The organism is Streptomyces sp. DH24, from assembly GCF_029813775.1.
Lineage (GTDB): Bacteria > Actinomycetota > Actinomycetes > Streptomycetales > Streptomycetaceae > Streptomyces.
Genome location: NZ_JARVKW010000055.1, coordinates 1 through 44,307, shown reverse-complemented (window position 1 = coordinate 44,307; position 44,307 = coordinate 1). Strand labels below are relative to the sequence as shown.

At 72.2% G+C, this 44,307-nt stretch carries 40 protein-coding genes, 4 tRNA genes, 1 other RNA gene and 2 pseudogenes; 24 read left to right on the top strand and 23 right to left on the bottom strand.

Annotated features, from left to right (window positions below; translation table 11 throughout):
* Both QC282_RS29410 and ffs read right to left on the bottom strand, forming a co-directional pair.
* A partial coding sequence (locus QC282_RS29410; protein ID WP_279552622.1) for a DNA polymerase III subunit gamma and tau occupies window positions 1-1,775 on the bottom strand: 1,775 nt, incomplete at its 3' end.
* 242 nt (window positions 1,776-2,017) lie between these two features.
* Window positions 2,018-2,116: signal recognition particle sRNA small type (ffs, locus tag QC282_RS29405), an RNA gene on the bottom strand.
* A gap of 72 nt (window positions 2,117-2,188) precedes the next feature.
* Between ffs and QC282_RS29400 the strand changes: the two genes are divergently transcribed.
* The 4 genes and pseudogenes from QC282_RS29400 to QC282_RS29385 all read left to right on the top strand — a co-directional run.
* Window positions 2,189-2,276, top strand: a tRNA-Ser gene (locus QC282_RS29400).
* A gap of 462 nt (window positions 2,277-2,738) precedes the next feature.
* Window positions 2,739-2,912, top strand: a complete 174-nt coding sequence (locus QC282_RS29395; protein ID WP_279552621.1) for a hypothetical protein — start codon at window positions 2,739-2,741, stop codon at window positions 2,910-2,912.
* Between the two features lie 910 nt (window positions 2,913-3,822).
* On the top strand, window positions 3,823-4,854 hold the full coding sequence (locus QC282_RS29390) for a hypothetical protein (RefSeq protein ID WP_279552620.1): 1,032 nt from the start codon (window positions 3,823-3,825) through the stop codon (window positions 4,852-4,854).
* A 440-nt stretch (window positions 4,855-5,294) separates the two neighbouring features.
* Window positions 5,295-5,549: pseudogene (locus tag QC282_RS29385) on the top strand (ATP-binding protein); the annotation flags it as partial.
* Window positions 5,550-5,609: 60 nt separating this feature from the next.
* On the opposite strand, the gene QC282_RS29380 reads toward QC282_RS29385, so the two are convergent.
* The 6 genes from QC282_RS29380 to QC282_RS29355 form a co-directional block, all read right to left on the bottom strand.
* A complete protein-coding gene (locus tag QC282_RS29380; protein WP_279552619.1) occupies window positions 5,610-6,092 on the bottom strand; it encodes a hypothetical protein in 483 nt (160 codons plus the stop codon).
* 113 nt (window positions 6,093-6,205) lie between these two features.
* Window positions 6,206-8,155 carry a copper resistance protein CopC gene (locus QC282_RS29375; RefSeq protein ID WP_279552625.1) on the bottom strand — a complete coding sequence of 650 codons (1,950 nt, stop codon included), beginning with the start codon at window positions 8,153-8,155 and terminating at the stop codon, window positions 6,206-6,208.
* 225 nt (window positions 8,156-8,380) lie between these two features.
* On the bottom strand, window positions 8,381-9,154 hold the full coding sequence (locus QC282_RS29370) for a glucose 1-dehydrogenase (RefSeq protein WP_279552618.1): 774 nt from the start codon (window positions 9,152-9,154) through the stop codon (window positions 8,381-8,383).
* Window positions 9,151-9,624 (bottom strand): cupin domain-containing protein, encoded by a 474-nt coding sequence (locus QC282_RS29365; RefSeq protein WP_279552617.1) that lies wholly within the window; start codon window positions 9,622-9,624, stop codon window positions 9,151-9,153. The genes QC282_RS29370 and QC282_RS29365 overlap by 4 nt, the downstream gene beginning before the upstream one ends.
* Entirely contained in the window at window positions 9,621-10,229 is a 609-nt protein-coding gene (locus QC282_RS29360; RefSeq protein ID WP_279552616.1) for a GNAT family N-acetyltransferase, read from the bottom strand. Before QC282_RS29360 ends, QC282_RS29365 begins: the two co-directional genes overlap by 4 nt.
* The gene (locus QC282_RS29355; RefSeq protein ID WP_279552615.1) at window positions 10,222-12,471 is read right to left on the bottom strand and encodes a penicillin acylase family protein; all 2,250 of its coding nucleotides are present in this window, start codon (window positions 12,469-12,471) and stop codon (window positions 10,222-10,224) included. The genes QC282_RS29360 and QC282_RS29355 overlap by 8 nt, the downstream gene beginning before the upstream one ends.
* A 79-nt stretch (window positions 12,472-12,550) precedes the next feature.
* On the opposite strand from QC282_RS29355, the gene QC282_RS29350 reads away from it, so the two are divergent.
* Window positions 12,551-13,273 carry a siderophore-interacting protein gene (locus QC282_RS29350; RefSeq protein ID WP_279552614.1) on the top strand — a complete coding sequence of 241 codons (723 nt, stop codon included), beginning with the start codon at window positions 12,551-12,553 and terminating at the stop codon, window positions 13,271-13,273.
* Between the two features lie 54 nt (window positions 13,274-13,327).
* Window positions 13,328-13,918, top strand: a complete 591-nt coding sequence (locus QC282_RS29345; RefSeq protein WP_279552613.1) for an HhH-GPD-type base excision DNA repair protein — start codon at window positions 13,328-13,330, stop codon at window positions 13,916-13,918.
* A 597-nt stretch (window positions 13,919-14,515) separates the two neighbouring features.
* Here the strand turns inward: QC282_RS29345 and QC282_RS29340 are convergent.
* Window positions 14,516-15,069 (bottom strand): annotated as a pseudogene (locus QC282_RS29340) (helicase HerA-like domain-containing protein); the annotation flags it as partial.
* A 104-nt stretch (window positions 15,070-15,173) separates the two neighbouring features.
* Between QC282_RS29340 and QC282_RS29335 the strand changes: the two are divergent.
* Window positions 15,174-15,470: a type II toxin-antitoxin system VapB family antitoxin gene (locus QC282_RS29335; protein ID WP_004943146.1), complete on the top strand. Its 297-nt coding sequence runs from the start codon at window positions 15,174-15,176 to the stop codon at window positions 15,468-15,470.
* Between the two features lie 223 nt (window positions 15,471-15,693).
* Window positions 15,694-16,320 carry a LytR C-terminal domain-containing protein gene (locus QC282_RS29330; protein ID WP_279552624.1) on the top strand — a complete coding sequence of 209 codons (627 nt, stop codon included), beginning with the start codon at window positions 15,694-15,696 and terminating at the stop codon, window positions 16,318-16,320.
* Between the two features lie 247 nt (window positions 16,321-16,567).
* On the opposite strand, the gene upp is transcribed toward QC282_RS29330, so the two are convergent.
* The gene (gene upp, locus QC282_RS29325) at window positions 16,568-17,203 is read right to left on the bottom strand and encodes a uracil phosphoribosyltransferase (RefSeq protein ID WP_279552612.1); all 636 of its coding nucleotides are present in this window, start codon (window positions 17,201-17,203) and stop codon (window positions 16,568-16,570) included.
* Between the two features lie 96 nt (window positions 17,204-17,299).
* Between upp and QC282_RS29320 the strand changes: the two genes are divergently transcribed.
* The 8 genes from QC282_RS29320 (at window position 17,300) to QC282_RS29285 (ending at window position 22,348) form a co-directional block, all read left to right on the top strand.
* Window positions 17,300-17,557 carry a hypothetical protein gene (locus QC282_RS29320; protein WP_279552626.1) on the top strand — a complete coding sequence of 86 codons (258 nt, stop codon included), beginning with the start codon at window positions 17,300-17,302 and terminating at the stop codon, window positions 17,555-17,557.
* Between the two features lie 578 nt (window positions 17,558-18,135).
* Window positions 18,136-18,675 (top strand): hypothetical protein, encoded by a 540-nt coding sequence (locus tag QC282_RS29315; RefSeq protein WP_279552623.1) that lies wholly within the window; start codon window positions 18,136-18,138, stop codon window positions 18,673-18,675.
* A gap of 59 nt (window positions 18,676-18,734) precedes the next feature.
* A complete protein-coding gene (tadA, locus tag QC282_RS29310) occupies window positions 18,735-19,166 on the top strand; it encodes a tRNA adenosine(34) deaminase TadA (protein ID WP_279552611.1) in 432 nt (143 codons plus the stop codon).
* Window positions 19,167-19,238: 72 nt separating this feature from the next.
* Window positions 19,239-19,323, top strand: a tRNA-Ser gene (locus QC282_RS29305).
* Window positions 19,324-19,467: 144 nt separating this feature from the next.
* A complete protein-coding gene (locus QC282_RS29300) occupies window positions 19,468-19,653 on the top strand; it encodes a hypothetical protein (protein ID WP_279552610.1) in 186 nt (61 codons plus the stop codon).
* Complete coding sequence (locus QC282_RS29295; protein ID WP_279552609.1) at window positions 19,650-19,943, top strand: Dabb family protein; 294 nt, start codon at window positions 19,650-19,652, stop codon at window positions 19,941-19,943. The genes QC282_RS29300 and QC282_RS29295 overlap by 4 nt, the downstream gene beginning before the upstream one ends.
* A gap of 383 nt (window positions 19,944-20,326) precedes the next feature.
* A complete protein-coding gene (locus QC282_RS29290; protein WP_279552608.1) occupies window positions 20,327-21,178 on the top strand; it encodes an RNA polymerase sigma factor SigF in 852 nt (283 codons plus the stop codon).
* A gap of 267 nt (window positions 21,179-21,445) precedes the next feature.
* Window positions 21,446-22,348, top strand: a complete 903-nt coding sequence (locus QC282_RS29285; protein WP_279552607.1) for an RNA polymerase sigma factor SigF — start codon at window positions 21,446-21,448, stop codon at window positions 22,346-22,348.
* 242 nt (window positions 22,349-22,590) lie between these two features.
* On the opposite strand, the gene QC282_RS29280 is transcribed toward QC282_RS29285, so the two are convergent.
* Window positions 22,591-22,782: a hypothetical protein gene (locus QC282_RS29280; RefSeq protein ID WP_279552606.1), complete on the bottom strand. Its 192-nt coding sequence runs from the start codon at window positions 22,780-22,782 to the stop codon at window positions 22,591-22,593.
* Between the two features lie 205 nt (window positions 22,783-22,987).
* Between QC282_RS29280 and QC282_RS29275 the strand changes: the two genes are divergently transcribed.
* The 3 genes from QC282_RS29275 (at window position 22,988) to QC282_RS29265 (ending at window position 26,954) form a co-directional block, all read left to right on the top strand.
* Complete coding sequence (locus QC282_RS29275; RefSeq protein ID WP_279552605.1) at window positions 22,988-23,488, top strand: MarR family winged helix-turn-helix transcriptional regulator; 501 nt, start codon at window positions 22,988-22,990, stop codon at window positions 23,486-23,488.
* 13 nt (window positions 23,489-23,501) lie between these two features.
* Window positions 23,502-26,030, top strand: coding sequence for an MFS transporter (locus tag QC282_RS29270; protein WP_279552604.1), 2,529 nt, complete (start codon window positions 23,502-23,504; stop codon window positions 26,028-26,030).
* A 102-nt stretch (window positions 26,031-26,132) separates the two neighbouring features.
* Complete coding sequence (locus tag QC282_RS29265) at window positions 26,133-26,954, top strand: YceI family protein (RefSeq protein ID WP_279552603.1); 822 nt, start codon at window positions 26,133-26,135, stop codon at window positions 26,952-26,954.
* A gap of 92 nt (window positions 26,955-27,046) precedes the next feature.
* On the opposite strand, the gene QC282_RS29260 is transcribed toward QC282_RS29265, so the two are convergent.
* Together QC282_RS29260 and QC282_RS29255 are read right to left on the bottom strand one after the other, a co-directional pair.
* Entirely contained in the window at window positions 27,047-27,748 is a 702-nt protein-coding gene (locus QC282_RS29260) for a GAF and ANTAR domain-containing protein (RefSeq protein WP_279552602.1), read from the bottom strand.
* 47 nt (window positions 27,749-27,795) lie between these two features.
* Window positions 27,796-28,545, bottom strand: a complete 750-nt coding sequence (locus QC282_RS29255; RefSeq protein WP_279552601.1) for an ANTAR domain-containing protein — start codon at window positions 28,543-28,545, stop codon at window positions 27,796-27,798.
* 210 nt (window positions 28,546-28,755) lie between these two features.
* Between QC282_RS29255 and QC282_RS29250 the strand changes: the two genes are divergently transcribed.
* On the top strand, window positions 28,756-29,109 hold the full coding sequence (locus QC282_RS29250) for an STAS domain-containing protein (protein ID WP_279552600.1): 354 nt from the start codon (window positions 28,756-28,758) through the stop codon (window positions 29,107-29,109).
* Window positions 29,110-29,118: 9 nt separating this feature from the next.
* On the top strand, window positions 29,119-29,589 hold the full coding sequence (locus QC282_RS29245; RefSeq protein WP_279552599.1) for a PPOX class F420-dependent oxidoreductase: 471 nt from the start codon (window positions 29,119-29,121) through the stop codon (window positions 29,587-29,589).
* A gap of 16 nt (window positions 29,590-29,605) precedes the next feature.
* Here the strand turns inward: QC282_RS29245 and QC282_RS29240 are convergent, their stop codons facing one another.
* The 8 genes from QC282_RS29240 to QC282_RS29205 all read right to left on the bottom strand — a co-directional run bounded on the left by QC282_RS29240 (window position 29,606) and on the right by QC282_RS29205 (window position 40,097).
* Entirely contained in the window at window positions 29,606-30,391 is a 786-nt protein-coding gene (locus tag QC282_RS29240) for a TetR/AcrR family transcriptional regulator (RefSeq protein WP_279552598.1), read from the bottom strand.
* A gap of 77 nt (window positions 30,392-30,468) precedes the next feature.
* Entirely contained in the window at window positions 30,469-31,977 is a 1,509-nt protein-coding gene (locus QC282_RS29235) for an MFS transporter (RefSeq protein ID WP_279552597.1), read from the bottom strand.
* 80 nt (window positions 31,978-32,057) lie between these two features.
* Complete coding sequence (locus QC282_RS29230) at window positions 32,058-34,223, bottom strand: glycosyltransferase family 39 protein (protein WP_279552596.1); 2,166 nt, start codon at window positions 34,221-34,223, stop codon at window positions 32,058-32,060.
* On the bottom strand, window positions 34,220-35,701 hold the full coding sequence (locus tag QC282_RS29225; protein ID WP_279552595.1) for a bifunctional glycosyltransferase family 2/GtrA family protein: 1,482 nt from the start codon (window positions 35,699-35,701) through the stop codon (window positions 34,220-34,222). The genes QC282_RS29230 and QC282_RS29225 overlap by 4 nt, the downstream gene beginning before the upstream one ends.
* A 14-nt stretch (window positions 35,702-35,715) precedes the next feature.
* A complete protein-coding gene (locus tag QC282_RS29220; protein ID WP_279552594.1) occupies window positions 35,716-37,281 on the bottom strand; it encodes a HAMP domain-containing sensor histidine kinase in 1,566 nt (521 codons plus the stop codon).
* A gap of 56 nt (window positions 37,282-37,337) precedes the next feature.
* Entirely contained in the window at window positions 37,338-38,078 is a 741-nt protein-coding gene (locus QC282_RS29215; protein WP_279552593.1) for a response regulator transcription factor, read from the bottom strand.
* Window positions 38,079-38,201: 123 nt separating this feature from the next.
* Complete coding sequence (locus tag QC282_RS29210; RefSeq protein ID WP_279552592.1) at window positions 38,202-39,098, bottom strand: amidohydrolase family protein; 897 nt, start codon at window positions 39,096-39,098, stop codon at window positions 38,202-38,204.
* A 117-nt stretch (window positions 39,099-39,215) separates the two neighbouring features.
* Window positions 39,216-40,097, bottom strand: coding sequence for a DUF2797 domain-containing protein (locus QC282_RS29205; protein WP_279552591.1), 882 nt, complete (start codon window positions 40,095-40,097; stop codon window positions 39,216-39,218).
* A gap of 178 nt (window positions 40,098-40,275) precedes the next feature.
* Between QC282_RS29205 and QC282_RS29200 the strand changes: the two genes are divergently transcribed.
* Window positions 40,276-40,671, top strand: coding sequence for a hypothetical protein (locus tag QC282_RS29200; protein ID WP_279552590.1), 396 nt, complete (start codon window positions 40,276-40,278; stop codon window positions 40,669-40,671).
* Window positions 40,672-40,782: 111 nt separating this feature from the next.
* Here the strand turns inward: QC282_RS29200 and QC282_RS29195 are convergent.
* Together QC282_RS29195 and QC282_RS29190 are read right to left on the bottom strand one after the other, a co-directional pair.
* A tRNA-Arg gene (locus QC282_RS29195) sits at window positions 40,783-40,855 on the bottom strand.
* A 254-nt stretch (window positions 40,856-41,109) separates the two neighbouring features.
* Window positions 41,110-41,200, bottom strand: a tRNA-Ser gene (locus tag QC282_RS29190).
* Between the two features lie 194 nt (window positions 41,201-41,394).
* On the opposite strand from QC282_RS29190, the gene QC282_RS29185 reads away from it, so the two are divergent.
* Together QC282_RS29185 and QC282_RS29180 are read left to right on the top strand one after the other, a co-directional pair.
* On the top strand, window positions 41,395-41,940 hold the full coding sequence (locus QC282_RS29185; protein ID WP_279552589.1) for an SSI family serine proteinase inhibitor: 546 nt from the start codon (window positions 41,395-41,397) through the stop codon (window positions 41,938-41,940).
* Window positions 41,941-42,189: 249 nt separating this feature from the next.
* The coding region (locus QC282_RS29180; RefSeq protein ID WP_279552588.1) for a PAS domain-containing protein at window positions 42,190-44,307 on the top strand (2,118 nt) is incomplete at its 3' end.

Sequence of the window (44,307 nt, the reverse complement as noted above, 5' to 3'; positions counted from 1 at the left end):
GCGGCGGGGGGTTGTCCACCGCCCGCGGGAGCAGCGGTGGGCCAGCCCCCGGGCCTGCGTCCGCCGCCGGGGGTGGGGGGGGTGGGCCAGGCGCCGGGAGCGGGGGCGGGGGCGGCCGGGGGCTGGGTGGGCTGAGGGGCGGAAGGCTGCGGGGTGGGCGCCGGGGTTGAGGTGGGGGCGGGGGCGGCCATCGGGCTCTGCGTGCCCGGGGCGCTGGGAGTACTGGGGGTGCTGGTGGTACTGGGGGTGGCCGAGGGGCCGGAGGGAGAAGGGCCGGAAGTACCGGCGACACCGGACGATGCATCGGAGGTGCTGGGTCCCCCGGCCCCACCAGGCAGACCGGCCCCCCTGGGTGCACTGGCCCCACTGGGCGCACCTGCCGCCGGACCACCGGCAGCCACTCCAGCCGCGGCACCCGGGGTTCCGGGTCCGCCGGCCGGGGCTCCGGGGCCGCCGCCCGCGGCGCGCACCGCGGCACGGGCCGCCGCGGGGCCACCCCCGGGCGGTACGGACGCGGGCGGTGACGGTACGGACGCGGGTGGCGTAGCGGCTGCCGCGTGGGCGTCGGGGCCGGGCACGTACCCCATGGCGGGCGCGCCCGCTCCCGCGGAGAAGGAGACGCCGCGCTCGATCCGGTCGAGGCGGGCCATGACGGACCGCTCGTCGCCGTAGGCGGCGGGCAGCAGGACACGGGCGCAGATGAGTTCGAGCTGGAGGCGGGGGGAATGGGCGCCCCGCATCTCGGTGAGGCCTTCGTTGACGAGGTCGGCGGCGCGGCTCAGCTCGGCGGCGCCGAAGGTGCTCGCCTGGGCCTGCATCCGCTCGATGACGTCGGCGGGGGCGTCGATGAGCCCTTTCTCGGCGGCGTCCGGAACGGCGGCCAGAATCACGAGGTCGCGGAGGCGTTCGAGCAGGTCGGCGACGAAGCGCCGGGGGTCGTTGCCGCCTTCGATGACGCGGTCCACGACCTCGAAGGCGGCGGCGCCGTCGCCGGTGGCGAAGGCCTCGACCACGGAGTCGAGCAGGGACCCGTCGGTGTAGCCGAGCAGGGAGGTGGCCATGGCGTATGTCACACCGTCCGCCCCGGCGCCGGCGAGCAGCTGGTCCATGACGGACATGGAGTCACGCACGGAACCGCCGCCGGCCCGCACGACGAGCGGGAGGACACCGTCCTCGACCGGGATCTCCTCCTTCGCGCACACCTCGCCCAGGTACTCCCGCAGGGTGCCGGGCGGCACGAGGCGGAAGGGGTAGTGGTGCGTACGCGACCGGATCGTCCCGATGACCTTCTCGGGCTCGGTGGTCGCAAAGATGAACTTGAGGTGCTCCGGGGGCTCCTCGACGACCTTCAGCAGGGCGTTGAAACCGGCCGACGTGACCATGTGGGCCTCGTCGATGATGTAGATCTTGTACCGGCTGCCGGCCGGCCCGAAGAAGGCCTTTTCGCGCAGGTCACGGGCGTCGTCCACACCACCGTGCGAGGCGGCGTCGATCTCGATGACGTCGATGGAACCGGGACCGTTGCGCGCGAGGTCGCGGCAGGACTGGCACTCGCCGCACGGGGTCGGCGTGGGTCCCTGCTCGCAGTTCAGACAGCGGGCCAGGATCCGCGCGCTGGTCGTCTTGCCGCAGCCACGCGGACCGCTGAACAGGTACGCGTGATTGACCCGGTTGTTCCGCAGCGCCTGCTGCAACGGGTCGGTGACATGCTCCTGCCCGATGACCTCGGCGAACGACTCCGGGCGATAGCGGCGGTACAGCGCGAGAGACGACACGCATACGAGGTTATAGGCGCCCACCGACAACGAGTCCCGCCGCGGAACGCGGGGAAGGTCACGCCTGCGGGAGCAGCGAGGGTGCGGGGCCTCCGAGGGAGGGGAGACCGGGGGCCGGGAACTGGTTCCGGACCGGGACCGCGGACCGGACCAGACCTGGAGCGTGGACCGCGACCTGGAGCGTGGACCGCGACCTGGAGCGTGGACCGGTACCGGGATGGGAACCGAGCGGACTCCGTCCGAACGCAAACGCCCCCCACGCACCCGCCAGAGCCAACCTACCCTTGCTGCCTTCCGGCCCTGGGGGAGTTCAGTCAGATAGCGCCGCGTGAGGGGCTGCGCACAGCCTACCCGATCCCACAGGCAGGGAACGAGTTCGCGAGCACTCCCCGCCGTCATGTAATGTTCCTGGCGGAGGATTCGCCTAGAGGCCTAGGGCGCACGCTTGGAAAGCGTGTTGGGGGCAACCCCTCACGAGTTCGAATCTCGTATCCTCCGCCAGTGCCTCACCGGGCACGATGTCGAAGGGCCCCACCGTTCGCGGTGGGGCCCTTCGGCGTTGTCCGTCCCAATTGGCCTCTGGGCCGGCACCGTGCACACCCGTGCTCGAGTCTCACACCCAGCGCCGACCGGCCTTCTCCCACTCAGCAGGTTTACGCACCCACCTGTTACCAACAACGGCTAGACCACGGCTGACCAGCACGCAGATGCGCCGCCTTCGAGTTTGCCCGCGCACACCGGTGAGAGAGTTGCGCGCCTAACCACCCAAGGGTGTAAGGCCGAGCGGATCACCACGTCGAGTCGACAAAATCGCAGCTCAGATGAGGGTTGCGGCGCTTGCCCTCACGTCACTCACACTCAGCGCGCTGTCGGGAACCCCCCGCAGTCCCTGGAAGGGGTGGAGCCCAGTCGCTCCGCCCGTGCGTGCAGACGGCACGCCCTGGCGAAGGACGCTCGACGACCTTGAACATGCTCGTGCTCGCCATGGTGCTCGTCGTTGTGACGCTCCTCGTCGCCTTGGCGCTCGGCGCGGCGGTGCGTATGTTCCCCACCCTGGCCGGGCCTATCCAGGCCGCGATGAGTGGCGTGATGATGATGGCGGCGCTGATGACGGTGCTCGTGGCCGTCACGCGCTGACCACCGAGACGGTGCGCCCTGCGCTGACGTAGACACTCCATGCTCGCTTGAGCAGACGAGAGAGCCCCGACCCATGGTGGGTCGGGGCTCTCGCCCGTCATCCGTCTCAGTGGCCCACTGGCTGCTCCTAGAGCGCGTCTCCGGCTTGTTGTGCGACCTTCCGCAGCAGCGCCCCGGTGACGCGCGTGTACCGGGCGCGCATACGGGCCAGCCGCTCCCCCGGGCTCCAACCATGATCGCGTCGACCACGACGTCCGGGACGCCGAGGATCAGGAGGACGGTCACGGCGGTGTGGTGAGCATCGTGGAGACGGCCATCTCGAACGCCCGCCTCCTTCAGGAGCTTCTTCGAGATCAGCAGCTTCTTCCAGACGTGGAAGTCGACGTCCGGGCTGAGGGGGCCGCCAGTCGGGGAGGCGAAGACGTACCCCTTGTCCTCCAGGCGTTAGCGGCCTCGATCCGCTCCCTGTCCGGCTGCTCCTGGTTGGTCAAGGACCGTGACCGCTACGAGTCGCCCATCTGCCGGCCGAGGCGGCGCGCGCTGCGCGTGCCCCGTAGGACACACCCCTGTTCGAATCCCTCCCGCCCTCCGTGCGAACGGTATCCATCACCCCGGCGGAGGTGGAACACGAGGCTTCAGCCGCGTCATTCGCATCCAGGTCAGGTCGAATCCGCACACCATTCCCCCTGGACGTAACCGAGCTCGACATGCGTCCGCCTGGCCGAGGACCTCACCTTTCGTAGGCCAAGTACCACCTGTCGAGGACCGCTGCTCATGCCCGCATATCGCTGTGCAGCCAAACATAGTTCACTCGATTAGGGCTGAATCCCTGCAGAAATCCCCGAAGCACAGTTGCCGCGACTCATGATTTCCGTAGGCCCGATCCGACGGCACAAGCAAGAGGAAAACCATGCGCGACGTATTCACTCTCATCACTGAACGAGTTCTGCGCGACTGCGGCGGGGAACCCATCTGCGCGCACGTCGGCGATGTTCAAGCGTGCGCAATGAAGAGCCATCCCACATATCAAGCTTTGCGCGAAAAGATTCGACTTGGTCGATCCAAATCCGTAGCAAGCCTGCGCCTCTGGGAGTCGGTGGGCACTTTGGCAAGGGAGAGTGACCACCCGGAGCGAGAAAAATGGCTGATGATCCTACTAGATCTACTGACTCCATACTTTGGAGGGTGGTCGAAAGAGTTGGCACGAAAATGGCATTACGATGTCTCGGACATCAGATCTGCAATGGTGGAGGGCGCCCTGGAGGCAGGGTTTTCCAGGACAGGTGGCATCCCTTCCAAGGCCCTCCTGGACACCATGATGACTCGCGCGTTCACTGCCGCTCGTGAACTGGTGGAAGCAGGAAGCTCGGAAACATGTGCACCAAGTGCGGAGTGTTTGATTGCTGATGCCTCGCATGAGGAAGATTCCACGCTGCGAGCCTCGTCGATCATTGACGCCAGCACGGTGCGGGATCCGGATGCCCATGAGAGAATTCGCGGGGAGCGCACCGGAGCCCTGTTGCAACGAATGGGGGTCATGGGTCACGTCAAGAGCATTCATGACAAAATCCGCAACGGTTGCCGCGGTGAGGTAGATTCTCCCGCCATTACTCCAACACAGGCAGGCCGGTCATGGGTGGACGGGAGGAATCTTTACTATCGGATTTCTGATCTCCTGCCCCAATATATTGGCTTCAGCGAGGCAGCCAGCATTGTTGGCATTTCAGAATCGCAAGCATCAAAGATGGCCAGGAAAGGATCACTCCCCTTCAGGGTGCTCTGGATTGGAAACAGCCGGGTGGTGTCGGTCAAGTCACTTATGCACCTCTTGGGCATCCAGGACTCCATCGTGCATCCAGATGATGTAGAAAATGGCGCTTCTCATGTAGCGAAAACTAGAAATTCGACGAATGCTTTCACTGCCAAGGTGTCAGTCATCTGACAGCTCGGCTCTTCGGCATAGCAGATCTTCGGCTGTCGATTCGTCGCGAGCGGGCACGGACAGGGGCGTCATCCTCGAACTCGGCGCCGAAGCGGCTTCGGTCTGCTTCCACACTCCGTTGGAATCTCCGCCGCCCGGCACGCGGTTGGTGGCCGTCATCACCACGCACTCCCGGCCGAACCGACCACCCTCCGCGGCCCCGTCCAAGCTCGCCCTGCGGCAGCTCGCACCCACGGTCCTGGCCAGCGGTAGTCCACCCACAGCGGTGCTCGCCTCACTTCGCGCCGCGCGCTACGGCCACTCGTGGCCGAGACACCAAAGAAGCGGTGCGTACCGAAGGCGCCTGCCGCACCGGGGTGCCGCTGCCCTCCCGCCACCCGCGAAGGAACGTCGGGCGGCGCCCCGGCACGTCAGAGCCTCATGCCCGAAGGGGAAAAGTAAGCGATGTCGAGATCGACTTGGTGGGTGCCGACCGGCAGCCGGTGGCCAAGAAGTTGCTCTTTCTCGGATCGGTCAAGTGGCTGGAGAACTCCGCGTTCGACAGCCACGACCTGGTCGCGCTGCAGAAGCACCGGGCAGCGATCATCGACGAGCCGGTACCGCTCGTCGCGGTCTCCCGCAGCGGAGTCGGTTGTTCCGGCCTTCAGGCGGTGTACGGTCCCGACGACCTGCTCAGCGCTTGGCTCAGGGCGTGATCAGGAACTGAGCCCCTGGTTGTGCTTCTGGTTGCCTTCGCTGCCGTTCAGCACCGTCCATCACGAGATCTCCCTGCCTATCCCCAGGTCCGCCCGTGCTTCCTTGTGGAGGTCGTTCAGCGCGTCGATGAATGCCGGGCCGATCCGGTCACGTTCGGTTGCAGGCACGGCGGCCGGATTCCGGGCGGCCCTGAGCAAGTCCCAGAGGCGTTCGTTCGCTCGCGTCGCCGCCTCCGCGGCGGCGTCTCCCGCCAGGAGGACGAGGCCTTCGAAGAGCACGGAGCGTCGAGTCTCCGCCGCCTCCATCTCCGTGAGCGGTCCGGTCGGGTCGTCCCCCCGCTCACGGGCGTCGAGGACCCGTCCGGCGGCCCGGCCCGCTTCCTTGACGCAGGAGACGTAGTCCACGTAGGCGTCGAGTTTGCGCTCGTCCCACCGTGTCGCCATGGCCTGCCGGAACTTGGCTCGCTCGGCAAGAGTCGTCGCGAAGTACGACGTGACCGCGCCCAGCAGCACGCCAACCAGGGTGATGATCTGACTCGCCATGTGGATCAAGGTAGTGGGCGTCGGGCGCGTGGCTGAGCCTCTTTCAGTTCACTTGTCGCCGGGGCGCCAGGGCGCCGGGGTGCGTCCACCGTGCCCCGATTCCGTGCCGCCCTTCAGTCCTCGATGCGGATGCGCCGCGACACCGTCACCTGGTCCAGGTCCGACACCCGGATCGTCGCCCTCATCGTCCAGACGCCGGGGAGGGGGAGAGTGAGGGTGTTCGTGCCCCAGTAGCCGCCCCGGTCGGTGAGGCCGGCGTCGAGGGGGCCGACGTCCCTGGCCGCGAGGGTGAAGGTGAGGCGGACCTCGGGGACGGTGGCCGGGCCGCCGTCGCGGGCCAGCACCACGGCCTCCACCCGGTTCTCGCCCACCCGGCCGGGGTCGAGCGTGATCTGCACGGTGCCCCGCCCGCCGCCCGCCGTGCCCACGTCGAACGGGACGGACGTGACGGACGCCGTGGGCAGGCCACCGACCGGGGCCGCCTCCGCCGCCTCCGCCACGGCCCTGCCTGGCACGGTGCCGGTGAGCGCGGCGGTCAGCAGCAGGACGAGGGCTCCGACGGCCGCTTCGGTGAGGACGGAGCGGCGCAGTCCCCGGCGTTGGGCGTCGTCCCGGGACCCGGAGGCGCGCTCCTCGGGGTGCTGTTCAGCCCTCGGGTCCCGCACCGACTCCTGCCCCAGGGCCCGCTTCACCTCCGGATCCCCATTCGCCCGCGAATCCTGTTTTACCTCCGGCCCCGGCCACGGCTCCGGCCCCGGCTCCGGCTCCGGCTCCGGCTCCGGTGGCAGTGTCGGGCCGCCCGTCGTCTGCGGGACCCGCTCCCGTACGGCCGCCCCGGCGGTCGTCGCCGTCGTCGTGCTCCTCGTCACCGGCGTACTCGTCGCGACCCCCGCGCCCGTCGCCGCAAGCCTCGTCGACCGGCGTCGTGAGAACGCCGCCGCTGCCAACAACAGCGCCACCAGCGTCACCTTGCCGATCAGGAGCCGGCCGTACGACGTGTCCGTGAGGGCCGACCACGTGCCGAGGCCGCGCCAGGACTGGTAGGTGCCGGTGGCGGCCAGGACCGTCACCGAGGTGAGGGCGAGGCGGGAGAAGCGGGTGACCGTGGCCGGCGGGAGCGGGAGCGTCGAGCGGTACAGGGACGTCAGCAGCGCCGCCAGGCCGCCCAGCCAGGTCGCCATGGCCAGCAGGTGCAGCACGGACGACGTCATCGCCACCGGTACCTGGATTCCGGCGGAGGCGTGCTCGGCCGCCGCCCACGTCAGGGCCAGCGCCACGGCCAGGGACGTGCCCGCCGCGAGGACGGCCGGAGTACGGCTGTCCCGGTCGCGGCTCCGGGACAGCCGTACGTACAGGACGCCGCACAGCGCGAGCAGGGCCAGCCTCGCCAGGAGTGCCAGGCCGGGACGGCTCGTCAGGGTGCGGCCGAGGGCCGTCGGGTCCAGGCCGGCGGCCGGGCCCGCTCCGGACTCGTACGGGGCGCGCAGCAGGAGCAGGGCGACGGTCGTCGCCAGGAGGGTCCACCAGCCGGTCAGCGACGGGGCGCGCAGCGGGGCGAGTTCCGGTGGGCGGCACAGGGCCGCGAACGCCGCCGTGCCGATGAGCAGGGCGGCGGCCAGGTACGCGAGGTAGCGGGCGGCGGCGTGCAGGCCGGCCGTCAGCGGATGCTCGGTGGCGGCCGGTGGCGCCGCGGGCGTGGGCGAGGGGGCGCCGACGGAGAAGGTGAACGCCCCGGACACCGGGTGGCTGTCCGCCGAGACGACCCGCCAGGCCACGGTGTACGTGCCCGTGCCGAGCCTGCCGGGCAGGGCCGCCCGTGCCGTGTCCGAACGGCCGTCGGCGTGACCGGGCTCGCCCGTGTCGACCCTGCGCCGGTCGGGGCCGTAGACGCGGAAGGAGTCGTCCAGCAGGCCCACGGACTCGGTGAAGGTCAGGGTGAGGTGACGCGGCGCCCGCTTCAGGACGGTCCCGTCCTCGGGGTCCGTGGCGCGCAGGGCGGCGTGCGCGGAGGCGGGCCCGGCGGTGCCGAGCAGCAGCAGGACGAGGGCGACACCCAGCAGCAGCACGCTCCGCAGAGCCCGCGCACGGTCGCCCCTCACGTCTCGCCTCCGTCCCCGCACTCGCCGCCTCACGAGGAGGTACGGATGCGAGGGCGGCCTTGCTCACCAGCCGCCGAACACCGAACACCGACCAACGGCGAACGGCCAACGGCCCACCTGTCACCAGCCACCAGCCACCAACGTCACGGCGTCGCCGCGCAGCGGCCCGCCTCCCCCTGCCCTCCGGCGCTACCAGTGCGGTCGCGCCGACACTCCCCCGTCCACCACCAGGTCGTGGCCCGTCACCCAGGACGCCAGGCGGGAGGCGAGGAACACGCACGCGTCCGCGACGTCCTCCGGGCGGCCCAGGCGGCCCGTCGGAGCCGCCCGGCGCCATCGTCGTACCCCTTCCGGCCACGCCTCTTCCAGGCCCTCCCGGTGGATGAGGCCCGGGGAGACCGTGTTGACGCGGATGCCGTGCGGGCCGTATTCCAGGGCCGCCGCGCGGGCGTGCATGACGACCGCGGCCTTCGCGGCGCTGTAGTGGGCGTGGCCCGGGGCCGGGGTGTGGGCCTCGATGGACGCGATGTGGGTGACCGACCCCCCGCCGTCCTGGGCGCGCATGACGTCGGCGGCGGCCTGGGTGCAGGTGAAGACGCCGGCGAGGTTCGTGTCGACGACCGTGCGCCACTCGTCCGCGGTCATGCCGGGCAGGTCCCGGACGGGCTGGACGCCCGCGTTGTTGACCAGGGCGGTCAGCCGGCCGTCGCCCCAGTGGGCGGCCTCGTGGACCAGGCGGTGGCAGGCGTCCTCGTCGGTGAGGTCGGCGCGCAGCACGACGGCCCGGCCGCCCGACTCCCGGATGCGGTCGGCCACGTCCTCCGCCGCCGTCGGCCGGGTACGGCAGTGCACGGCGACGGCCGCGCTCTCCTCGGCGAACCGCAGGGCGATGCCCCGGCCGATGCCGCCGCTCGCGCCCGTGACGAGGGCGACCTGTCCGTCGAGCAGTCCCGTGGTGTTCATGGGCGGCACAGTCGCGCGATCCGGTCGGCCTCGGACGGATAACGCGCCGTGAGGTCCGCCGGGACGCCGTGTTCGTAGTCCTCGTAGACGAAGCCGGGCGCCATCGTGCAGCCGAGGAACGACCAGGCGCCGCCCTCGGCGACCCGGCCACCCATCCAGGTGCGGGCCGGGACGGTGAACTGGAGGTGCTGGCCGGCGCGCAGGTCCGGGCCGAGCACCACCGTGCGGGAGGAACCGTCGGGGGCGAGGAGGAGCAGTTCCAGGGGGTCGCCGAGGTAGAAGTGCCAGATCTCGTCGGTGGGCAGCCGGTGCAGGGCCGAGTGGTCGTCCGCCGTCAGCAGGACGACGATCGCCGATCCCTCGGGTCTGCCGTCCGGCCGCTCCGGTCCGGCCCAGGTGCGCCGGAAGAGGCCGCCTTCGCGCGGGATCGGTTCGAGTCCGTAGTGTGCGACGAGGTCGTCGGGGGTCACCCGGCGAAGGCTACCTCCCGGGTGAGGAAGGCGAGTTGTGCCTCCTTCTCCGGCAGGTACACGTCGGGCAGGTCGATCTCCGGCAGGACGACCGCCGGGCCGGCCGTGAAGCCCTGCCGCAGGAAGCGGGCGACCGCCTTCTCGTTGCGGACGTCCGGGTCGACCACGATCCGCCGCCGGTCCAGTGTCAGCAGCGCGTACGACACGACGACGGAGGCGAGCGCCGACGTCCAGCCGGGCCGCGCGCCGTCCGGGCCGGCGGGTGCGAGGAGCAGGTGGATGCCGATGTCGCCGGGCTCGACGTCGTAGCACTCGCCGACCCGGTCCGCGTCCGGCTCGTAGGTCTGGAGCAGCGCGACGGGCTCGGCGTCCTTCACGAGCAGGAACGCGTGGTGGGTGTCGAGGGTGTCCATGTGGGCGTAGATCTCGGCCACTTGGCCGACGGTGAGGCCGTTCATGCCCCAGAAGGAGGCGCGTTCCTCGCTGACCCAGCCGTGCAGCACCCCGGCGTCGGCCCGGGAGTCCAGCGGCAGGACGCGGACGGTTCCGAATCCGTCGACGTGTTCCTCGTGGACGGCGGTTCGGGAGGCGTACGGATCAGACATCGGTCTCCTTCTCAAGCAGGTCCCAGTCGGTGACGACGGGGGCGAGATCCCCGTTGAGCCACAGGGGAAGCTGGTCACGGTGGTGGGGCGAGCCGGGCACGCCCGAGGCGCCGAACGGCACCACCCACAGGCTGTCCTCACGGCGCGCCAGGTCCCACACGTACCGGGCGGCCGGGCCGCGCGCGGCGAGGTCGGTGAGGCCGGGGACGGCCGAGGTGCACAGGACGCAGTCGTGGTCGCCGGACAGTCCGGGTTCGTCGTACGGCGACTGCGGCGCGACCGCGCGCCAGGGGGCGAGCCGGTGGGTGTCGCCCCAGGTGCCGGGCGCCCCGGCAGCCGCCGCCTCCTCCAGAGCCGCACGTACGGCCCGCGGGCGGTCGACGCCGTACAACTCCTCGGCGCGCAGCAGGTGTTCGAGTGCGTAACCGATCCTCAAGAGCAGGGCCAGCCAGGGCCGGAAGACCTCCGGGTACGCGGGCGGGGAGGTGAGCGCCGCGAAGGCCGGCTCCGCCGCCAGTCGCCGTACGACCGCTCCGCGCACGGCGGCGAACTCCGCGGCGCCGGCGCTGTCCGCGTCCATCCGGCGGTCCCAGCGCAGCAGCCGCTCCCGCAGGGCGGCGGCCCCGGGGGTCAGGTCGGTCGCGGCGAGGTCCGCCAGGTGGTCGAGCAGGGGCGCGGCGGAGGCGAGGTACGTGTCCGTGTGGATCGCCGGCATGGCGGCGGCCGACCAGCGGTCCCGCTCCGCGAGCAGGGCGGCGATGCGGTCGGCGCGGTGCGGCGGGGCGAACTCGACGCCGAGCGGGGCGGCGGGGCCGCGCTGGTTGGCCATCACGGCGACGCCGTCGGTCAGCCCGGCGCGCGGCATGTCGTGCCAGCCCCGCCACTCGTGCCCGGGTTCCCAGGCGGGCACGAGCCGGGTGCGGTTGGCCTCGTGCCGCACGGGCACCCGGCCGGCCACGCGGTGCAGCACGCCGCCCTCGGTGTCGGCGGCCTGGACGACGTTGACGGGCTCCGCCCACCGGTCGGCGGCCCGGTCCACGTCGGCGACGCGACGGGCCCGCAGCAACGGCAGCAGCGCGCCGAAGCCGAGGTCGGCGGTGACGCGGGGCGGGTAACGGAGGCTGACGGCGACGGGGGGCGCGGAGGGGCCGAGGTCATGGGCGGGCCCACGGGGATCGTCGTCGGCGGCCTCACCGGGACCGTCGGCGGAGGGCCCACCGGGACCGTCGTGGGCGGACCCACCGGGACTCTCGGCGGAGGGCCCTTCGACGGCGGACCCTTCGGCGGCGCCCTCCTGGGTGCCTTCCGGGAGGCCGTCCTGGATGCCTTCCGGACCGCCGATGATCACAGGCCCTCGTTCGGTCTCCACGATCTCGACCTCGACCGGGTCCTCGCCCGCCACCTCGATCGTCTCGGTGTGCCGGGCGGCGCGCCGCCAGGTGCCGTCCGGGCCGAGGGCCTCGATGCCGGCGCCGGTGCGCCGCAGCCGCTCCCGGTACAGGTCCTGGTAGTCGGCCATGGCGTTGGTGATGGCCCAGGCGACCGTGCCGGTGTGGCCGAAGTGGGCGATGCCGGGGACGCCGGGGACGGCGAGGCCGACGACGTCGAACTCCGGGCAGGACAGGCGGATCTGCTGGTAGACGCCGGGGTCCTCGATGAAGCGGTGCGGGTCGCCGGCGATGATCGCGTGCCCCGTCGTGGTCCGTTCGCCGCCGACGAGCCAGCCGTTGCTGCCTGAGGTGCCGGGCCCGTCGGCGGCGAACAGGCCGACGGCGTCCGGACCGAGCGACCGCGTCACCTGCTCGCGCCACAGCTTGGCGGGAAACCCGGCGAACAGGATGTGCGTGCCGATCCAGACGCCGAGCGGCGTCCAGGGCTCCCACCGGCCGGGGGCGAGCCCGACGCGCGTGAACTCCTCGGAAGCGCCCGCGGCCAGGCCTTCGTTGACGCCGTCGACGTAGGCGCGGACCCAGTCGGCCGTCTCGGGGTCGTCACGTTCCAGGGCGGCGAAGCAGCGGCGGGCGGTGTCGTCCAGCCGGGCGCGGCGCGCGAACCGGTCCCAGGGCAGCGCCTCCGGTCCGAGGAACGACGCCGAGGTGCCCTGCGCCCGGTGCCGCTCCACCTCCAGTTGCCAGGCCCGGTCTCGGGCGGTGACGTGGCCCTGGGCGCGGGCCACTTCGCGGGGACTGCCCGCGCGCACGTGCGGGATTCCCCAGGAATCACGGTAAATCTCGGCGGCCACCCGCACCCCTCAGCATTTCTTTAGGTTAGCCTTTCCTAAGCAAGTCGTGGCGGAATCGTACGCGAAAGGTGAAGAGGGCATGGCGCAGGGGCGGGGCTGGGAGGGCGCGGTCCTCAGGCTGCTGCGTGCGAAGGACTTCACGTTCACCGTGACCGGCGCCGAGGACGTCACCGACCACTACCGGCGGCTGCACTTCACCGACGGCGGCATGCTCGCGGCGACCGGGGTGCACCCGACGATGTGGGTACGGCTGTGGTTCGACAACGCGGGCAGGCCGCACCAGCGGGCGTACACGCTGGTCGACCCGGACGCGGCGGCGGGCACCTTCAGCCTGGAGTTCGCCCTCCACGAGGGCCGCGCCAGTGACTGGGCACGGTCGGCGCGGCCGGGCGACACGGTCGAGGCGACCGTCCAGGGCACGGGCTTCGAACGGCCGGACCCCGAGCCCTCGCACGTCGTCGCGGTCGGCGACCCGGCGTCCCTGCCGGCGATCAACTCCCTGCTGGACGCGCTGGGTTCCACGCCGGCGACGATCTGGTTCGAGGGCGACACGGACGGGCTGCCGCTGCGCGCCGACCCGGAGCTGCACGACGTACGGCGGATACCGCGCCGGGAGGCCGGGGCGCACCTGGTCGCCGAGGTGAAGGCGGCCCTGCCGGACCTGCTGCGGGGCAGCGCGGACCCGTACGTGTGGATCGCCTGCGACACGGCGACGACGCGGGCCCTCGCCGCGTACGTGCGCAGGGAACTGAAGCTCCCGAAGCAGCGGGTGCACGCGCTGGGGTACTGGCGCGCGGCCTGAGCCGGACGCGCCCACCGGCGAGCGGCGCCGGGTCGGGCGCGGGATGATCGACGCATGGACGTCACCCTTCACCTCGCCCAGGACCCTGAGGCCGACGAACTCCTCGGGCGCAGTCCGCTCGCCGCGCTGGTCGGCATGCTGCTGGACCAGCAGGTTCCGATGGAGTGGGCGTTCAAGGGGCCGGCGACGATCGCTCAGCGGCTCGGCGCCGACGACCTGGACGCACAGGACATCGCCGCGCACGACCCGGAGGCCTTCGCCGCGCTCCTGTCGGAGAAACCGGCCGTGCACCGCTACCCGGGCTCGATGGCCAAGCGGATCCAGCAACTGTGCCAGTACCTCGTGGAGCACTACGACGGTGACGCCGAGGGCGTCTGGCGGGGCGTGGACAGCGGGGCGGAGCTGCTGAAGCGGCTGGAGGCGCTGCCGGGGTTCGGGAAGCAGAAGGCGCAGATCTTCCTGGCCCTGCTGGGCAAGCAGCTCGGCGTACGGCCGTCCGGCTGGCGCGAGGCGGCGGGGGCGTACGGCGAGCCGAAGGCGTATCGCTCCGTCGCGGACATCACGGGGCCGGAGTCGCTGGCGAAGGTGCGGGCGCACAAGCAGGAGCTGAAGGCGGTGGCGAAGGCGAAGGCCTCCGGCAAGTAGCCAGGGCCCACGGTGGACCGGCGTCGCGGTGACCGGCGGCGTGACGGTGACCGGCGTTGTCCTGCGACCCGGCGTCGCGGTGACCGGTGCTGCCGCGGGGCCGGCGGCGTGACGGTGACCGGCGTTGCCCGGTTGCCCGGCGTCGAGGTGACCGCGGGGTGGGTCGCGCGGCCCGGCGCTATCGGGTTGCCGCCCGCGCCCACCCGTGCCGCCCCGGGCGGCACGCATGCCCGCGGCTTGCGGCGTGCCGCCACCGCAGCCGCCCGCGCGGGATGGACGGGACGGGATGGGCCACCGGGCCGCAGTCGCGTACGGCGGGAAGGGGACGTGTCGGGGGGTGTCCGCCCGCAGCGGTTGGCGCGTCAACGCCAGGGCGTTTTCAAGTGACCGATTCCGCGCCGTTCCGAGGACGGACACCCCCCGGCGCGGCCCCGACCCACCCACCGCACCGACAGCGCAACGCACGCCACCCACCCACCCCGCACAGGCCGCCGCAGGTACCCCCATCCACCGACCCGCAGACGACCCCAGGCACCCCCACCCACCGGCCCGCAGACGACCCCAGGCACCCCGCCCGCCACCCACGGCTACCGCCTCCCCGAGGGACTGCTCCTGGGTCTGGTTCAGCCGCAGCACCTTGGACAGCAGCAACGGCCCGAAGCTGGTGACGGTGGCGCGGACGGGAATGCCGTGGCCGAGACCCCCGAGCGCGTAGAACTCGGCGGGACACCCGGCGGCCGTCCACTGCCGGCCCACCTCACGGGCCCGCGCCGCGACCCGCTCGTTCGCCCGCCCCGGCGCCGAGATCCCCGACGCGTCGCCCTTGACGTCGGCGAGGAACACGGGCACGCCCTGCTCGGAGAGCTGTTCGGCGACGAGCTGGAGCGTCTTGGTCTTGGCGGTACCGGTGGCGCCCGCGACCAGCCCGTGCCGGTTCAGCATCGTCAACGGCACCCGGATCCGCGCGTCGGGCAGACACCGCCCGTCCCACAGCAGGGCACCGAGCTCCAGGGCGGCCCGCCGAAGCCGTACCCGGCGGCGATCCGCCGCGCCTCGGCAGGGAGCGAGGGGTCGAGCGCGGGGGCGAGCGCGGGGCCGTCCCCGCCCGCCTCGGCGGCTCCGGACGGCGACGCGGTCTCGCTGTCACTCATATCGGACCTCTGTTCCGGTTTACCCCGCTTTGCGACGGCTTTTTCAGCGTCGCACTCGCTCGCCACGGCTGCGCCCGGAACGTCTTGACCGGTAGGCTTTCCGTGTGATCTTCAAGCGCATCGGAAACGGCCGGCCGTACCCCGACCACGGCCGGGAAAGCACCCGGCAGTGGGCGGACGTCGCGCCGCGCCCGGTCCGCCTCGATCAGCTCGTGACGACCAAGCAGCAGCTCGACCTGGAGACCCTTCTGGCCGAGGACTCCACCTTCTACGGCGACCTCTTCGCGCACGTCGTGAAGTGGCAGGGCGACCTGTACCTGGAGGACGGCCTGCACCGCGCGGTCCGCGCGGCCCTCCAGCAGCGCCAGGTCCTGCACGCCCGCGTCCTGGAGCTGGACTGAGGCCCGCACACCGCCCGCACCCCGCACCCCCACCCACCGCGGCGCCGCACACCGCCCGCACGCCGCACGCGCACTCCCCGCTCTCCCCACCCGCCGCCCGTACGCCCTCCACGGGCTCTTGCACCCTTTCGGGTTGGACTGAGCGGCGTCGAATGATCATCTAGTAGGCATTGCCGCTCGATCGCACTACGCTGCGCCCATGAGCATGCTCACTCCCCCTGGCATGGGCGGCCAGTACCGGATCACGGGGGACAAGTACCCACGGATGCGCCGACGCCGGGGCCGCAGGCTGGCGGTCGTCGCCGTCGCCTGTGTCGCGGCCCTGGGCCTGATCGGCTGGGGGACGCTGCAGCTCATCGACGTCTTCACCGGCGGCGACAAGGCCTCCGCGGCCGGCACCCCCGAAGACTGCTCGCCCAAGACGAACGCCTCACCGAGCCCGAGTGCCCCGATGACCCCGGTCGCCCTCCCCGCCCCCGGCCAGATCACGGTGAACGTCCTCAACGCCACGACCCGCGCCGGCCTCGCCAAGAAGACCGCGGACGAACTGAAGAAGCGCGGCTTCCGGATCGGCGAGGTGGGCAACGCCTCCAAGCAGTACGACAAGAAGGTCAAGGCGACCGGCATCCTGCTGGGACCGACCACGGCGCTGAAGACGTCGCTGCCGGTGCTGGGCACGCAGCTCACCACCGCCGAGCGCCGCACCGACGCGGCCCGCAAGGGCGCCGAGGTGGACCTGATCATCGGCGACGCCTTCAAGACGCTGACGCCGAAGGCGGACGCCGCGAAGGCCCTGACGAAGCTGACGGCACCCGCGCCGACACCGACGGCGTCGAAGAAGACCTGCTGACCCGGACGCCCGGAGCGACGCCGCGACAGCCGGGCCGAACCGCCGGCGAAAAGAAGGCCGGGCCGAACCGCCGATGAAGAAGGCCGAGCCCACCCGCCGTTGAAGAAGGCGGAGCCGAACCGCCGGCAAGAAGAAGACCGAGCCTGACCGCCGGTAGAAGATGGCCGGGCCGAACGCCGGCGAAAGAAGGACGGGGCCGCCGAAGCCGCCCCGCCACAGGTCACGTACGCTCGAACGGACCGCCCGTCTACTCGGCCGCTCCGTACATCCGGTCCCCCGCGTCGCCGAGCCCCGGCACGATGTAGCCGTGCTCGTTCAGCCGCTCGTCGACGGACGCCGTCACGACCGTCACCGGCGTGCCGGCCAGGTCGCGTTCCATGACCTCGACGCCCTCGGGCGCGGCCAGCAGCACCACGGCGGTCACGTCGTCGGCGCCGCGCCGGATGAGCTCCTGGATCGCCGCGACCAGCGTGCCGCCGGTCGCCAGCATCGGGTCCAGGACGTACACCTGACGCCCCGAGAGGTCCTCCGGCATGCGCGTGGCGTACGTGGAGGCCTCAAGCGTCTCCTCGTTGCGGATCATGCCGAGGAAGCCGACCTCGGCGGTCGGCAGCAGGCGGACCATGCCGTCCAGCATGCCGAGCCCGGCCCGCAGGATCGGCACCACCAGAGGGCGCGGGTGGGACAGCTTGACGCCGGTGGTCGTGGCGACCGGGGTCTTGATGTCGACCGCTTCGGTGCGCACGTCCCGCGTGGCCTCGTAGGCCAGCAGGGTGACCAGTTCGTCGGCGAGCCGGCGGAAGGTCGCGGAGTCGGTGCGCTGGTCGCGCAGCGTGGTGAGCTTGTGGGCGACCAGGGGGTGGTCGACGACGTGGAGACGCATGTCCACAACAGTAACCGCGCCCGCTGTCTGCTACGCGCTGGCGTCAAACCGCCCGTCCGGGGGAAAGTGAGAGGGACGGACGAGGGTGGTGTGCCGATGCCTGACCTGCCTGACCTGCCTGACCGCGGAGCCGATCAGGATCCGCCGACAGCCGAGCGGGACGCGCCGACGGGCGCCCCGATGCCGCCGTTCGCGCGGACCGGCCCGGAGACGGACGCCGAGCGCCGGCAGCGCCGGGCCCGTTTCCTGCGCGAGCTCGCCGAGGCCCGCGAACTGCGCGACCGCGTGCAGCCCCGCCGCGCCAAAGCGGCCAGGCTCCGGCACGCGATGCGCATGCGGACGTTCCGCTGGTAGGCCCGGCCCTCCGGCCAACTCCCGCCTCTCACTGAGTCACGGCGACCATGAGTACTGCCCGCCCGTCAGCCCCACCTGCCGGTGAGCCCCGCCTGTCCGTGAGGGTCTGTCCGTCCGTGAGCTCTGTCCCTCCGTGAGCTCTGCCCGTCGGTGAGCCCGCCTGCGTTGACCCGCCGACCCGCGCATCCTTCCCGTGGGTGACCCGCCCGTCGGCCCGCTCCGGCGGGGAACCGGCCAGAACGGGTCCGGAACGGGTCCGGAACGAGCCCCGAACGGCCGAGGAACACGCGCGGGAAGATCACGTGCCGCGTCGATGTTCCGGTGAGTGGTCGCACATGACCGGGGCACCGGCCGCGTACGATCCGCAGGTGGCGGCAACCCGCGTGCCGGCGAGTGCAGGACGGACCCGATCGTGACCTGCGCGGAAAACTGCCGGACACAGGGAGCCGAAGACGTCCCCTGGGCGCCTTGTTTCTGCCACGATTCCGAGTGGGTGGGGCTCGGAGGAGCACTCCCGCCCGCAACCTCCGCCGGGGGGACCCCCAACCGGCACGCCTATGACCAGTGGGAGAGTCACGGTGTACTTCGCCGCACTGCTCGCGCGCACCGAAGACGGGTGGGAAGCGAGCGACACAGAGCTCGACGATGTGGAAACCCTGTCGGATCTGGCCGACCTGGCCCGGGAAGCCTCTCCCGACGAGGACACGGTGCTCGTGCTGATCGAGCAGGAGGGCGGGTGGTTCGGCGTCGTCCGCGTGGACGGCGAGGAGGACCCCCGGATCTACGTCTCGGACGCCGCCGCCGCTGCCCGCAGCAGCTACGGCGAGATCCTGCTCACCGACGAGTTGCTCGGCCGGGAGCCCGGTGAGGAGGCCCCCGACCTGGACGCCCTGGACCTCGACGGCACGGAGGACGGTGAACCGGACGACGACGAGCCCGACGGCGGTGACGCGGGCGCCGGTTCCGCCGAGTCCGTGCCGCACGGCCCGGTCGGCGACGCGCAGGTGCTGGAGGACCTGGGTGTCACCGAGAAGGAGCTGCGCTCGATGACCGAGGACGCGCTCAGCGAGATCGCCGAGGCCCTGGGCGCCTCGGAGGTACTGGAGACCGTCCGCTGACCGAGAACGACACCACGGCGGAACTCCCGGACCCGGTCCGGGACCGCTGGCGGGACGCGATGCGGCTCGCCCTTGAGGAGGCCCGGCAGGCCGGCCGGGGCGGTGACGTCCCCGTCGGCGCCGTCGTGCTGGCCGAGGACGGCACGACCGTCCTCGCCGCCGGGCACAACGAACGCGAGGCGACCGGCGATCCGACGGCGCACGCCGAGGTCCTCGCGTTGCGGCGCGCCGCCGCCGAGGTCGGGCAGTGGCGGCTCGCCGGCTGCACGCTGGTCGTCACCCTGGAGCCCTGCACGATGTGCGCGGGCGCGCTGGTGCAGTCCCGCGTGGACCGCGTCGTCTACGGCGCCCGCGACGAGAAGGCGGGCGCCACCGGCTCGCTGTGGGACGTCGTACGGGACCGGCGGCTCAACCATCGCCCCGAGGTGATCGAGGGTGTGCTCGCGGGGGAGTGCGCCGGGCTCCTCACCGATTTCTTCCGCGCCCGCTGACCCACCCGCGCGCCCGGGGAATGCGGGAATCTGATTTCAAACCACGGCCCACCTTGGGGTAGGGTCTCCCTCGGTAGCGTGTCCGAGCGGCCGAAGGAGCTCGCCTCGAAAGCGAGTGTGGCGCAAGTCACCGAGGGTTCAAATCCCTCCGCTACCGCTGAAGAAGGGCCCCGTCGCAAGGCGGGGCCCTTCCTGCTGTTGATCTCCGCGGCGGTGCGGCGGATACACTCGCCGCCGGCGGCGGGCGCCCCACGGGCGCGCGGCCACGGACAGAGCGCACAGGGGAACAGGGGAGGCCGTGGTGGCGGTGAATGCGAAGAAGATCACCGTCTTTGTGCTCGTGGTCTTCGTCTTCTACGTGATCATCACGGACCCGGAGACGGCAGCCGACTACGTGCAGATAGGGTTCCAGGGCATCTCGGACGCCGCCAAGGCCATCGGCGACTTCATGACGTGGGTCGCCAACGGAGGGAACTCGGACTCATGATCCGCCACCTGGTCCTCTTCAAGCTCAACGAGGGCGTCGGGCGCGACGACCCGCAAGTCGTGAAGGGCGTCGAGGCCTTCGAGTCGCTCGACGGCAAGATCCCGGAGATCCGCTTCTGGGAGTGCGCCTGGAACATCAGCGACCGGCCCATCGCGTACGACTACGCGATCAACTCGGCGTTCGACGACGAGGCGGCGCTGCGCCGCTACGTCGAGCACCCGGAGCACCAGGCGGGCGTCGGGCTGTGGCGGGAGTTCGCCACGTGGGTGATCGCCGACTACGAGTTCTGACCCTCCTTTTCATGCGGCCCTCCGCCGGAACGGCGGAGGGCTCTCGCATGCCGCCCGAAAGCCCCGCGCGCCCCTCCCGCGCCCTCCCCGCACCCCTCCCCCGTACCTCTCTCACGTCCCCCTCGCGCCCCCAGCGCCCCCAGCGATCGCCTCTCTCGGGCTCTCTCGGGTCTCTCGCGCCTCGCTCGCGCCACGCTTCGCGGCCGGTCGCGCGCCACTCGAATGCCGTTCGCGCCCTCCCTCACGCCCCCGCCCGCCATTCCCGCACGTCACAGCCCAAGTTGTCACTCAACACGGTGTTATGCGGTGCTTGCACACAGTGCACATGTCTTGTGATGCTATGACCGCTTTTGACGGATGAGTTGACCGATAAAGAGGTGGCGTTGACCGTGTCGGCCAGTACTGCGCCGCCCCAGGACGAGGTTCCGGTCCAGGCCCCGGCTCCGGCCCAGGCCCCCGCACCGGAGAAGCGCCGCGGCGCGGACACCCGGGCGCTGACGCAGGTGCTCTTCGGGGAGCTCAAAGGGCTCGAACCGGGTACGCCGGAGCACAACCGCGTGCGAGCGGCGCTCATCGAGGCCAACCTTCCGCTCGTGCGCTACGCCGCCGCGCGGTTCCGCTCCCGCAACGAGCCGATGGAGGACGTCGTCCAGGTCGGCACCATCGGGCTGATCAACGCCATCGACCGCTTCGACCCCGACCGGGGCGTGCAGTTCCCGACGTTCGCGATGCCGACCGTGGTCGGCGAGATCAAGCGGTACTTCCGCGACAACGTCCGCACCGTGCACGTACCGCGCCGGCTGCACGAGTTGTGGGTGCAGGTGACCAGCGCGACCGAGGACCTGACGACGGCCCTCGGGCGTTCCCCGACGACCGGCGAGATCGCCGGGCGGCTGCGCATCTCCGAGGAGGAGGTGCTGTCCTGCATCGAGGCCGGGCGGTCGTACCACGCGACCTCGCTGGAGGCCGCCCAGGAGGGCGACGGACTGCCGGGACTGCTGGACCGGCTCGGTTACGAGGACCCGGCCCTGGACGGCGTCGAGCACCGCGACCTCGTGCGGCACCTGCTGGTCCAACTTCCCGAACGGGAACAGCGGATCCTGCTGCTGCGCTACTACAGCAACCTCACCCAGTCGCAGATCAGCGCCGAACTCGGCGTCTCCCAGATGCACGTCTCCCGGCTGCTCGCGCGCAGCTTCCAGCGGCTGCGGTCCGCGAACCGCATCGAGGCGTAACCGAAAGCACGAGCGAGGTATAACCGGAGAGAGCGAATCGCCCACCCCGGCCCTTCTCGCGGTTTCTGTACCGATAGACCGTCAGACCCCTTATTTCCAGGGCCGATTCGCGTCTTGGATGTCGACATGTCACTACAGCGCGTTGCCGACATGTGACATTCTGCGGGAAGCGCGTTTGCCGGAGCTCCGGCGCCGGTATTCAGGTGAAGGCTGCGTTCCTCACTGGGAGCGTCCGCCACGACCGTCCCGCGACCCAAAGGGGGTGGCATGTCCGCAGAACAGGGCAGCTCGAAGGTGCTCACGCTCGCGGAGAGCGACTCAGCGCCGCATGCGCTCGACGCACTCGGCCCCATCGATGACGTACCGCCCCTCGAGGCCGCGCCGGCGCCGGCCATCCCGGCCCCGGAAGCCATCGACACCCGCACCCTGTCCCGCTCCCTGTTCCTGCGGCTGGCCGCACTCGGCGCGGACAGCCCCGAGCGTGCCTACGTCCGGGACACCCTGATCGAGCTCAACCTCCCGCTGGTGCGCTACGCGGCGGCCCGCTTCCGCTCGCGCAACGAGCCGATGGAGGACATCGTCCAGGTCGGCACCATCGGCCTGATCAAAGCGATCGACCGCTTCGACTGCGAACGCGGTGTGGAGTTCCCGACGTTCGCCATGCCGACCGTCGTCGGCGAGATCAAGCGGTTCTTCCGCGACACCTCGTGGTCGGTGCGCGTGCCGCGCCGGCTCCAGGAGCTGCGTCTGGCGCTGACGAAGGCGAGCGACGAGCTCTCCCAGAAGCTGGACCGCTCCCCGACGGTCTCCGAACTCGCCGCGGTGCTGGGCGTGTCCGAGGAGGACGTCGTCGACGGCCTCGCGGTCGGCAACGCCTACACGGCCTCCTCGCTGGACTCCCCGGCCCCGGAGGACGACGGCGGCGAGGGCTCGCTCGCGGACCGCCTGGGCTACGAGGACACGGCCCTGGAGGGCGTGGAGTACCGGGAGTCGCTGAAGCCGCTGCTGGCCAAGCTTCCGCCCCGTGAGCGGCGGATCATCATGCTGCGCTTCTTCGCCAACATGACCCAGTCGCAGATCGGCGAGGAGGTCGGCATCTCGCAGATGCACGTCTCCCGGCTGCTGACCCGGACGCTGGCGCAGCTGCGCGAGGGCCTCATCTCCGACTGACGGCACGCCGCACGGCGGGCCCTCGGCCCGGCCCGTTTCCGTCGCACGTTCGCCGCGGCACCCCTGCGCTGGACGCAGCGCAGGGGTGCCGCGGCGGTGCGTTCTGCTCGCGCTTTCACTCGCGCGTGCCTGCTCGCGCGCGTTCCCCCCGCGCCCGTCTGTTCCCGTCTCCGTTCGCGTCCGTCCGTACGCGCCCGTTCTCTTGAGCGTGCCCGCTCGCGCGCGGTTACTCCCGCGCGCCGTTACTTGAGCGCCAGCCAGGCGACGGCCGCGATGACGGCGACGGCGACGACCACTCCGACGATCAGGCCGATGCGCGGGCCGGACGGGGCGGCGGCCTGCCGTCCCTGGGGCGCCTCGTCGACGAACGCGCGGAACATCTGGGTGCTGCCAGCGGGGTCGTGGTTGCCCTGGGGGCCCTGGGTGTTAGCCATGGGCCGAGACACTAGCGAATCCCCGGGTGCGGCCCAAGCGCGGGCCCGACTCCTCCACCGGATCCACCGGCACTCCTCTCACCAGCGCGTTTACATTCGCAATACGTGCCTTTGCCAACTTTTGAGCTCGTAGCCCACCGATTTGTTTGCCTGCAGCAACTAACCGGTCCTATGGTTGCCCTAAGCAACAAACACGGGAGGTGCGATGGCCGAACAGGCTCAGTACGCGGAGCTGATGCGCCAGTTCAGCGCCTTCGGAGCCGTGAAACGGGAGCTGGGGCGCATGCTGCCGGCCGACTGCCCGAGCGGTTCCGCCGCCGTGCTGACCCTGCTCGAACGGCACGGGGACATGCGCATGAGCAAGCTCGCCGAGCTGCTCGCCGTGGACATGTCGGTCACCAGCCGCCACGTCGCGCACGTCGCCGAGCGCGGCTGGATCGACCGCTCCCCCGACCCGGCGGACAAGCGCTCCCGCATCCTGCACCTCACGCCCGCGGGCCTGGCCCAGCTCGACGAGCTGTCCCGGCGGACCACCGAGATGCTGGCGCGCCGGCTGAGCGACTGGACCGACGAGGACGTCGGCCAGCTGATCCGCCTGATGTCCCGGCTGCGGGCCGACTTCGACGACTGCCGGTACGCCCCGGCCCGGCCCGCGCCGCCTCCCGAGACCGATCCGTCCACCCGTACACCCGCGACCACCAAGTAAGAGAAGGAAGTCCATGGCAACGACCACACCGGCCGGTGTGCGGGCTCATGCCAAGCACGGGGGAGGCTCCTCGGACGCCGCTCCGATGACGCACCGGCAGATCATGGAAGCGCTCTCCGGGCTGCTGCTCGGCATGTTCGCCGCGATCCTGTCGTCCACGATCGTCTCCAACGCGCTGCCCGAGATCATCACCGACCTCGGCGGCGGCCAGAGCGCCTACACCTGGGTCGTGACCGCCGCGCTGCTGGCGATGACGGCCTCGACGCCCCTGTGGGGCAAGCTCGCCGACCTGGTCAGCAAGAAGGCGCTGGTGCAGATAGCCCTCTGCGTCTACGTCGTCGGCTCCGTGGTCGCCGGCCTGTCGCAGAACCCGGGCATGCTGATCGGCGCGCGCGTCATCCAGGGTCTGGGCGCCGGCGGTCTGACCGCGCTGGCCCAGATCATCATGGCCGCGATGATCTCCCCGCGGGAGCGCGGCCGTTACTCCGGCTACCTGGGCGCGACCTTCGCCGTCGCGACCGTGGGCGGCCCGCTGGTCGGCGGCGTCATCACCGACACCGACTGGCTCGGCTGGCGCTGGTGCCTGTACGTGGGTGTGCCGTTCGCGCTGATCTCCCTGATCGTGCTGCAGAAGACCCTGCACCTGCCGGAGAGCAAGCGGAAGGTCAAGGTCGACTGGGCCGGCGCCTTCTTCATCACCGCGGCCGTGTGCCTGCTGCTGGTCTGGGTCACCTTCGCCGACGACAAGTACGCCTGGCTGTCCTGGCAGACCTGCGCCATGGTCGGCGGCGCCCTGCTGCTCTCGCTGGTCTTCCTCCTCGTGGAGACCAGGGCGAGCGAGCCGATCATCCCGCTGCGCCTGTTCCGGAACCGCACCATCACGCTGGCCTCGGTCGCCTCACTGTTCGTGGGCATCGCGATGTTCGCCGGCACCGTGTTCTTCAGCCAGTACTTCCAGCTGGCGCGCGACAAGTCCCCGACGATGTCGGGCGTCATGACCATCCCGATGATCGCCGGCCTGTTCGTGTCCTCCACGGCCTCCGGCCTGATCATCACCAAGACCGGCAAGTGGAAGGCCTGGCTGGTCACCGGCGGCCTGCTGCTGACGGCGGGCCTCGGCCTGCTGGGCACCATGCGGTACGACACCGACTACTGGAAGATCGCCGCGTACATGGCGGTCATGGGTCTCGGCATCGGCATGATGATGCAGAACCTGGTGCTGTCCACGCAGAACCAGGTCGCCCCGCAGGACCTCGGCTCCGCCAGCTCCGTCGTGACCTTCTTCCGCTCCCTCGGCGGCGCGGTGGGCGTCTCGGCGCTCGGCTCCGTGATGTCGAGCCGGATCACGCACTACGCCGAGGACACCGTCGGCCAGCTGAGCCCGCAGGCACAGCAGGCGGCCGGCAAGGCCATGGGCAGCGGCTCGCTGCCGGACATGGACCTGCTGCCCGCGCCGATCCGCACCTGGCTGGAGAGCGCGTACGGGCACGGCATCGCCGACATCTTCCTGTACGTCACGCCGGTCGCGTTCGTCGCCTTCCTGGTGACCCTGTTCATCAAGGAGGTCCCGCTGCGCACGTCCGGCGCGCTGGCCCAGGCCGCCGAGGTCGACGCCGAGGCCGTCGCCGGGGCGCCCGCCCCGGCCGGTGCCGTCGCCGCCGCCGGGCAGGCCCCGGCCCGGAGCGTCACGGCGGACACCGAGTCCGCGTCCGACTCCACCGCGGCGCAGCCGCTCGCGGCCGTCGCCACCCTCGCCCGCGACGGGGAGCCGACCCCCGGCTCCGGCATCCCGGTGCGCGGTTTCGTGCGGGGCGCGGAGAGCGCGCCGGTGCCGCGGGCCGCGGTCACGCTGATCTCGCTGGCGGGCCGCCAGCTGGGCCGCTCGGTCGCGCAGGCCGACGGTTCCTACGCGCTGGACGCGCCGGGCGAGGGCTCGTACGTGCTGATCGCGTCGGCCGACGGCTTCCAGCCGCAGGCGTCCACGATCGTCGTGAACGGCGAGCCGGTGTCGTACGACATCCTGCTCAGCGGCACCAGCGGGCTGACCGGTGTGGTGCGGGCCGCGCAGGGCGGGCTGCCCGTGAAGGACGCCATGGTGATCGTCACCGACGTGCGCGGCGACCTGCTGGCCACCAGCGCCACCGGTGAGCAGGGCGACTTCGCCTTCACCGAACTGGTGCCGGGCACGGTGACCGTCGCGGTGAACGCCGCCGGGTACCGGCCGAAGGCCCTGCCCGTCGAGGTCGGCGCCACCGGCGTCACCCGGCTGGAGGTCGACCTGGACTCCGGCGCCCACCTCCAGGGCACCGTCCGGGCACCGCACGGGCCGCTGGCCGACGCCCGCGTGACGCTGGTCGACGCCGCCGGCAACGTCGTCGGCACCGCCACCACGGGCGCGGACGGGGCGTACGCCTTCACCGACCTGGACGGCGGCGAGTACACCGTCATCGCCACCGGCTACCCGCCGAAGGCGACCGCGCTGACGGTGTCGGGGCCCGGCGCCGACGGACACGACATCGAACTCGCCCACCCCGGCGAGTAGTTCGACGCCGGCCCGTGGTGGTGCGTGCGCCCCCGAGGTGCGCACCGCCGCGGGCCGGTTTTTCTCTGACCACTTTGTAAGGCTTTGCAGGGAGAAAACGGGATGGGACTGACCGCGAGGATCCGTACCCGGGACGGATGGGCCGTGTCGCACGCGGTCGTCACGGTGACCGACACGACCGGCGCGCAGGTGCTGCGTGCCGAGGCCGACACCGAGGGCGCGGTGCGGGACGCGACCCCGCTGGCGCCCGGTGCGTACACCGTCATCGTCACCGCCGTCGGCTACGCGCCCGCCGCGTCCAGCGCGATCGTCACGGCGAGCGGGCGCGCCGAGGTCGGCACGGTGACCCTGGCCCGTCACGGCGGCAGCGAACTGCCGCCGCCCGGGCCCTGGACGATCGACCCGGCGCACTCCACGGTCGCCGCGGTCGCGCAGCACCTGGGGATCTCCAGTGTGCACGGCCGGTTCACGGACTTCTCCGGCACGATCGGGATCGCCGCCGGTGACCTCGCCCAGTCCCGTGTGGAGGCGGTCATCCGGGCCGGTTCGATCGACACCGGCAACGCCATGCGCGACGCCCACCTGAAGTCGGCGGACTTCCTGGACGTCGAGAAGTACCCCGAGATCACCTACCGTTCGACCGGCCTCAGCGAGGCGGGGGCCGACCGCTGGACCGTGCACGGCGAACTCGGCCTGCACGGCGTCGTCCGCCCCGTCGACCTGGACCTCGTCCACCTCGGCACCGGCGCCGACCCGTGGGGCGGCACCCGCGCCGCGTTCCGGGCCACGACGGACCTGCGGCGCGAGGACTTCGCGATGAACTACAACCAGGTCGTGCAGGCCGGCATCGCCGCCATCGGCACGACGCTGCGCGTGGAGCTGGACATCCAGGCGGTGCGGGGCACGTCACTGCCGGCCGTGTGAGCAGGAGATGCAGGGCAGGTCCCTGGCGGCCGTTGACGCCGTCCGGGCGCCGGCCGGTTCCCTGGTCGCTGCTGGCCGACTGCGGGAGGCCGCTACTGGCGGCCGCGTGAGGAGATCTCGGTGGCTCTCGCCACCAACTGGTCGCACAGGTCGCGCAGCTTGACGTTCCTGTCCTGCGAGACCCGCCGCAGCCGCTCCATGGCGAGGCGGGCGTCGATCCGTTCGCGGGCCATGAGGATGCCGACAGCCTGGTCGATGACGCTGCGGGAGAGCAGGGCGGTGCGCACGTCGGTCGCCGACTCGCGCCGCCGCTCGACGCGCAGGGCGACGTTGACGGCGTCCGCCGCCCGGGCCGCGAACACGGTGGCCTGCTCCCGGCCGGTGCCCAGCGCGCCGGGCCGCAGGCCGTAGAAGTTGATCGCGGCGCCCGCCTCGCCCTCCACGGCCAGCGGCAGCGCCAGCACGCAGCGCACCCCGGCGGAGCGGGCGTACTCGGTGTACGTGGGCCAGCGGGTCTCCGCCGCCAGGTCGGGCGAGTACTGCTCGACACCGGTCTCGGCGGCGTCCACGCAGGGCCCCGAACCGTTCTCGTACTGCCGCTGGTCCAGGCCGTTCGGCATGCCGTCACTGCCGGCCAGGGTCAGCAGCCGGTCGCCGCGGCGCACCGTGATGCTGCACGCGGCCGCACCGGGCACCGCGTCGACCGCACGATCGGTCAGGTCGCGCAGCAGCGTGTCGAGGCCGCTGCTGCGCACCATGGCCTGTTCCAGCGTGTCGGACATCTCGGAAGTCATGAACGTACGGGTATCCCGGCAACGCGCGTTAACGCCCCCCGGCCCGCTCAGGCCGTGTCGACGACGCGGCGGGCCAGGTCGCGCAGCTTGACGTTCTCCCGCTGCGAGGCCCGTACCAGGTTCTCGAAGGCGGCCGCCGCGTCGATGCCGAGGCGTTCCATGAGGATGCCGGTGGCCTGGCCGATCAGGTCCCGGGTGCGCATCGCCTCGGTGAGCTGCTCGCGCACGGTCGCGGCGTCGAGGGCGATGCTGACGTGCGCCGTGAACAGCCGGCCGACCCGGGTCGCCGCGTCGTCGAACGCCCGGGGATGTCGCGCGTACGCCGTGAGCACCGTCAGTCGGCGCCGGTCGGCGCGCAGCCGCAGCGAGAGCGCCGAGCGCAGGCCCAGTTCGGCCAGGGGCCGCCCGGCGTCGTCGGACGCGCTGTCCTCCACCCGCCGCACGGGCGTCGTCCACAGGTCGGCCAGGTGCGATCCCGGTCCCTCGGCGGTCTGCCCGGCCCCGGCCGAGCGCACCAGTTCGTCGGTCCACGCCAGCGACCGGCTGGGGCTGCCGCGCTCGACGACGCTGACCCCGGCGTGCTCGGCGCCCGGCATGAGCCGCACCGCCAGCCGTACCGCGGTGCACAGCGTGCCGTGCGGGGTGACGGGCTCGTGCAGTTGCCGCGCCGCGGCGGTGAGGGCTTCCGCGAGGTCGCCACCGGACGGGAGACCCGTCGCGGGATCGACGGGGGAGTCGACCCCGAAAAGCGGCACATCGGAAAACTCGGACGCAGTCACCACGAACCTCTTCGGCATGCACGGCCGGAACGGCCATGCGCAGGAGAGCTCCGCAGCACATTCCCGACTGCGAGCACACTGGACGGACAGCACTTTAACCGCTGCGCCCGATGCGGGGGCGCGGCCCCCGTGCGCTTCCGAACTCCCCCGTCGACGTGGTGCAATGGGCACGACGGGTCAGGAAGCGGCCTTACCGAGTAACGGACGAACGTCTGTCAGGTGAGTGCCGTGATCCATTTTCCGAACGCCCCCGAGCCGGGATCCCCGCCCGGCAGCGCCCTGCTCTCGCTGCCCCCGGAGATCGACGACACCAACGCAGCCGAACTCTTCACGCGCATCAGCCGGGTCACGCGGCTGCGCGGCCCGCGCCTGAGGGTGCTGATCCTGGACCTGACCGCCACCCACTTCATGGACTCCCAGGGCGTCCGCCTCGTCAGCGACCTGCGTCACCAGTTGCACCCCCGGGCCCGGGTACGGGTGGTGGCGCCCCCGGACGGCATGGCGAGCCGGGTCCTGCAACTGACCGGCCTGCGCCGGGACGTCCCCGTGTACGACAACCTCGCCGAGGCCCTGGCGGCCTAGGCTGCCTCCATGGCACCGAACATCGCGACCAACACCCGGGTCTCCCTGGCCGAACTGCTCGACTTCGTACGTCCCCGGCACCGCGCCGTGCTGCTGACCCGGCGCGCCGACGGCAGCCCGCAGGGGTCGCCGCTGACCTGCGGGGTGGACGACTCGGGCCGGATCGTCGTGTCCACGTACCCGGAGCGCGCCAAGACCCGCAACGCCAAGCGGGATCCGCGGGTCAGCCTCATCGTGGTGAGCGACGACTGGAACGGGCCGTGGGTGCAGGTCGACGGCACGGCGGAGGTCATCGACGCGCCGGCCTCCGTCGAGCCGCTCGTGGAGTACTACCGGAACATCGCCGGTGAGCACCCGGACTGGGACGAGTACCGGGCGGCGATGCTCAAGCAGGGCAAGTCGATCATCCGGATCACCCCGGAGCGGTGGGGTCCGGTGGCGACGGGCGGCTTCCCGGCGCGGCTGGCCCCGCAGGAGTGACGGAGGCGGAGGGCCGTCAGCCCCGGGCGGCCGTCGCCTCGATGCCGGCGATGAGCAGGTCCAGCGCGAAGTCGAAGTCCCGCCCGAGCATCTCCGCGACGGTGTCGCCGCCGCGGGCCGCCATGATGTCCTTCGAGTCCTCGACGACGTGGGCCGCGTCCGGGTCCCCGGTCACCGACTCCACGGCGTGCTTGTAGTAGTCGTCCGGGGACATGCCGACGTCCGCGGCGCGGGCGAAGTAGTGGCCCTCCATCGTCCCGTAGCCGTACACGAACTGGAACACGGCGGAGATCGCACTCGTCATCCGGTGCGCGGGCAGCCCCGTGCGGCGGACGACGTCCTGCACGGCCCGCGAGAAGGACAGCGCGTTCGGCCCGATGTTCAGGAAGCGCCCGGCGAGCGGCGACAGCCAGGGGTGCCGGACCAGCAGTGCCCGGTACTCCCCGGCCAGGACGCGCAGTTGGTCCCGCCAGTCGTCTCCGGTGCCGGTCTCGTCCTCGGTCTCGGTCTCAATCCCGGTCCCAGTCTCAATCCCGGTCTCGGTCCCGGGCAGCCGCAGTTCGCCGTAGGCGGCGTCGAGGGCGAGTTCGAGCAGGTCGTCCTTGGTGTCGACGTACCAGTAGACGGACATCGCCGTCACGTTCAGCTCGGCGGCCAGCCGGCGCATGGAGAACTTGCCCAGCCCTTCGGCGTCCAGCAGCCGCACGGTCACCTCGGTGATCCGCCGCCGGTCGAGCCCCGACGGCTGCCCGCCGCCCCGTCCGCCCCGGCGCTTCTTGCCCTCCAGCCACACACTGGTCATGGCACCTACCTCAACATCAAACGCCGGTCGGGGGAAGCGCCCCGAAGGGGCACGGGACTGCATCAAGGTGCGGTTTCTCAGGCGCCGGCGCCCGTCACCGGGTCCGTCCGCTCGGCCCGCCGCAGCAGGAGCGCCGCGACCAGCCCGCCGGCCAGGACGGCCACCGCCCCCACCAGCTGGCTGCTCTGCACTCCGGAGGAGAACGCCTCCACCACCCGCTGCCTCTCCTGCGGGCCGTCGGCCGCGGACAGCGCGGCGGGCAACGACGCCGCCGCCACCGGCACCAGCGCGGCGAACCGCGCGTTGAGCACCGCCCCCAGCACGGCCACCCCGAGCCCGTTGCCGAACTCGGCCAGCGTGCCGTTGATCCCGGCGCCGACTCCCGCCTTCTCCCGGGGTATCGAGCTCATGATCGCGTGCGCCATGACCGGGTTGGCGATCGCGCACCCGACCCCGATGAGCACCAGCCCCAGCAGCGTCCCCGCGTATCCGCCGGCGGCCGACATCGCGATCGACACCAGCCCGGCCGACAGCAGCACCATGCCGAGCGCGATCGACACCGGCACTCCGAGCCGCGCCGTCCACCTGGCCGACAGTCCGGAGAAGTTGAGGGCGACGACGGAGAGCGCGAGCGGCGCGGTCCGCAGGCCGGCTTCGAGCGGACCGTAGCCGAGGACGAACTGCAGGTGCTGGGTGAGCAGGAACAGCGCGCCACCCATCCCGAAGGTGATCAGCACCAGACCGGCGACCGCGCCCGTGAACCGGCGGTTGCGGAAGAAGTGCAGGTCGAGCATGGGGTGCGGGATGCGGCTCTCCCAGTACGCGAACAGCGCCAGGACGAGGAGCGCGACGGCGGCCGTGGCCAGGACGTGGGCCGACGTCCAGCCGTGCTCCGGGCCGGAGATGATCGCGTAGACCAGGGCGGCCATGCCGATCGTGGAGAGCAGCGCGCCGAGCAGGTCGGGCCGGTCGCCCTGCGGGTTCTTGGACTCGGGGACGAGGACGACGGCGGCCGCCAGGCCCAGCGCGGCGACCGGCAGGTTGATCAGGAAGATCGCGCCCCACCAGAAGTGGTCCAGCACGAAGCCGCCGACGAGCGGCCCGGTCGCGAAGCCCAGGGCGCTGACCGCGCTCCAGATGCCGATGGCTCGCGCGTGTTCCTCGGGCGCGAAGATCTGCAGCACCACGGCGAGCGTCGTGGTCAGCAGCAGCGCGGCGCCGACGCCCATACCGGCCCGGGCCGCGATCAGCTGGGCGGTGGACTGGGCGAGGCCGGCCACAAGTGAGCCGACACCGAACAGCGTCAGGCCCGTGATCAGCATCTTCCGGCGGCCGTAGCGGTCGGCGGCGCTGCCCGCGGTGAGCAGCAGGCCGGACTGCACCAGCGAGTACGCGTTGATCATCCACTGGATGTCGGAGGTGCCCGCGCCCAGTTCGCGGGTGAGGGAGGGGATCGCCACGTTCAGGACGGTGTTGTCGAGCACCACCGTGAGCTGCGCGAGGCAGATGACACCCAGGACCAGCCACCGCTGCGGGTGGCCGCCGGGCGTGGTCTGCGGCGGGGACTTCTCCTGGGACGTCGTCATGCTGTACACCGTAGAATGATTCCCATACGGTGTACAGCACGAGTCCGTGGAGCGAGGTGAGTCAGGCCGGACCGCAGGGGTCAGGCCTCCTGCGTGAGGTCGTAGAAGGTGGCCGAGCCGACCGTCACCTCCTTGAAGTTGGCCTCGACCCACGAGGTGATCCGCGCGGAGGTGCCCTCGCCGCCGGCCATCCCGCCGCCGTTGCCGCCCGCCACGAAGTAGTGGATCTTTCCGTCCGCGACGTACTTCTTGAACTGGGCGAGTGTGGGTGAGGGGTCGGTGCCGTTGAAGCCGCCGATCGCCATCACGGGCTCGCCGGTGGACAGTTGGTGGCTCGCGGCGTTCTGCGCGCCGACGGCCGCGGCGACCCACGTGTACTGGTCGGCGTCGCTCTCCAGCAGCTTCTTCGCCTCGGAGGAGACACTGGCCCCGTTGAGCAGGCCGCCCATGCCGCCACCGCCCTCGCCGGGCATTCTGCCGCCCTGGCCCTGGGTGGTCCCGTCGCCGCCCTGCTGGTTCGGGCCGGGCGCGCCACCGCCGGGGAGGCCACCGGTGCCGCCGCCCGGGAGGCCCTGCGGGGTGCCGTCGCCGTTCTGGGTGCCGCCGTTGCCGTTCTGCTGGTTCTGGTCCGGCATGCCGCCGCCCGGGAAACCGCCGCCCCGTCCTCCGCCGCCCGGACCGCCGCCCATGCTCGCGCCCGCCGGACCGGCCGTGACGATGGAGCCGGAGTGGCCCGCCTGAACGGTGCTGATCGTGTACGCCGTCGGACCGGCCAGCGAGGCGGTGAGGCCGAGCCCCGCCGCGGCGAGCGCGAGCCCGCGGGGCAGCCGGCCGGCGAAGACCAGGCCGAGCGCTGCCACCAGCCCGCCGACCAGCACCGCCCACCTCAGCCAGGGCAGGTGGTCGGGGGTGCGGTTCAGCAGGACGTAGCCCCAGGCCGCGGTCGCCGTGACCGCCGCCGCGAGGGCGAGCGACGCCCACGGCGTGCCGCGCCGCTCCCACAGGGCCGCCGCGCCCATGCCGACGACGGCCGCCAGGTAAGGGGCGAGGGCGACGGTGTAGTACTGGTGGAAGATGCCCGCCATGTAGCTGAAGACGAGCATGGTCGTCAGCAGCGAGCCGCCCCACACGAGGAACGCGCCGCGCGCCACGTCGGTCCGCGCGGCCTTCCGGGTGAGGACGAGTCCCGCGACGAGCAGGATCAGCGCGGCGGGCAGCAGCCAGGAGATCTGGCCGCCGATCTCGGAGTTGAACATCCGGTCCCAGCCGGTCTCGCCCCACTGACCGGTGCCGCCCCCACCGCCCCCACCGCCGCCGCCGACGCTGCCGGTCTCCTCGCCGTTGAGCCGGCCCAGGCCGTTGTAGCCGAGGGTCAGTTCAAGGAAGGAGTTGTTCTGCGAGCCGCCGATGTACGGGCGGGACGACGCGGGCCACAGCTCGACGACCGCCACCCACCAGCCGCCGGAGACGACCAGCGCGACGGTGGCGAGGGCCAGTTGGCCGAGGCGCTTCCCGGCCGTCACCGGGGCGCAGACGGCGTAGACGACTGCGAGGGGCGGCAGGATCAGGAAGGCCTGCAGGGTCTTCGTCAGGAAGGCGAAGCCGATCGCGACCCCGGCCCACACCAGCCACCTGGTCCGGCCGTCCTCCAGGGCGCGGACGACCGACCAGCAGGCGACCGACATCAGCAGCGCCAGCATCGCGTCCGGGTTGTTGAAGCGGAACATCAGCGCCGCGACCGGTGTCAGCGCGAGCACCCCGCCCGCGATCAGACCGGCCGCGGGGCCGGACCGGCGGCGGACGGCCGCGTACACCACGGCCACCGTGCCGACGCCCATGAGGACCTCGGGCACGAGCAGCGCCCACGAGGTGAGCCCGAAGATGCGCACCGACAGCTCCATCGGCCACAGCGAGGCCGGCGGCTTGTCGACGGTGATGGCGTTCGCCGCGTCCAGTGAGCCGAAGAAGAACGCCTTCCAGGACTCGCTGCCCGCCTGGACGGCCGCCGTGTAGAAGGAGTTGGCCCAGCCGGAGGCGCTCAGGTTCCACAGGTACAGCAGCGCGGTGACGAGCAGCAGGCCGAGGAAGGCCGGGCGGACCCAGCGGGCGTCCTCGGGCCGGCCGCGCCACAGCCGCCGTACGCCGGGCCGGGCCGCCGGCGTGTCCGGGGGCGCGGTAGGGGGCGGGCCCCAGGTCGCGGGACTCGCGCCCGCCGGGCCGGTGGTGCGGTCGAAGTGCGTGGTCATCGGGTGTTCCTCGGGTCGGTGTCGGCCGGACGCGCCGGATGGGCCGGATGGGTCGCATGGGCCGCGTGGGCCGGATGCGCTGGACGCGCCGGGTGCGCCCCGTGCGCCGCGTGCGCCTGGTGCGCCCGCACGGTGGCGTCGGCGGGGCGGAAGGCGTCGAACCGGGCCGTGGCGCAAGGCATTCGGTGCGCGGGCGTCGGTGCCGAGGGCTCGGCCGCCGGGCGCGGGCGCTCCTCGTCACGGCGGTCCGGGAACACCCACGCCCGGAACAGCAGGAAGCGCAGCACGGTCGCCGCGAGGTTGGCGGCGACGAGCACCGCCAGTTCGGTGGAGTGCGCCGGGTCGGCGGCGGCCGCGTTCAGCGCGACGAGCGAGCCGCTGGTCAGGGCCAGACCGATGCCGAACACGACGAGCCCCTGCGCCTGGTGCCGTACCGCGCCGCCCCGGCCGCGCACGCCGAACGTGAGCCGCCGGTTGGCGGCGGTGTTGGCGACCGCCGAGACCAGCAGCGCGAGCGCGTTGGCCACCTGGGAGCCGCCGAACTGCCGGAACACGCTGTACAGCAGCAGATAGAACAGCGTCGACAGGGCACCGACGACGAGGAAGCCGACGAGCTGGCGGGCCAGTCCCCGGGGCACGTCGGCGATGTCGCGGTCGCGCGGGTCGTCGCCGAACGGCCGGGCGAGCCGGTCCAGCGGCAGCGAGCCGGTGGCCAGCGCCCTGCCGACCCGCCACACGCCCTTCAGGTCGTCGGTCGCGGTCCTCACGATGTGCACGGTCGAGTCCGGGTCGTCGACCCAGTCGACCGGCACCTCGTGGATCCTCAGGCCCGCCCGCTCGGCCAGCACCAGCAGTTCCGTGTCGAAGAACCAGCCGGTGTCCTCCACCAGCGGCAGCAGCGCCTGCGCCACGTCCCGGCGGATCGCCTTGAAACCGCACTGGGCGTCGGAGAAACGGGCCTGGAGGGAGCCGCGCAGGATCAGGTTGTAGGAGCGGCTGATGAACTCCCGCTTGGCACCGCGCACCACGCGCGAACTGCGGGCCAGCCGCGAGCCGATCGCGAGGTCGGAGTGGCCCGAGATCAGCGGCGCCACCAGCGGCAGCAGCGCGTTGAGGTCGGTGGACAGGTCGACGTCCATGTAGGCGAGGACGGGGGCGTCCGAGCCGGACCAGACGGCGCGCAGCGCCCGGCCGCGGCCCTTCTGCTCCAGCCGCACGGACCGCACCTCGGCGAGTTCCGCCGCCAGCCGCTCGGCCACCCGCGGGGTGCTGTCCGTCGAGGCGTTGTCGGCGATCGTGACGCGGAAGGCGTACGGGAAGGTCCGCCCGAGGTGCTCGTGCAGTCTGACGACGCACGGCCCAAGATCCTTCTCCTCGTTGTAGACGGGGATCACGACGTCCAGGACAGGCGGGCCGGCTGCCGCGGCCGGGAGGTGCTCCCGCGCCGGCAGGGTGCCGGGAGAAGAGTCGGTTCGCATGGCACCGACTCTTCTCAACTCCCCTGTTCCACCCGTGTGGTGAGGCTGTGCCGGGCCTGTGAGTGCGGTTTCCGGTGCGTTTCGGCGGCGAACGCGGGCCCGGTCCGCGGGTCGGACGCCGGCAGCCGGAGGGTGAACACGGTGCGCCCGGGCACGCTGTCGACGCTCACGGCGCCGCCGTGCGCGGTCGCCACGGCCTGCACGATGGCCAGGCCCAGGCCGGTCGAGCCGGTGGCGCGGGAGCGCGCGCTGTCGCCGCGCGCGAACCGCTCGAACACGCGCGGCAGCAGCTCGGGCGGGATGCCCTGGCCGTTGTCCTCGACGTCCACGCACAGCCAGTGGCCGCGCCGCCGCACGCGCGTGGTGACGGTCGTGCCGGGCGGGGTGTGGCTGCGGGCGTTGGCGAGGAGGTTGACGAGGACCTGCTGGAGTCTGCCCGCGTCCGCGGCGACGAGCGCCGGTTCGTCGGGCAGGTCGAGACGCCAGACGTGGTCCAGGCCGGCCGCACGGGCGTCGCTGACGGTGTCCACGACGAGCGGTACGAGGTCGGTCCGCTCGAACCGCAGCGGCCGCCCGGCGTCCAGGCGCGCGAGCAGCAGCAGGTCCTCGACCAGCAGCGTCATGCGGCCCGCCTCCGACTCGACACGGCTCAGGGCGTGCCGGGTGTCGGGGCCGATGCGCTCCCGGCCGCGCCGGGTGAGTTCGGCGTAGCCGCGGATGGAGGCGAGCGGCGTCCGCAGCTCGTGACTGGCGTCGGCGACGAACTGCCGTACCCGCGTCTCGCTCTCCTGCCGGGCGTGCAGCGCGCCGTGCACGTGGTCCAGCATCCGGTTGAGCGCGGCGCCGACCCGGCCGACCTCGGTGTGCGGGTCGCACTCGGACTCCGGGACCCGCTCGTCCAGGTTCACCTCGCCGCTGTGCAGGGGCAGTTCGGAGACGCGGGTGGCGGTGGCGGCGACCCTGCGCAGCGGGCGCGTGGCGACGCCGACCAGGACGTACCCGGCGATGCCGGCCGCGACCAGGCCGGCGGCCGTGACGCTGACCTCCACGACGACGAGCGTGCTGACGGTGCTGTCGGTGTCGGCGGTCGGCAGGCCGGCGTAGAACGAGCCGTTGCTCCCGGTCCGGTACTCGACGCGGTACTCGCCCTGCCCGGGGAGGTCCACGGTGTGCGCCGCGCCGTCCTTCGGCACGCCGGACAGGACCGCGAGCTGGCCGGCGTTCAGGGCGACGGACTCGGCGTTCTTGACGCCGTTCTCCTCCTTGCCGCGGCTGACGGTGCCCTCGGTGGCCCTGCCGTCCTCGACGACCGCACCGATGGTGCCGAAGCCCTGCGGACCCTTGGTGACGAAGTCGAGGGGATCGGGCAGGGCCCAGGCGGGGCCGCGCTTCTGATGGCCGTCCACCGGGCCGGCGGCCCGCATCGCCACCTCGTGCAGCTTGTCGTCCAACTGCTCGTAGAGGTGCGACCGCAGCGCCAGCGTGGTCACCGTGCCGATCACCGCGCACACGACGGCGACCAGCGCCACGGACGCGACGACGAGCCGGGTCCGCAGGGTGCGGGGCCTGCCCGCGCGCACCCCGCGTCCGCCCGGAGGGCCCACCGCCCACCGCGCACGCGGCCGTCGCCGCCCGGTCACGACACCGCGGGCTTGATCAGGTACCCGGCACCCCTGCGGGTGTGGATCATCGGGTCCCGCCCGGCGTCGATCTTCCGCCGCAGGTACGAGATGTACAGCTCGACGACGTTGGCCTGCCCGCCGAAGTCGTAGGACCACACGCGGTCGAGGATCTGCGCCTTGCTCAGCACCCGGCGCGGATTGCGCATCAGGAACCGCAGCAGCTCGAACTCGGTGGCGGTCAGGTGGATGGAGTCGCCGCCCCGCGTCACCTCGTGGCTGTCCTCGTCCAGGGTGAGGTCACCGACGACCAGCACGGACTCGGAACGCCGGTCGGCCGCGCCGGAACGCCGGATGAGGCCGCGCAGCCGGGCGACGACCTCCTCCAGGCTGAACGGCTTGGTGACGTAGTCGTCGCCGCCGGCGGTCAGCCCGGCGATACGGTCCTCCACCGCGTCCTTGGCGGTCAGGAACAGCACCGGCACGTCGGGCAGGTCGCGCCGCAGCCGGCCGAGCACGCTCAGCCCGTCCATGTCGGGCAGCATCATGTCCAGCACGACGGCGTCCGGCCGGTACTCGCGCGCGGCCTGGAGGGCGCCCTGCCCGTCCCCCGCGCTGCGGATCTGCCAGCCCTCGTAGCGCAGGGCCATGGACAACAACTCGGTGATGGACAGCTCGTCGTCCACCACAAGCACCCGGACGGGGCTCCCGTCCGGCCTCAGCAGTTCGGTGCGCCCCTGGGGCGAGGTCGTGGTCATGCGGCCACGATGTCGGGACGCTCTGAGAGCACCCTTTTCCCAACCTGTGATTTCTCTGAGAAACGCACAGGGGGTTCTCAGGCAGCTCCCGCGGCCCGAGGCAGGCCCGCCCGGTGGTGCGACTCAGACGCCGAACAGCCGGGCCCCGTTGCCGTGGCACACGGCCCGCAGCCAGTCGTCCCCGAGGCCGAGCCGCTCCAGGGCGCGGAGCTGGTGCAGATAGGGGTACGGGATGTTCGGGAAGTCGGAGCCGAGGAGAATCCGGTCCCCGAGCCCGGCCAGCCGCGGCAGGGCGCGCCGGGGGAACGGCGCGAACCGCTCGCTGAAGTCGGTGAACGCCATCGTCGTGTCCAGCCGCACCTCCGCGTACCGCTCGGCGAGACCGAGGAAGTCCTCGTACTCGGGCATCCCCAGGTGGGCGACGACCAGCCGCAGCCGGGGGTGCCGCGCCAGCACCCGCGCGACGGGCTCGGGCCCGGTGTGCCTGCCCGGCGCGGGACCCGACCCGCAGTGGATGACGACGGGCACCCCGGCGTCGGCGAGCAGTCCCCAGGCGGGGTCGAGCAGCGCGTCGGCGGGGTCGTACGCCCCCACCTGCACATGCGCCTTGAACACCCGGGCGCCCGCTTCCAGGGCTTCCCGGACGTAGGCGTCGACTCCCGGTTCGGGGAAGAGGGTCGAGGTGTGCAGGCAGTCGGGTGTGCGGCGGGCGAAGTCGGCGGCCCAGGAGTTGAGCCACCGCGCCATGCCGGGCTTGTGCGGGTAGAGCATGGCGGTGAAGGCACGCACGCCGAACTCCCGCAGCAGCGCGGCCCGTTCCTCTTCCTCGTGACGGTAGGTGATGGGCCATTCGAGGCCGCCGGTCAGCGGACCCAGCGCGTCGAAGTAGGCCCACACCTTGCGCAGCACGCTCTCGGGCATGAAGTGGGTGTGGACGTCGACGAGCCCGGGCAGCCCGAGCCGCTCCCAGAAGCCACGGACACCGGCCACCTCGTCGCCACTGCCGGGGTGATCGCTCATGAGGGCCACCCTCACCCGTGCACGCCGCCCGGGTCCACCCCACCGCCCCGGCCACCGCGGCGGAACCCCTGTCTCCACGGCCGCACCACGCCCGCCCGCCCCCACCCCCCACAGCCATCAGAACAACCCGTCCTGGACACCGGCGACGGTCTTGAACTCCCTTACGGGAAAAGCGGCCCCGGCATCGAGGAAGTCGCCCACGGTCACCAGCCCCCACCCGGTCATCAACCGCGTGTCGAGCACGACGACCCCGCGCCCGGTCGCCAGATGCAGGTCCGGCCCGGCGGCGGCCACCAGCTCCCCGCTCACCGCGCCGCCCGGCACCAGCTCGGTCACCTCCCCGACGGCGACCGGCGCCCCGGCCAGCCCGAAGTCCCGCACGTGGTCCACGGGCCGGAACGGCTCGACCGTGAGCGACTCGGGCCACCCGTCCAGCGCCACGGCACGCGCGTGCAACCCGGCGATCTCGGCGGCGCGCTCCGCCTCCCCGCCGGGCAGCGCGGACCGAACGGCGCGCTTGTCGGCGTACGGAATCCGGTCGGGCACGCCGAGCGCGGCGCGCAGCACCTCCTCGGTCCGCCGGGCGGCCATCAGCGGCCCGGTACCGAGCCAGCTGAAGCAGACGGCGCCCTGCTCCAGCAGCCGCGCCGAGCCCCGCTCGACGGCGGTGATCCCGACCTTGACCATGCCGGGCCCGAACCACGCCAGGTACACCCGGTACGGCCGCGGATCGTCGGCGATCGTGTCGGCGGCGACGGAGTGCGCCCGGTCCAGCCGCGCGCACTCCTCGCACCGAGCGCCCGTACTGCGCGCGCTCACCGGGGCCTTGACGGGACAGGGATGCCCCCGCGCCCCCACACACGTCCGCGTCCCGCCGTCCACCACCCCGAAGGCCACCCGCATCCCCCGGGCGACCGCACTGCGCCGCCCCCCGTCCCACGCCAGCACGGGCCCACCGGCCGCCCACCGCAGCCCCGCGCACTTCCACACCTGAGCCATCACCACGACAGTAAGGGCGACCACTGACAACGGCGCCGGGACGGAGGACAGGGCGGGGGAGGACCGGGAAGAGGGGAAGGAAGAGAGGAAGAGGGGAAGCGGGAGAGACGGAGGAGAAGGCGAGAAGGGACGCACCCCGGCAGGGTCCCCGGCACCGGAGATCTGCCACAGTGTGCCGGTGCTGCTGAACCCCGAGAACACGCTGTTCGTACGGAACACCTCCCCCGTACTGCTCCTGGCCGACGCGCCGATCCACGACGCGCTGCCGGTGCTGAACGCGCCCGACGGCGTGGCGCCGGGCTGCGAGGGCTGGAGCATCGTCCCGAGGCTGACCCTGTGCGTCGTGGACGGCCCGGGGGAACACGGCCTCGTCGTCCCGACGCTCGCGGCACCCGTCGTGAACACCTCGACCGGCGAGGCCACCCCCGGCGCCATGACCGACTGGTGCACCGACGCGGAACGAACGGGCGGCGCCCTGGTCCTCTCGGTCCCCCGCCTGCCCACCACCCTGGACTGGCACCACCTCCTGACCTCGGGCACGGCGAACGGCGGCTTCATGCCGGCGTTGATCTGAACGGGCTGGACGGCCCGGCCGCTCTGACCGGGGCGACCGGGCCGAACGGTCTCGCACAGCCGGTACGACAAAGCCCCCTGCGGATGATTCCGCAGGGGGCTTTGATCTGTGTGCACTCGGCAGGATTCGAACCTGCAACCTTCTGATCCGTAGTCAGATGCTCTATCCGTTAAGCTACGAGTGCTTGTTCTGTTTTCCCGCCGCTTTCCGGCCTTCCGGCCCGCTCGCGGCGACAGGAAGAACATTACATGACTGCCGCCGCCATGTGAAATCCGTTTACCTCACCCCTTGTGACCTGCGGAAACGAGGTTCTGAGGGGGGTACGGCGGGGTGGCGGGCACGGGCGGGAAACCAGCGGGGCCCCGGCCGAACCGGCGAAGTCCCGGCCGGAACCAGCGAAGCCCCGGCCGCTGGGGCCGGGGCTTCGGTGATCTTGCGCGGAGGCGGAGGGATTTGAACCCTCGATGGGCTTTAAGGCCCAAACCGCATTAGCAGTGCGGCGCCATAGACCGGACTAGGCGACGCCTCCAGCACACTGTCCCGCGCGCGAGCGCATTCGGTGCGTGCCGATGATGACACAGTCGAGCGCGGTGTCACCAATCGCCCCCCACGGTACTAGGCAGGCGGGCCGCAGGGCAAAGCCCTTACCCGTCCGCGGGCCGGCATCGGCGCCGGTGGGACGAGCGTGCGCAACGTCCGGCGGGCCGTCGCGTTAGTCAGGGCATGTCGCATGTCATCACCTCCCAGGCCGCCGGCGCGCACGCCGCCCCCGGGCACGCCCTCCGCCCCTCCGGCCCGTCCCGCCCCACGCTCCGCCGGCTCGCCCTCTCAGTCGCCACCTCCCTCGCCGCGCTCGGATCGCTGGCGGCGGCCCCCTCGGCCGCGTACGCCGATGCCGGTACCGGCGTGCTGATGCCGCCGCCGGTGCGGGACGAGGACCGGGTCGGCGATCACCTCGTCGTCACCGTGCGGGGCACGGGCGGCGACGCCGACGGGACGTACGAACTGCGCTGCCACCCGCCCGGCGGCAGCCACCCCGACCCGGCACGGGCCTGCGCCGCCGTGGAGAAGAACACCCGGTGGGGGCAGGACACCTTCGCTCCGGTCCCGGCGGGCGCCGCCTGCACCATGCAGTACGGCGGCCCGGCCACCGCCCGCGTCACCGGCACCTGGGCGGGACGGCCCGTCGACGCGACGTACGACCGCAGCAACGGATGCCAGATCCAGCGCTGGGACCGGCTGGTGCCGCTGCTGCCCGACGTGCGGTGACGGGACCGCACAGGTTTTCGTAAGCACGGGCAAGAGGTACGTAAAGGTCACGCGAAGGTGCGGCGAAGTGTGCGCAGGCAGGCACGTGTTCCGGGGGACTTCGCCGTCACTTCCTCGTGCGACGTCCCTCTCATCCGGCGTCGCGAGCGCAACCCCAGCCCTTAGACTCCCTCGCGTGACACGCTGCGGGACGGTTGGCAAGATGGCCCGAGCGGTCGGCAAGGTGCGGTAACAGGGAGGAAGCGTCTCGTGAGCAGCAGGCCATCCCGAGGCGCTGCTCGCCTCGCAGCCATACTGGACGCGCTGCCGGACGCGTTGGTCCTGGTCAACGCCAACGGAACCGTCGTCAACGCGAACACCATCGCCCTGGAGGCCTTCGAGACCCCCGGCACGGCGCTCGTCGGGCGGGGGCTGCTCGACCTGCTGCCGCAGTTCGACTCCAAGCTCATCCCCGGCTCCATGCGGCGGCCCGACCACATCGACCCGCGGGCCCGGACCAAGCCGACCCGGATGATCGCGCGCCGCACCGACGGGACCGAGTTCCCGGTCGAGGTCACGAGCGCGAATCTGGAGAACGGCCAGCAGGCCTACGACGGTTACGGCTACACCGCCGACGAACTGCTGATGCTCGTCGTCCGCGACCTGTCCGGCACCGTCGACACCGAGGCCGAGCTGGCGCGTTCGCAGCGGCAGACCGAGATGATCCTGCGGGCCGCGGCCGAGGGCGTCGTCGGGACGGACACCGAGGGCAGGATCGTCCTCGTCAATCCGGCCGCCGCCCAGATACTGGGATACCGGGCCAGTGACCTCGGCGGCCGGGAGCTGCACACCCTCGTGCTGCACTCGCGCCCCGACGGGTCGCCGTTCCCGTACGAGGAGTCGCCGCTCGCCGACACGCTGCGCTCCGGGCGCAAGCACCGGGTGCGCGGGCAGGTGCTGTTCGCCAAGAGCGGCGACCAGGTGCCCGTCGACCTGACGACCGCGCCCGTCCGCGACGGCGACCAGCTCGTCGGCGCCGTCATGACCTTCACCGACCGGCGGCCCTACGACGCCGTCGTCAAGGAGAAGGAGGCGGCGGAGCGGCGGCACGCCGAGGAGCTGGAGCGGATCGCCGAGGAGCACGCCTCCGAGCTCACCGCCCTGCGCCAGCAGCACGTGACCGAGCTGGAGGAGCTCCGCGAGAAGCACGCGGAGGAGCTCGCCGCCGGTGAGGACCGCTACGCCGCGCTCGGCGAGCGGGAGAAGGACCGCTACGAGGCGCTCGCCGCCCGGCACGAGCAGCTGCTCACGCTGCTCGCGCGGTCGCTGCGCGGGCCGTTGGAGGAGCTGCGCCGTGACCTGGCGACGCTCGCCGCCGACGACGCCGGGCAGCTGTGGCCCGAGGCCAACCAGGTGCTGCACCACCTCTCGGCCGGCTACTCCCGGATCACCACGCTCATCGACAACGTCCTCGGGTACCAGCGGCTCGACACCGGGACCGAGGAGATCGCCCGGACCAAGGTCATGCTGGACGCCGTCGTCGCCTCCGGTGTCGACGGGGCCGTGGAGCTGATCGGGCCGGGCCGGGTGCAGTTCGCCGTGCACGCGCCGCCCATCGAGGCCGAGGTCGACCCCCGGCTGCTCGCGACCGCGCTCGCCCACCTCGTCGCCGACGTCGCGGGCGTCGACTCCACGGGCAACGCGCCCGTGTCGACCGGCGGTTACATGGACAACACCGTGGTCGTCGCGGCGGCACAGCGCGGCGAGGTCGTTCGGATCGAGGTGCGCGGGCCGTACGCCGGGGGAGACCTGGTGCACCAGCCGATCGTGCGCGGGATCGTGCGGGCCCACGGCGGTGTGCTCCAGACCCACGAGGTGCCGGGCATGAGCGGCAACGCCTACGTCCTCGAAGTGCCGATCGGTGGTGGGGCGGGGGTCGTCGCGGCCCAGGCTCCGGCGGCGCTGGAGCAGGCACCGGCACCGGCACCGGCACCGGCCTCCGGCGGGGGCGCGGAGGTCGTTCCCGCCGCCTCCGACGCTCCCCCTGCCGAGCAGGGCTCCGGGGGTGGGCGGCGCCGGGCACGGCGGTCGTCCGTGGACGCCTTCCTGGACAGCGAGGTGCAGGGCGGCACGCCCGGCGACGCCGGGACCGAGGCCGCCGCGCCGACGGGCCGGCGCAGGCGCCGTGCGGTCGAGGCCGCGCCGGAGCAGGCTCCGACGCCGGATTCCGGGTCGGGACCGGGTGCGGGCGGGGCGTCCGGCGGTACCGGGCGACGCCGGGGCCGGCCCGCCGAGGACGCGGGTGCGGCGGGTGCGGGTGCGGGTGCGGGTGCGGGTGCGGCGGTCACCGGTACTGCCGCCGAGGGTGCGGTCCTCACCGCCGCCGAG

What these genes read in the sequence shown, in the direction of transcription:
- QC282_RS29390 (WP_279552620.1), top strand. Translation starts at nt 3,823, where the DNA reads ATGCGCGACGTATTCACTCTCATCACTGAACGAGTTCTGCGCGACTGC.
- QC282_RS29380 (WP_279552619.1), bottom strand. Translation starts at nt 6,092, where the DNA reads ATGGCGAGTCAGATCATCACCCTGGTTGGCGTGCTGCTGGGCGCGGTC.
- QC282_RS29370 (WP_279552618.1), bottom strand. Translation starts at nt 9,154, where the DNA reads ATGAACACCACGGGACTGCTCGACGGACAGGTCGCCCTCGTCACGGGC.
- QC282_RS29360 (WP_279552616.1), bottom strand. Translation starts at nt 10,229, where the DNA reads ATGTCTGATCCGTACGCCTCCCGAACCGCCGTCCACGAGGAACACGTC.
- QC282_RS29350 (WP_279552614.1), top strand. Translation starts at nt 12,551, where the DNA reads ATGGCGCAGGGGCGGGGCTGGGAGGGCGCGGTCCTCAGGCTGCTGCGT.
- QC282_RS29345 (WP_279552613.1), top strand. Translation starts at nt 13,328, where the DNA reads ATGGACGTCACCCTTCACCTCGCCCAGGACCCTGAGGCCGACGAACTC.
- QC282_RS29330 (WP_279552624.1), top strand. Translation starts at nt 15,694, where the DNA reads ATGGGCGGCCAGTACCGGATCACGGGGGACAAGTACCCACGGATGCGC.
- upp (WP_279552612.1), bottom strand. Translation starts at nt 17,203, where the DNA reads ATGCGTCTCCACGTCGTCGACCACCCCCTGGTCGCCCACAAGCTCACC.
- QC282_RS29320 (WP_279552626.1), top strand. Translation starts at nt 17,300, where the DNA reads ATGCCTGACCTGCCTGACCTGCCTGACCGCGGAGCCGATCAGGATCCG.
- tadA (WP_279552611.1), top strand. Translation starts at nt 18,735, where the DNA reads ATGCGGCTCGCCCTTGAGGAGGCCCGGCAGGCCGGCCGGGGCGGTGAC.
- QC282_RS29295 (WP_279552609.1), top strand. Translation starts at nt 19,650, where the DNA reads ATGATCCGCCACCTGGTCCTCTTCAAGCTCAACGAGGGCGTCGGGCGC.
- QC282_RS29285 (WP_279552607.1), top strand. Translation starts at nt 21,446, where the DNA reads ATGTCCGCAGAACAGGGCAGCTCGAAGGTGCTCACGCTCGCGGAGAGC.
- QC282_RS29280 (WP_279552606.1), bottom strand. Translation starts at nt 22,782, where the DNA reads ATGGCTAACACCCAGGGCCCCCAGGGCAACCACGACCCCGCTGGCAGC.
- QC282_RS29275 (WP_279552605.1), top strand. Translation starts at nt 22,988, where the DNA reads ATGGCCGAACAGGCTCAGTACGCGGAGCTGATGCGCCAGTTCAGCGCC.
- QC282_RS29270 (WP_279552604.1), top strand. Translation starts at nt 23,502, where the DNA reads ATGGCAACGACCACACCGGCCGGTGTGCGGGCTCATGCCAAGCACGGG.
- QC282_RS29265 (WP_279552603.1), top strand. Translation starts at nt 26,133, where the DNA reads ATGGGACTGACCGCGAGGATCCGTACCCGGGACGGATGGGCCGTGTCG.
- QC282_RS29260 (WP_279552602.1), bottom strand. Translation starts at nt 27,748, where the DNA reads ATGACTTCCGAGATGTCCGACACGCTGGAACAGGCCATGGTGCGCAGC.
- QC282_RS29255 (WP_279552601.1), bottom strand. Translation starts at nt 28,545, where the DNA reads ATGCCGAAGAGGTTCGTGGTGACTGCGTCCGAGTTTTCCGATGTGCCG.
- QC282_RS29245 (WP_279552599.1), top strand. Translation starts at nt 29,119, where the DNA reads ATGGCACCGAACATCGCGACCAACACCCGGGTCTCCCTGGCCGAACTG.
- QC282_RS29240 (WP_279552598.1), bottom strand. Translation starts at nt 30,391, where the DNA reads ATGACCAGTGTGTGGCTGGAGGGCAAGAAGCGCCGGGGCGGACGGGGC.
- QC282_RS29235 (WP_279552597.1), bottom strand. Translation starts at nt 31,977, where the DNA reads ATGACGACGTCCCAGGAGAAGTCCCCGCCGCAGACCACGCCCGGCGGC.
- QC282_RS29230 (WP_279552596.1), bottom strand. Translation starts at nt 34,223, where the DNA reads ATGACCACGCACTTCGACCGCACCACCGGCCCGGCGGGCGCGAGTCCC.
- QC282_RS29225 (WP_279552595.1), bottom strand. Translation starts at nt 35,701, where the DNA reads ATGCGAACCGACTCTTCTCCCGGCACCCTGCCGGCGCGGGAGCACCTC.
- QC282_RS29215 (WP_279552593.1), bottom strand. Translation starts at nt 38,078, where the DNA reads ATGACCACGACCTCGCCCCAGGGGCGCACCGAACTGCTGAGGCCGGAC.
- QC282_RS29210 (WP_279552592.1), bottom strand. Translation starts at nt 39,098, where the DNA reads ATGAGCGATCACCCCGGCAGTGGCGACGAGGTGGCCGGTGTCCGTGGC.
- QC282_RS29205 (WP_279552591.1), bottom strand. Translation starts at nt 40,097, where the DNA reads ATGGCTCAGGTGTGGAAGTGCGCGGGGCTGCGGTGGGCGGCCGGTGGG.
- QC282_RS29185 (WP_279552589.1), top strand. Translation starts at nt 41,395, where the DNA reads ATGTCGCATGTCATCACCTCCCAGGCCGCCGGCGCGCACGCCGCCCCC.